Origin of the sequence: Streptococcus porci DSM 23759 (assembly GCF_000423765.1) — a bacterium.
Taxonomy (GTDB): domain Bacteria; phylum Bacillota; class Bacilli; order Lactobacillales; family Streptococcaceae; genus Streptococcus; species Streptococcus porci.
In genome coordinates this window covers 1-57671 of the sequence record NZ_AUIP01000014.1, presented here as the reverse complement: position 1 = coordinate 57671, position 57671 = coordinate 1, and the positions used below count along the sequence as shown (strand labels likewise).

Below are 57671 nucleotides of genomic sequence, written 5' to 3'. Positions count from 1 at the left end.
TATTTTAATGGCAACATCTTTATTTAATTGGATGCTAGAACTTTCCTCATACAATGCTTTATCTGAATTTAAAGCTATTGATATGAACCAAATGTTAATTGGCTTATGGTTCAGTTTAACTTTTCATCTAATTATTTTTTCAATATTTTTCATCTGGTATTCTATTTATAAAATTAAAGGACAAAGCTGGAAGATTGCAACTACAATCTTTTCCATTTTTAACAAATTATTTATACCTTCAATATTTTCTTTCTGGATGTTACTCTCTTTGAGAATTGAACTCTTTAACCTAATCGCTACAATCCTAGCCACTGCCGCATTGTTGGCAGATTTTAGAAAAAAATCGAAACCATTAGAATTACTCCCACTTTCTACTCATCATCCCAAAAAAGATAGCCAATCACAATAAGTTGAGAAAGACTAATATAAGTAATAGCTACTTCTTGAGCGACTTTCGGAAAAAATAGACAACTGAATAAAGCAAATGCATTAAAATTTGAAACAATAAAAATAATCTTCGCTTTCATTCTTCCTCCTTTCCACCTTACTTCTTCTTCCTCCACTTCACAATCTGCCGTATCACAAACGACAGAACCAACAAACCAGCTAACCAATAGATCATTGCTTTCTTTGGCAAATGGTGGTATACTTCAAATAAGAGGTTGGGGCTTTCGCCCCTTGCTCTTACTTTTTGTTTTGTAAGTTCCGCTTGTGCTCAAGCACTTGTTTGTGCCATAAGCGAGCTTCTCTTACTAAGCCTAGGACTATTAGAACTGTGCCGAGTTCTTCTGGTTTTAGGCCTTTTAGTATGTCCACCATTTGCTTTTCCTCCTGTTTTCGTTAAGGTTTTTAGGTCTCCCTCAACCTTACACACTTATTATACTACGAATTAAATCGTATGTCAATATTTTTTACGAAAAAAATCGAATTTTTTTATCTTTATATTTTACAAATACGAAATAATTCGATATTATATAGTAAAGAGAAACGAAGGAGAAAAACATGGTACGTGGACGAGGAAAACTTACTCCGCAGGAATTTGAATTAATGAGTGTTATATCAGCTAATATCAACAAATATCTTGTGGAACAAAACAAAAAACAAATAGACTTATCAAGAGGAACTGGAATACCACCTAGTACGTTGACTGGTTACGTAAAAGGTAAATCTTTGCCAATACCTGGTAACGTCCAAAAAATTGCAGATTATTTTGGTCTAAAGAAATCTGATATAGATCCACGTTTTAAATCAGTTATGCCTACCACAGCCCCTAACAGCCTCATAGAGCAGATTTCGGACAAGGTAGTATATTTAGACAGAGAGTTAAAAGAACCACGTCACAGCGCTTGGATAAGCCACGGAGAACGTCTCTTGGAGGAACAGAAAAAGGAAGAACAAGGAACAGACGTAGAGGAACCTATGGAACTCTACAGCGTCCTAACGACTACTTCTCTTGCTGCAGGTGTTGGCTATGCTTTCAACGACTATGACCAAGAAACAGTCTATGTTGGAAACAGGCCACCACGTCACGACCTAGCGTCCTTTATCAGCGGTGATTCCATGGAACCCAAATATCACAATGGAGATATTGTCTATCTCGTGGATAAAGGCTTCTCATCCTATTCTGGAGAAATCTGTGCTGTTGCTGTAAATAATAAAACCTACCTCAAGCGTGTCTATACCGAAAAAGGACAACTACGCTTAGTATCTATCAATCCAAAATACGATGACATCTACATCGACTTCCCACCAACAGACGGACACATCCGCATCTATTCAGTTGTAGGAACCGATAGTGTAGTTGAAAACTAAAAACCACTACCGACTAGACAATGGTCAAAGAAGAGTTTTATAATTTAGCAAATATAATTTAATAAAATTTAATAAAATTTTACACTATTTAATTTGACAAGTTAATATCTAAAAGTATATAATAGACACAATCGAAGTGAACGCTCCCCCCTGGGAGCCCTAAAGAGCTGTTGTGTCCGCACAACGGCTCTTTTTGATTATTGGGGTTAACAAATGGATACAAAACCTTTTAAAACAATTGATGAACAGATTAAAATTCTCAAATCACGAAATTTAACTTTTTCACACGAACCAACAGCTCGACGAATATTATCAACGGTCGGCTATTATGAACTGGTCAACGGATATAAAGATATCGGTATTGAATCTGGCGAAAAATTTAAAGACGGATTTACCTTTGAGCAACTTTTTCAGGTGTTTAACATGGATAAAAATATCCGTTCAGCTGTAAATGTTGCTATTCTTGAAATTGAAGCTCATTTACGAACAGCTTTATCTTACACAATTGCTAAACATTACACTGCAGATCAAGAACAATACCTAAAGCGAGAAAATTATGAACGTGGGAAGGATAAGTATCAAGATTCCCAACGTGATATGTTACTGAGGAAATGCTACAAAATAATCAACGATGATTCTCACCCATATAAACATTATCGCGAGAAACACGGCAATGTACCGCCATGGATACTAGTAAAAGGTATGACATTTGGTAACTTGATTACATTCTATAAATTGCAAAAGAGCTCCCTTAAGTCAGAAATCATTAGTGAATTAACAGGAACACCTGTAGAATTAGTTACGGAAGACTTCAAGCAGCTTATGATCAATATCTTTTACTTTTTGCTAGCTTATCGAAACCGTTGCGCTCATCTTGGTAGAGTCTTTAATTTTGAAACAACAAAAAATAAAATCCATTACAATAAAATGTTTCACGACAGAATGGAAATTACAAAATCAGAATACGACCTCGGAAAAGGACAAACCGGTTTAGCCACTCTTCTATCAGCTCTCTCATGGTTCTCTACAACAGGTGAAGTTTACCAAGTCGTGACAATTCTCAATTTCCAAATTAAAAATGCTGTTGATAACTATCTAAAATTATATCCAAATGACAAAGATTTTATCTATAACCAAATAGGAGGCGATTTGATTCCTATAATTTAAACCATATAAAAATTACACCATCGTTAAAAAAAGTTAATTAATATCATTTTGAAGGAGTCTTTATGAAAAAATCACTTTTAACTACTGTCGCTCTCTTATCCGTCATCACACTTGCAGCATGCTCATCATCAAAAACTGAGACAAGCAAATCAAGTGAAAATCAAACTACTCAAACAGAAACAACTACAGCAGCAAAACCTCAAGTTGATAACAGCAAGTATGAGGCTATTGTATCTGAAATCAAATCAACACTTGATCCAGAAAATAGTGGAGAACTAACTGTTGAAATTGAAAATGATGTTGTTGATTCAGAATATCCTGATGGTCACAATATTATTCGTGTTCTTTTAACTGGTGACTCCCAAAAATCAGCTAAGGAAGCCTTAGATGCAGTTTATTCAAACTCAGCAAGTACAGAACAAAGCAATGCTATTACATTACTTCGCATGACGATTTCTGATTTGGCTAAAAAACTTCCAGATGATACAACGGTTATTGATTTTGGTTACGAACAATCTGCTGATCAATACGACTTAATCGCTAAATCTTCAAAAACAAAAGACGTTATCCCCGTAGGTGACCTAATTGTAGAATAAAAAATCCCCACACTCTCCGAACTATCGGCGAGGTGGTGGAGGTGTATAGGGAGAGGTAAAAACCTCAGAATTGGAGAAACCCTCAGCTTATGTGATGCTAAAAACATACGCCCTACAAATGCTTTGTTTGGATTCATGAACTTATCCAAAAGAAAAGCCACTATCATAGGAACAGTAGTGGCACAAGAAGATGGAAAAAATATATTAGAGGATATCGAAAAAATAGATAGTGCAAATGTCATTAAGTATGTCTCTGGTAATTTGATGCAGCTCGTATTAACCAGTTTTGGAGTTGCTAGAGTAGGAGACTATTATGTTAGACCGATGGCGATTTATTTTGAATAACGTGCCATTATCCCCTTGACTCTCTGGGATGATTCTTTAAAATTGTTTTTATTTTCCAGAAAAGACTGGTTACAAATCTGTTTTATGTCTTTAACTACTTCGCTTTGATGAGTACAATCAGCATTCAATTTTTTAAGTAATTTCAACATATCAATCACCTGCCTGCTATTTTTGATTATATTATAGCATAATTTAAAACAAAAAAATCCCCACACTCTCCAAACCATCGGCGAGGTCGTGGAGGTGTATAGAGGATAGAACCAAAATCAAACAAAACAGTTGACAAAGGCTCAAAAAAGTATTAAGATTATGTTAATCTTAATGAACGGGACCCCAACGGGACCCCAAAAGAGTCGGTGTCAATGACATCGGCTCTTTTGTTTTATACAGGAGAATATCATGGATCAAAAACCATTTAAGACATTTGAAGAACAAATCCAAATCTTGAAAGAAAGAAATCTAAGTTTCGTAAATGAAGATGCAGCTATAGACATTCTTTCAACTTACAGTTACTATGAAATTATCAATGGATATAAAGACGTTGGAATTGAGTCAGGAGAAAAATATAAAGACGGCGTCACGTTTGAACAACTTTTCAACCTTTTTCTGATGGACAAAAAAATCCGTTCAGCTATTTCGAACGCTATTCACGAGATTGAAGCCCACCTACGTACAGCTTTATCTTATACAGTAGCAAAGTACTACTCTGCTGATCAAAATGAATATCTAAAAAGGAGATATTACGAAAAAGGCAATACAAAAAAAGGGCAATCCCAACGGACACAGTTATTAAAAAAGTGCCAAAAAATATTGAATGACACATCCCAACCCTATAAGCATTATAGAGAACACCATGGAAATATCCCACCTTGGATATTAGTTAAAGGGATGACATTCGGAAATTTGATTACTTTTTACAAATTGCAAATGCCTGAAATCAAAACTGAAGTTATCAGTTTAATGACAAAAATACCTTCAGAATTAATTGATAACGACTTGAAAGACATGGTTGTCAACATTTTCTACTTTCTGCTCGCACACCGCAATAACTCTGCCCACGTCAGTCGAGCCTATAACTTTAAAACAGAAAAGAATAAAATACGTTACTCAAAAACTTTCCACAACCGCATGAAGATTTCTTTCGAAGAATATGAAAATGGAAAAGGTCAGAATGGACTAAGTGTCTTAGCGTTTTCTCTATCATGGTTCAAGACACATAATACACCAGTTACAGACTTTTCGTTCTCAGTCACGAAATCGATTGAAGAATACCTTAAATTATATCCAACAGACAGAGAATTTATCGAACGAGAGATACAAGGTCCGTTCTATATTTTCGTATAAAAAAATCCCCACACTCTCCGTCGCCAAACCTTGAGTGTGAGGCATCTCGTATAGTAAAAACCTGCTTTGCAGTAGGTCTCTTTACTATACCCATTTTAACAAAAAATGAGGTGAATAACAATGGCATCATTTAGAAAACGTGGAGACGCATGGGAATACAGGATAATTTATCAAGACATCAATGGCAAACGTCGTGAGAAATCAAAAGGAGGATTTAGAACCAAAGCCCTTGCGAAAGCCTCAGCCCAACAAGCTGAGCTGGAATTAAGTACAGTTTCAAGCGAACTGCTAGATATTACTGTACTTGATTATAATAAACGCTGGGCAGAAATATACAAAAAACCACACGTCACTGCCAAGACATGGAAAACATACACTAAAAACTTCAAACACATCAAACGTTTTTTTGGTGATAAAAAGCTCAAACATATCAATCACACCTTCTACCAGCAAATTTTAAACGAATTTGGAGAGACAGTCGCCCAATCAACGCTTGAAAAATTCCACTACCAAATCAAAGGAGCCTGTAAAATGGCCATCCGAGACGGCATCATCAGGGATAACTTTGCCGAAGGTGCCATTGTCAAAGCACAGAAGTCTGGTAAAGCAGAGACTGAAAAATTTATGGAGGAAGACGACTATCTAAACTACCTAAACTTTGCGAAAGAAAAAATCAAACACGCCTCCTACCTGACCACCTACATTATTGGAGTGACTGGTCTGCGTTTCGCTGAGGCTCAAGGGCTTACCTGGGACGACATCGATTTTGAAAATGGCTATATCGATATCAATAAGACATTTGATTACTCGATTTCTCAGAACTTCGGACCAACAAAGAACGAACAGTCCATTCGACAAGTTCCCATTGATCAAAATAGCTTAGAAATACTCAAAAACTATAGGGACAATTACTATCTAGAAAACAAGTTAGGTCGTATCTGCTTCGGTACGTCAAATAACGCCTCAAATAAGGTCATAAAAAAAGCAACTGGGGAAAATTACACCAATCACTCTTTAAGGCACACATACGCATCCTATTTGATCTACAAAGGGGTTGATTTAATATCTGTCTCTAAACTCCTTGGACACGAGAACTTAAACATTACTCTGAAAACATACGCCCACCAGATTGAAAAATTGAAACAAAAAAATGACCAAAAGGTCAAAGAAATTTTTAACGAAATTTAAAATCGGTGGGCAGATGGTGGGCAAACACCCTTAAAACCTTGTAACATCAAGGGGATAAAAGGAGAGGAGGGGATTCGAACCCCCGAGCCCCGTTAAGGACTACACGCTTTCCAAGCGTGCGCACTCGGCCACTATGCGACCTCTCCGTAAGATGAGCCCTTACTCGACTCATCAAGTATATCATAAAACAGTCTTAAAATCTAGCCTCTACACGGTAGATAACTTGCCCCTTATCAGAGAATTTTTTCTCATACTCTGTCATGACATTCCCCTCAAAAGACTCATCAGCATGTAAGTCAAGCCAAACTTTATTCAGAATCATTCCATACTGTGAAAAACTGGCTAAGCTGTATTCAAAGAGTCCGCGATTATCGGTTTTAAAGTGAATTTCACCCTTTTCAGGCAAGATTTGTTTGTAGGTATCCAGAAAGGTTTTGTAAGTCAAGCGACGCTTCTCGTGCTTGGTCTTTGGCCAAGGGTCAGAGAAATTCAGATACATGAGTTCTACTTCCCCGTCCTCAAAGTAATTGGTTAAGCTAGAGCCATCAACTCTCAGCAATTTAACATTGTCAGCACCGCTTTCTAAAACTTTATCCAAGGCATAGCTTAAAACAGAAAGCTGAATATCAATGCCGATATAGTTGATATTAGGATTTTGAAGGGCCATACCAGTGATAAAGCCCCCCTTACCAGAGCCAACTTCGATATGAATCGGATTGTCATTGCCAAAAACTTCATGCCAGTGCCCTTTAGATGCTTCTGGGGTCAAAATCACATAATTAGGATGGTTTTCTAGGTGTTCTTCCGCACCTTTACGTTTTCTAACTCTCATGTTCTCTTTCTAAAATAAATTCCTAAACTGGCGCAATTCATAAATTTCACGATTGACGTGCTCCATATCACACCCATCATAGAATTTTAAAATTTGTGATAAATAAGACAACTGACCGTACCAATAGATTTTTCTCTTAACAAGGTCGTTGTTCTTATAACCATAATAGCTCAACCACTCTGCCCAACGCTGGAAAGGAATATAATGGCTTAAGATATGGGCCACATCATACATGCGGTCAGTCAGTCGCACTGAGTCCCAGTCGACCAGATAAACAAGACCGCTAGTCGTGATAACCCAGTTGCTATGGCGAACGTCCCCATGAACAATAGTTGCCAACTCAGGATTAAAATCGGGGAGATTTCTCCTTAACTCTGTCACAACTGACTGTAGATAGCTGTTCTGACGCAACTGCATAGGGGCATTCTTGTCCCAGTCCTGCAAGAGTTCAAATGGATTTTCAATGCTATAATTGAGTTGTAAGAGCTGATTAACCAATGTCTTTGAACGGTGCAACTGCAAAAGAATCTGGGCAATCTGCTTACTATTCATATCAGCCTTATTTAAAAGACGACCATTGAGCCATTCCTGTGCGCTCATCATATCTCCACCCGCAGTGCGTTTTGCCCATAGTAAGGGGGGGGTTATTTGCTCCTTTGCTAAGGCTGCTAAAATCGGTGTCGTATTTAATTTGACAAAAACACGCTCACCATTGGGGTATTCCCCCATAAAAGCCTGTCCACTTTTTCCCATCAAGGGTTTTAAGGTTAAGTCTTTATCTGTTGTAGTCACCTTAACCCTCCTTTATTCTAGTCATTCCTTATTATTTTACTTGTTTTCAAGCCTCTAGTCAATCATCTTCTTCACTTTGGAGCGCAAATAAAGTTCAACCAATATAACGTTTAGGAATAATAGCAAAGCTGCCTTCTTTAAGTTCCCAGCGCAAGCTATTTGAACCAAGGCTACAAGATAGATAAGACGTCGCAAAAAGACAAGCAAATTAGCTTTCTTCAGTCTATTTCCAAGAGGAAAAAGTTCCGTCAGATACTGATAGTCATAGTGCCTGTAAAGCGCTAATAGCTGGAAAGCCAGCAAGTAAGTGAAGAGAAAAGCAAGTCCAACCGCTAACCAATCCAAATTAACAAAAAACAAAGCCAGAAGTCCCAGTAAAACCAAGCGAAGCGTCAGCCCCAAATAATCACCTGACCTCAAAAAAGCTCTTAGGTAGAGATTATGCCACGTCTGAGACCTTCTCTTAGTCACCAGTCTAGTTACTTTATCCAAATAAGGTCGTCGCTTAACAAAGCTTGAAATTCCCTTGACCGTTGTGAAGAGAGCAAAGAATTTTAAAATGGATTGTTGACGTCTCTGCTCAGCAACAATTACCTCCCGCCAGTCCAGCCGACCATTGCTGATAAATCTCTTCACTTTCAACTGAATCAAGACGTATTTAACTGCCAATAAAGCCAGCACTAGGAGACTAAAGGTTACAATCGACCATCCTAAGACCACAAAAATGGGGTATAGAATGAGCAAGACCGCAACTTGCAAAAGCCCCCAGAGGATAAAAGTATGATTGGCAGCCCTTCGTATCCAGCTCACCAACTCCTCTTCTTTTGCCAGTAAGAAAACCTGGTCCGCAGCTTCTAAAAAGGTTGCGATTGAACCAAGTGGTAACATTCCTAACACGAGCAAGGTCAGAACAAGACTAATACCAAGAGAATTGCTTGGAAAATGCTCTAATAGCTGACTGTATTGATAGAGCAGAAAACCTACCAAGAAAAGCAAAACTAAAACGAAGTGATCATTGAGTACATACTTGAGATATTTGAGACAACGATTATGAAAATCCTGCCTCCGTTTCAGGAATAATTCACGCATCTCAAACCTCTCTGGTCAAAGCCATGTAAATATCATTGAGTGACGCTGACTTATCACCAAATGCCTCACGCAGCTCTGTTAGTGTCCCTTGGGCTCTCACTTCACCTTTATGCAAAATAACGAAGCGGTCACACATTTTTTCAGCCGAATCAAGAACATGAGTTGACATAAGGATGGATGTTCCTTTTTTCTTTTCATCTGCCAAAAGAGTCATCAAATCATTGATCGCCAAAGGATCAAGACCCAAGAATGGTTCATCAACAATTAAAAGACTTGGCTCAACGATAAGGGCACAGATAATCATCACTTTCTGCTTCATCCCCTTAGAAAACTGAGTTGGAAACCAATCCAATTTTTCAGTCAATCGAAAAATCTCAAGCAAGGGAGTCGCTCTTTTCATAGCCTCGGCTACATCGATATCATAAGCCATGGCAACTGTTTCCAAATGCTCACGCAAGGTTAGTTCTTCATAGAGGCTGGGTGTCTCAGGAATGAAACCAATTTTTTGACGATATTCAACCAGATTTTCAGCCAAAGTTACTCCATCAATGGAAATACGACCGTCATATGGAGTCAAAAGACCAATAATTTCGTTAATAGTTGTTGATTTACCAGCACCATTAAGACCGATAAGACCAATCAACTCACCATTTTTGACTTCAAAAGTGACCTTTTTCAAGACAGGAAGGTTGACATAACCTCCTGTGACATTTTCAAGTTTTAACATTCATTTCTCACATTTTTTTGATATAATGATTATACCAAAAAGGATTTAAATAGGGGGAAAACAAATGTCAGATTGTATTTTTTGCAAGATTATAGCTGGAGAAATTCCGTCATGCAAAGTCTATGAGGACGATCAAGTCCTAGCCTTTCTCGACATTTCTCAAACCACAAAAGGCCACACCCTTGTAATCCCAAAAGAACATGTCAAAAATGTACTTGATATGTCAGACACTACTGCCAGCACTCTCTTCTCACGCATCCCTAAAATCGCTCGTGCTCTCCAAAAAGCTACCGATGCGCCAGCCATGAACATCATCACTAACAATGAGGAACTCTCTGGTCAGACTGTCTTCCATGCTCATGTCCACCTAGTCCCTCGCTACAGTGAAAAAGATGGAATTAGTATCAGCTACACAACTCATGAGCCCGATTTCGAAGCCTTAGGAAAAATGGCAGAGCAGATTGCCAAAGAGGTAAGCGTATGAACCTCAAAACCTTTCTAACATCTGGGTTGCTAGCTGCAGGTGCTGTACTGCTTTATCAGAAAAAAGATGACATCATTAACGAACTGACCGATACCTCAAATACTATTAGAGGCGCCCAGAACAACCTGGCAGAAATAAAATACAACCTTTCCATTATCCAAGAACAAGAGGCGAACCTAAAAAAAATCAATCAAGATTTAACTTACAAATTTCAAGTCTTTAACAAAGAGGTCCAAGCTCACTTGTCTGAAATTCAAAAAATATCAGACAAGTATCAACATCCAATATCACGATGACCTCAATGTCTTCAGGTCAAAGAAAAAGTCCATTTTCAATCTTTTGATGAAGAAAGCTCTATCATTTCTTTAAAGGTCAAACCACTAAAGAGATTATGGAGCTTTTTTGAATATGCTAAGTATCCTATTGAATAGCTTGATTGAATCACAAGCTCATTAAAAAAATGCTCTTAGATTATCTAACACACAAGGAAGTCCTCGCTAAATTGACCTTCCCGTTCTCAACGGATACAGTCATATACAAGACCTTGAATAATCAATGACATCTCTTTTTTGCTATTTGGCTTGTGGGAATTAGAAGTCGGATGACATGATAAAAATAGGGTTACCTGATTTCAGGTAGCCCTAGTTTCATGAATGTATAAGCATTATAGTGACAAATTTTTTAGTGTTAGCCAACAACGATAATAATAATTTCCTCAAAGAGTAGGAACAATAAAGGTAGTAGTTTTTGTTTTTTCATGTGAAATACCTCACTTTTATTTTTTCCCTATTTTATGCTAAAATGTTAAAAACCCAAAAACATTCCAATATATGCGTGATTGAGGTGTGATATGAAAAATTTTGGAGAAATTTTTAAAAAGTTTCGAGAAACTCGAGGATTAAAGTTAAAAGATGTTGCAAAGGCTGGTATATCAACGTCTCAGCTATCTCGGTTTGAAAAAGGAGAGACAGATTTAACCATTTCTAAGTTCATGCTTATCTTAGATGAAATCAACATGCCAATTGATGAATTTATGTATGCGGTTCATGATTTTCATAGAGATGAACTAAATGAACTTCTATCAAAGGTTCGACAGTTTGTATCTAATCATGATGTTGAAGGCATGAAAAATCTTCTATATTCACAGATGGAATCGGAGAATAAAAGGGGTAAATTTCATCAACTCAATATGATTTTATTGAAAATTCGTTTGCAAGATTTATCAGGAGACGCTTATTATAATCAAAAGGATTTGGACGATTTAACCGACTATTTGTTTAGTGTGGAATACTGGGGGTATTATGAACTATTGATTTTTTCAAATACTTTAGATGCTCTAAACCACGATGTTTTCATGGTTTTAGCGAGGGAGATGTCAAGACGTTCAGACTTTTATAAAGAAATTCCTAATAACAGGCGATTGATTTCATCGATGTTATTAAACGGCTACATTACATGTATTGAGAGAGGAAAATTTCTGGATGCTCTGTATTTTGAAAAACAACTAAACCAATGCTTTTTCACTGAGACTGAAATTTATGAACGCTTGGTATTCCAGTACGCACAACATCTCTATCGCTACAAAAAAGAGACGGATTTTAAAGCAGTTATTGAAATGAGGAAGTGCATCGCTGCAATGAAATTAGCAGGAAGTAACCACTTAGCAAAGACTTACGAAGGACATTTGGAAAAAATTTTAGGAGAGAAGAGCTAGTCGGCAGATATGGGAAAGAAATTTAAAGTTTTTTCAGAGTGATATACTTAAAGCGTGATGAAGGAGGTTCTATTATGGAAATGTCACCTTATGTTTTAAGTAAATCTCTTCCTGAAGGAGAGGTATATTTCAATACCAAAAATAATCACTCCTTTTTTATAACCAACGAATTATTAAGGAAAATTGATTGTGATGATACTACAAGAAGTCAGTATAATGATTATCTAGAGTCTTGGCATTATCATCAAGAAGAAAATGAGCTGGAAGAAACCCTAGCGAAAATTAAAAATGTTGATGAAAAGCTCCTAGAATTTACAATTCTAACTCATGGAGATTGTAATTTTAGATGTAAATATTGTTATGAAAAGTTTGAGAATATTTCAATGTCTCCAGAAGTAGAAGATGCTATTGTAACGTTTGCGGATAAACTATTATCCGAGGGAAAGTTCGAGAGATTTAGTGTTCAATGGTTTGGTGGAGAGCCCTTGCTTGGTTATAAAACAATAGTTCGGCTATCTGAGAGATTTTTAGAACTATGTTCGGTATATGATATTGAATATTTTTCTGGAATTACAACTAACGGTTATTTGTTAAATAAACGTATGTTTCAAAACTTAGTAGGAAAATGTAAAGTTACTGGTTATCAAATAACGGTTGATGGTGAGAAGAAGTTCCATGATAATCAACGTTTACTTAAAAATGGTGTAGGTTCTTATGATAGAATTTTTGCAAATTTAAAAATGATGGGGGCTAGTTCGTTACATTTTCATTGTACTATTCGATTTAATATTTCAAAAGAGAATGTTGAATCTATGGAGCACTTTCTAAAATTAGATGGTCTGGTATTCAGGGAAGATAGCAGATTTAGTCTTGCTTATCATAACATTGGGGATTGGGGGCAAGGAGAGCGAGCTGACGATTATTGTGTTGATATTCCAAATGGTGATTTCAGTTATTATTGTTCTCAACAGGCAATTTCTTTAGGATATAATATAGAATCCCCTCAAATAATGATGTCGAACAGTATAAATTGTTATGCTAATCGTAAACAACACTACATGTTCAACGTTAAAGGAGTAATTCAAAGTTGTACAGTAGCTCTATATCGTAAAGAAAATATTTTCGGAAGTGTTCTAACGGGTGTTGTTAACGAAAATAAAAGGAATGATTGGTTAAAAGGAATTGAGCTTGAGAGGTGTAGCCAATGCCCGTATGTATTACTTTGTAAATCAGGATATTGTCCTTTAGTAAGGATAAATCAAGAAAAATCTTGGGAAAGGTTGTGTCGACTATACAAAGAGCGAATACAAAAAGATTTTTTACTATTTATCCTTACCAGATCTTATAACGATATCCTTGATATAAATTAATTTTTTGGAGGAAGTAACAATGATTATAAAAGAAAATAAAAAATATGATCCTAAAGCATATCAGGTTGAGCTGAATGCTAGTTGTCCAAGAACAAATGGAAATTGCTAATTAACATATAAGGATTAGTTAGCTAACCTTTCCTAGCTAACTATTTTTTATTGGAGGATATAAGTTGAAACTATTATCTTATCTTGGGAGATTCCGTTATGTTGCCTTCGTGGTCTTTATATTAGGAGCTTTCTCTAGTATTTTACAATCGTTAGTGATTCAAAAAGTCATTGCGATTGATACGGTAACGGATTTTGAGTCACTCGGGAAAGTTTTTGTCGTGGGACTTTTGACCTATCTGCTTTTTTATGGTTTGGAGTTTGGTGCAGATGTCGTTTACGATGTGTCTTGTAAACGCATCATGTTGGTCTTACGAGATAAGTTGATGAGGACGCTCCTTTTATCTAGCGCGTTCACAGATCAGCATGAGACGACGAATTTTCTCAGCCAAGATTTAGAATTTTTTTATGATAGTTACGTGACTCAGGTCATGCGTTTGCCCAAAAATGGCATGATTTTCTTGGTTGTGTCGGTCTATTTAATCACCTTAAATCCCATTTTAGCGCTGCTGTTTATCTTAGGGTCTCTCTTACGCCCACTACCCCAAGTGTTTTTGAGTAAAGTGGCAGATGCTTTTGGACAAAAGCAGAGCGAGGAGCGAGAGCGTTCCATGGCTCTCATTATGGACTTTGTCAATGGTGGAAGCACCTTGTTACATCATCAAGCATTTGCCACGACCTATGGAAAATTGAAACATCAGGTACTGACTTATGAAACTGCCCGCCGAAATTATTATTACCTATCTAATTTCCTCTTTTTCTGTAATGGTTTGACACAGTTTTTAGGACGTGTGCTACCAATTGGAATTTATTTTTTATTCCCAAATGTTTTTGGTCATATTCCAGTATCATCTCTGGTTGCCATGTTTATCGCTTCAAATAGCCTGTCAAGTCCTCTTCAAAATATGATGTATGCCACTTTTGACATGCAAGCTGCTCATTCTATCAAGACAAAAATCTATAATCTAATAGATAAGGTTGTTAATGAGGAGGAAGTCTCCTATATTCCAGATTTTAAAGCTCTGATTTTGCAAAATATCACAAAATCCTATGGAGACAAGACTATTTTGAAAGATTTCTCCTACACCTTTGAAAAAGGGAAGAAATATCTCATCACGGGAGCTAGTGGACGAGGAAAAACCACCCTCTTAAATATCATTAAAGGTGAAGCTGTCGATTCAGGACAAGTCGCTCTTGTGACCGATGACAATCAGTTATTTAACTCTTATCAAGCGAATATTGGCATGGTCAGTCAGTCACCCTTTCTCTTTAATGGCACCTTGGAAGAAAATATCTGTCTAAATCAGACCTTTTCTCATGACGAGATGATTAGGGTGTTAAATCAAGTCCACCTGCTTGAAGAGCTACCAGACGGCTTAGACTCCAACATTAAAAATAACGGCAGCAATGTTTCAGGTGGTCAGCGAGTGCGCATAGAATTAGCACGCTTTTTACTGCGCCAGAAGGATGTTTTACTGCTTGACGAAGTGACAGCAGCACTTGATAAAGAGAATGCTCATCGTGTCAGAGAGTTGATTTTTTCACTGCCCATAACCATTATTGAAGTGGCTCATCATGTGGACGAAACAATCGTTTATGATGCTGTGATAGAGTTGTAGGTGATGAGATGTTTAAGTATTTTAATAAATTTTTAGTGACCTTAACCCTTATCGCCTGTATCTTAAACAGTTTTGTCTTTCTCATTGAACCCTTGATGACAGATAAAATCTTTGACCTTACAGCGTTAAATAGTCGTAAAGAAACATGGGGGTTTTTGGTCTATGGATTGACACTCTACTTGCTCTTATATGCTGTCATGTTTATCGCTAATCTCTTGATCAATCAGATTATGACCATTGGCTGCGGTAACATTCGCCTTGATCTTTACAAGCGTTTGATATTGGGGCATCAGGAGATTGGGAATGAACAGAAGATTTCCCTTTTAACACAAGATGTTGAATATTATCTCTGGAATCATATTAGTCCAAGTATTCTCCTTGTTGCACACATTAGTAATTTCCTATTACTTAGCATCTACCTCTTGGTAAAAAATATACCGATTGGTTTGCTGTTTATTGCCTGTTCCTTTATTTTCTTAGTTGTTCAACTGAGGATTAGTAAAATAGCAGAGCGAAAAGGGGACGAGCAAGCATCAGAGAGACAGAAATTACTGAGTTTAGTGAGCGATGCCGTTGTTGGAAGGCCAACGTTAGTTCAGAATCAAGCCCTTTCTTCTGGTCTTAAAAATGTTCAAAACCAGTCAACACGCTACGAAGATTCACGACAAACATTTGGGATTTATCAATCTTTCTTTGCCTTTTTAGCCAATCTGATGCTCTTTGTGTCTCAGTTTCTCCCAATCTTTTTAGGACTGGTACTCATAGCAGCAGGAACTAGCGTACAAGTGACAGATTTAATTGCCATGTTTATTGCAGCAACACGTCTGGAGCAGCCATTGATGAATATTGTTAACGATATTTTTAGGCTCAAAGGAGCAAAATCCATTTCTGACACATTTGACAAGATATTAGCTCAGCCTATTCCTAAAGAGCAGGAGCGGTCTCTTACAAATGAAGATTTTGAAGCTTTAGAATGCCATCAATTGACGAAATCCTTTGCAGGTAGAACCCTTTTTTCAGACTTCACTTATCGCTTTGAAAAAGGAAAAAAATACTTGATTAAAGGACCAAGTGGTTCTGGAAAATCGACTCTCTTTAAGCTGATTTTACAAGAATTTAAGCCTGATGAAGGCTCTATTGAGTCTGTACTTGATAATGGTCAGGTAACGACTGATTACCACCAGCGCATTGGTTTGATTGCCCAGTCGCCTTATCTCTTTAATGATAGCATTCGCTATAATTTGACGCTAGGAGCTGAATTTTCTGATGAGCTATTATTAGAAAAGCTTGAACAAGTTGGTTTGACAGCTGAACTTGATAATATTTTAGAGTACCAGATTGTGAATAATGGAGAAAATATTTCTGGGGGACAAAAGGTACGGCTTGAAATTGCACGAAATCTGATTAGACAAAAAGATGTGCTTCTTGCAGATGAAGTGACAGCTCCGCTGGATGCTCAAAATGCTAAGAATATCCGAAACCTACTGTTCAATTTACCAGTTACTGTTATTGAAATCGCCCATCACATTGATGATGACTTTATCTATGATGGTGAGATTGATTTGTCATATTATGAGAATTAAGGAGGAGGCTGGGCAAAAACTAGCTCTAAAACGTAAAAAGAACGGGCATTTCCGCAGTTGGAGATGCCCATTTTTTCTATGCCATGGTTTATAATTATAATAACAACAAAACAACTAGAAAGCCATGACAATGTATAAAGAGTATAACACAAATCAATTAAGTTTGGAACTAAATCTTGCCTACGATATTCCTATAACTCATGAGGTTAGATTCATCAGTCTTTTTGTGGATAGTATCCCTAATCATGTTTTACTTGAGGAAAAGTCTCATACTAGCCGACCAGCCTTCCATCCAGCCATGCTTTTAAAGATGATTCTTTTCGCCTATGCCCGTCAGGTCTTTTCAGGTCGTAAAATGGTTCAAATGAATGACGAAGTTATTCCCAAGAAATGGCTAAGCCAAGACACTTATGTTAGTTATAAAACCATCAATAAGATCGTTCGAGTAAGCATGCCAATAATCTGATAAAGACCGCCTTTATTTACTTTACCTTGCTCATGCGTGAAAATGGTCTGATTGAAGAGAGGCACTCTTTATTGATGGTACTAAGTTAGAAGCTGACGCCAATCTCTATTCTTTTACTTGGAAAATAGCCGTTACTAAGTATGAAGAGGCATTGAATGGTAAAATATCTGAACTTTATGACAACCTTGTTCAAGAAGGGGTAGATTCAGCTCTTTCAAAAGAAGCATGTGACACTAGTGAGGGATTAGTGCGCCTTTTGGAAGATATCGAGCAAGCCTTGGAAGACGTTGAAAAAGCTATTTCTGAGGAACCAAAAGTTATTAAGGGAGGTTCTGCTAACAAACAGAAGAGACGTCGCATCAAGAAACTCCGCAATCACCTGAGGAAAGATGTCATCCCTCGTAAACAACGATATGAAGAAGCTAGAGAAATCCTAGAAGACCGTAACTCTTTCTCAAAAACAGATCATGCTGCCACCTTCATGCGAATGAAAGAGGATCATATGAAGAATGGCCAGCTGAAACCTGGTTATAATGTCCAGGCTGCCACTAATGGTCAATACGTTCTTGCCTATGATATTTTTCCGAACCCAACCGATACAAGAACTCTCAAACCCTTTCTGCAATCTATTCAAACATTAGATTTATTTCAGTATATTGTCGCAGATGCGGGCTATGGGAGTGAGGAAAACTATAGCTTTATTATTGATGAACTGGAGAAAATACCTCTGATTCCTTATGGTATGTACCAAAAGGAGATGACTAAGAAATATCAGAATAGCCCTAACACCCCAAACAACTGGACGTACCTTGAAGAAACAGATCAATTTATCAAACCTGATGGTGTGGTTTATTCTTTTAAGAAGTATTCTCGTCGCACGGATAAGTATGGATTTGAGCGAGATTTCAAGATTTACGAGGCGGATAAGGTTCAGGACACTCCTGAGCTAGAACAACTGGCTAAAACTGAGAAGGGGTATCAGAAACAGATTCTTTATAATCCAACTTGGGCTTACTTTAAGGAACTCATCAAAGCAGAATTGCATAGTGAAGAAGGCTCTCGTCTCTACGCTAAACGGAAAATCGATGTCGAACCCGTTTTTGGTAGATTGAAGAGTATTTTTGGCGTGCGCCGAGTTCATGTTCGAGGTCATCAAGCTGTCCAAACTGAGGTTGGCTTCCTCTTCATGAGCATGAATCTTACAAAATTGGCCAAGAACTTGGCTTCCATAATCACTAAAAATCAAAAACCACACCGCCATTTTCACGTCTTGATTGTTTTCAAGTATGAAATCACTGTGTGGTTTTATTTCAATGCTAGTTTTTGCCCAGCCTCTTTTTCTTGTGATAACTTTTTCAAGTTCATCTTGTTATCATAGTGCTATCTTATGGAAAAAGGAGATAGCACTAGTGATGTTAAATAAAATGAAGGCTAGATTTTTGATTGGTTTTGGTGGTCTAGCAGTCACTAGCTTTATGGTGATGATAGGTTATACCATTGATTCTCAGTCTGTGACCCATCATACGAAGAAACAAATCCAGTCTGAAACTCATAAACTACTAACCAAAGAAAAAGAGAAGGCAAGTGTCGAGCCCACTGCAGTTGACAAAGATCCTTTTAGATTGAAATAAAAACCACCAATGTCGTTTTTAAGTCGCCTCGGTGGTTTCTCTTTTTTGGGTTACATCTGTGACAGCATAAGGGCAAATGCTAGGCTATTGTGCATAAAATGTAGAAGAATGCTGTATTCCAAGCGTTTGCTGAAATAAGCAACTAGAGATAAAACCCCTCCCATTCCGATATACTGCACAGCTGTTCCAAGGGTTGTTGGTGCATGAGCAAGGCCAAACAATACCGCTCCAAGCACGTAGCCCAGCCACTGCCATTTTTCCGAAAACATACGAGGGATTAAGCCGCGACAGGAAACTTCCTCCAAAATTGGCGCCCCAACTAAGATCATTGTCCCCATAAGACTTGTCGGTAGCAAGTTCATCAGTTCGTTGATACTCTCTTGGTTAGTTGATAGAATGTCATCCCTCATCATCAAGGAAATCAGAACGCCTATGAAACTGACAACCCAAATGGCCACTTCTCCGCTAATGAGAAAGAGGGCTAGTTTCTTCCAGCTAAGTTTTTCTTTCAGCTTGATGAGTTTAAGGTGATGGGCTAGCGCAAAGACTCCTATAATGACTGCCCAATAAACGGCTAGGCTAATCATATTTTGAGTGACTGAAAGTGGACTTTGCCCATTTTCTCTCAAGAATAGAAGTGCGGGAGTTTGAGCCAATTGACTAAGAGCAAAAACTCCTATTGCTAATAACCCATAGGTAATCACTCGTAGTATGTGTTTTTTCATCGAAATCGTATTCTCTCCTTTCTTTGAATTATTGACATAATACAATTTTATATTTTTCTTGTCAAGTTACTTTCTAACCTGCTTCTTTTTGGCAAAATAGTAGGTGGCAAGGAGCGCGCCTGCTAACCAAAGCAATAAAATCCAGAAACTCTTATCAAGTACAGAATAGCTATCCCCCTCTAAAGTCCACTTGGTGTAGGCGCCCATATGGGTATAGGTGACCAGCTCCGCTATTTCCTTGTTGGTCAAAGACATCATGGGTAAGAGCATGGATATAATCATAGGCAGCATAGCAGTAATGGTTGCTTTGGCCTGTGTATCACACGCTAACGCTACTGCCAAGTAAATCAAGACGGTCACAAGCGCTGTTAAAATATTAACTCCCAGATAGACAAGCCAGTTGGTGATCTCAATCTTAAGAGCAAATGGCAAAGCTATCAGATAGGCAATCACAAGTCCAAAAGGAATCGCGAGACTCGCTAAAACATATTCCCAAATCTTGACACCTGATAAAATAAGAGTCTGTTGATTGTGCTTTTCTGCTTCTTCAGCCACAAGAGTTGGTAAGATATAGCCCAGCATAGCTGATATCATAGGTAAGGTCATGGCAAAGATCATGTCATTGCTGTTTGGCATCTCCTTAAAGATGAAAGAATAAAGGGCAATGAATCCTGCTGGCATCACGAGCATGAGAGCAGTCTGCTTGTTGGCGAGAAGAATTTCCTTGCGGCTCCAAAGTAGGGCAGATAATCGTCTAAACATTTAAGCTTCCTCCTGTCAAAGTGATGAAAACATCTTCCAAGCTTGGTTCACATGAGTGAATGGTCTCGACCTCTGTCGTTTCCAAGCCAGATAAATCTTGATAACTTACTTCTTTCACCTGTCCATTTATATAGGTCACTCTGACTTTTTTATCGGTGTGATATTTACGAATAAGCTGGGCAGGGCTACCTGTCTCGACCAAAACACCTTTGTGAAGAAGTGCTAGATTATCGCAGAGCAGGGTTGCTTCATTCATATCATGGGTGGTTAGAAAAATAGTGGTTCCCTGAGCTTTCAGCTCCAAAAGTAAATCGTGAATCACGCGCGAAGTCGATGGGTCAAGACCGCTAGTTGGTTCGTCTAGGAAGAGTAATTTGGGTTTATTAATCAGAGCACGCGCTAAAAGCATTCGCTGCTTCATTCCTGTTGAGAGTTTTTCAGCAGGTTTATCTTTGGCTTCATAAATACCAACAGCTTTGAGGAGTTCGTCTATACGGTCATTCCCAACACCGTACCATTTAGCGTAAACCTGAAGATTTTTATAAAGCGTCAGCTTATCATAGAAGCCACTAGTATCGCTGACAATACCTATGTTTTCTAAATCTTCTGGCGCTAAAGCCTGCGCAGCTTTGCCAAAAATCTCAGCTGAACCGCTATCGGCTAAGAGCTGACCTGTCAGAATATTAATGGTTGTGGTCTTTCCAGAACCCGACGGGCCAAGAAATCCAAAGATTTGTCCCTCAGAAATATCAAACGAAATCTGATTGAGTGCGGTTTGGGATCCGAAAGTTTTGGTTAAGTTTTGAACAGTAATGAGTGTCATAAGTTTTCCTTCACATTTCCTTAGATGGTTTTGTTTAGAATTGCAGTAATCAGTAAACGTCCTAATATGATGGTATAAAGCAGGAGCGTAATCAGTACCATGTATGGCAGGCTAATTTGCCAAAAGGCGTACAGGCAGGCAAGAACCGTCAGCAAAACAACAACTAATGCTAGAGTCATTTGCAGGCTCAATGCTCGAATATGCTGACTGCGTTCGTCGTAGTATTTAACATAATAGCGATTGAAGGCTTTTTCCTTGCTGCATACAGCCAAGAGATAAATACTTCCAGACAAGAGAGCAATCGCAATTCCTAAAAGAAAGCCTGAAGCAAAATCTGATGTTTCAAAATGATTTCTTAGCTGTACTGTTATGATACCGAAGCTAGCGCATAACGTAGCATTGACACGTAGTTGTCTTTTAAAGGCTTCCTTTGACTTTTTTTGTCCCAAAGCTAATCGTCGTTTCATTTAGATTCCTCCATCGTCAAATAAGAACACTTCTTCAATTGTTTTTCCAAAAAATTTAGCGATTTTATAGGCTAATTCCAGCGAGGCATTGTAGCGCCCTTTTTCTAGGGAAATAATGGTTTGTCTGGTGACTTCCAATTCATCTGCCAGCTCAGCCTGACTGAGTTTTCGTGCCTTTCTTAGCTCCTGAATTCTCGTTTCCATGGCTTCTCCTTTACTCAAAGCTGACGCTCATAATACCATTTGACGAGGTGAAAAATTCCTATTATCAAGAGAGCAAGGCCAAACATCCCCAGCGCAATCAATCCTCTCTGATCAACAGTCAGTTGATCTGAAAAGTAGCCCAAAAAGAGACCAGATAAAAAAGTGTAAACTAGAATAAGGATTTTTGCCATCGTGCGATAAGCCATTCCTTCTATTTGAAGATTTCGCTCATCGTTCTTTTTAATCACATAGCGTTTCAGATATGTTTCATCCATCAGAAGACGACCATATTTATAACCATCTGTTGCTAATACAAGTGGCAAAATACTAACAAGCCAAAACCAATCTCGCTTTACCAAAGCGTAGTATAAGAAAATGGCTGCTATGACTAGAAGACCTGCCAAACTTGACTTCGCATCTGAGATGACTTTTTCTTTTGTTAATTTTTTCATGAACTCTCCTTCGTGAACAACATTTTACTTTGTCAAGTTACCTTTACAAAATAAGTATAGTTTACTTTACATTAAATGTCAAGTCTGTTTTACAAAAAATGTAAAAAGTTTTTTACATTTTCTTAGCTCTACCTTTTCCTAAAAGAAAAAAACTGCCTAAGCAGCTTTTAAGATTAGTCCTTTATAACTACCAAACCAGTCAGGAGGAAAAAGAGAATAAAAATCATGGTGATGGTAGCGCTGGCTGGTGTTTCCCAATAGTATGAAAGGAAAATACCAGATACCATGCCGATGAAGCCAACGATGATTCCCAAGCCGATAACCGAACGGAAGTTATTGCCCAAGCGCATAGCAATAGAGGCTGGAAGTACCATAATGGTAGAGACTAAAAGAGCACCTGCTGCAGGAATAGTCAGGGAAATAGCGATACCCGTCACCACATTGAAAAGCGTTGACATAAGACGAACAGGTAAACCATCTACAAAAGCCGTGTCCTCATCAAAGGTCAGCACATACATAGGACGAATAAAAAGTATCGTCAATATGAGAACTGTCGCTGCAATGACAAAGAGAGCGATAACCTGCTCTTTGCTAATCGTAATAATGGAGCCAAAGAGGTACTGTTCTAAGCTGACCCCTGAAGAAGAATTAGACTTACTCATCAAAATCAGGGACAAGGCTAGACCCATTGACATGAGAATAGCTGTGGCAATTTCCATGTAATGACGATAAACTGTTCGCAAGTATTCCAAAATCACAGCTGCCACAGTCACCACCAGAATCGTAGTCCAAGTGGGATTAATTCCCATGATAACACCCAGTGCAACACCAGTTAGTGAAACGTGACTAAGGGTGTCTGACATGAGGCTCTGGCGACGTAAAATCAGAAATGTCCCTAGAATTGGTGCAAAGAGGGAAATGGCAACGACCGCCCAAAGAGCTCGTTGCATAAAATCATAGGCTAAAATCTCAGTGAACATGTTTTTCTCCTTCTTCATCCGTCTCATGGACGTTAAAGCAACGCCAAGGCAGGTCGTGATTTCTGACGAGGTGGATATTACGATCTGTAAATTCCTTAACTTCTTCAGGATCGTGTGTAATCATAAGAACTGACTTACCATGTTTATGGGCAGAGTGATGCATGAGCTCATAAAAGGTCTGAGCTGTTCCTGCATCCATACCAGTCGTTGGCTCGTCAAGGATAAAGATGTCTGGATCACTGGCAAACATGCGCGCAATAACCACACGCTGCTTTTGCCCACCAGAAAGAGCTCCTAAACGTTTATGACGGCTTTCCCACATGCCAACCGCTTCTAGACTAACTTTGATATGTTCTTCATCATGTTTAGTCAAACGACGAAACCAGCCCTGCCTTGGATAGCGACCTGAACGGACAAATTCATAAACCGTACTGGGAAAACCTGCGTTGAAGCTGGCAATTTGTTGAGGAAGGTAAGCAAGGCGTAACTTCTTACCGTCTTTATTGGTCTTAGAAATAGTAACCTGACCTTGCTTAGGTTTTAAGACTCCCAAGGTGGCCCTAATCAATGTTGATTTAGCTGCGCCATTTTCCCCCGTCAAGGTGACAAATTCACCACTATCTAGGTGATAGCTGATATCATTTAGCACTGGCTCAGAATCGTATTGAAAGGAAAGATTTTCAACAGTAATATAACGCATCTAGTCCTCCAATCTCTGTGACAGCTTGGTGATGAAGCGACTGATAACTTCCTGCTCCACATCCGAAAAATCTGCTAAAACTTCTTGATAAACAGACAAGGTCTTGTCGTGATGATGGCTGTGCTCCTCAGCAATCGGCGTCGCCTCCGCAGTCAAACTTAAATGCAAACTACGGCCGTCTTCTGCTTTTTTCATCGTCTCAAGCATACCTTTTTCGACAAGACTTTTGACCGCCTTTGTGACCGCCGCTTGACTGACGTTTAGCCTCTTGGCTAAGTCTGAACTGGTTAAATTTTCCTGTGAAAGAAGCATAAGAATATGCTCCTGAGTATTGGTCAACTTGACTTGACTCTGGCAGGACCCAATTAGCAATTCATGCTGGTTTTCAGCCTTTAAGAGGACTTGATTGATTAGAGCATCAAGTTGCATAGATAAGGTTTTCATTCTTTTCTCCTTTTTCTTAACTGGTTAATTATACCATAATCAAAATGCAGGGGCAAGATTTACCCCTGCAAAATACGAACTTTGTACACTTCCTTACAAAAACCTTTCATACTATTAACGACGCGGTCAGCCCGCTTTTCCGTTGGGCAGAGGGCAAAAACTGTTGGCCCAGAACCCGTCATCAAAGCCACGTCAGCCCCACATTTGAGCATCCGATCTTTGATTTTTTGGATAAAAGGCTTTCGCTTAATCGTCACATCTTCTAAGGAGTTCCCCATCTGAGCTATCATTCCTTCGTAGTCTTTAGCAAGCAGAGCTCTTTTTAGAGCCTCGATATCAACCCGAGAAATGGTCTCAGGGTCAATCTCAGGAAAGACTGTCCGCGTAGAAATACCAAAGTGAGGCTTGACCAAAACCACCCAGGAAGAAAGAGAGGTCTCCAGACGCTCCACAATCTCGCCCTTGCCAGTAATCAGAGAGCAACCAGCTTCCAGACAGTAAGGCACATCGCTACCAATCTGAAATCCAATCTCAATCATATCCTCTCGTCCCATATTAAGGTTCCAGAGCTTATTGAGTCCGCGTATAGTTGCTGCGGCATCACTTGAGCCACCACCCAATCCTGCACAGATGGGAATGGATTTCTGCAGGGAAATATCAAGGCCAGTGGTGATACCATATTTTTCCTTGATTAGAGAGGCAGCCTTATAAACATCATTTTTCTCATTGAGAGGCATTTTGTGATTATCAGATGTCATGATAATCTCGTCTGTGTCCAGAGATTTTAAAATCACATAATCATTCAAATCCACACTTACCATAATCATGGATAATTCATGATACCCATCCGAACGCTTTCCAGCAATATCCAAACCCAGATTGATTTTAGCTGGTGCTTTTTCAATGACTTCCATTTCGCTCCCTCCTTCAAGTGACTTTAACTCATTATACCATAATCGAGGGTACAAAAAAGAGGGATTTTCTCCCTCTTTGATTAAAGGTCAATTTCCACTTCCAGACCAAAATGATCTGACAAAACAGGCGTCTCTCCGCCATCAAATAGCACTTTAGAACTGATAACCGTCAAGTCTTGGCTGATAAAAGCGTGGTCAACCTTAAGCGCCTGCTGATTACCCTCCCAGCCATCAATATCTGCCAAGATGGTATGACTTCCCGATACTTTTTCAGCAACTTTATGACTATCGACCAGATTTAGCGGACTCTTTAAAATTAATTCGTAGCCTTCCTGATCCGTTGGATTGTTAAAATCTCCCATCAGTATAAGTGGATTTGTTTGGGCTAAAAGCTCTTTCTCTATAATTTCCCATTCAGCCTCAAACCCTTTTCCAAACCATGATAGATGAAGACTGACAATCGTCACAGCTCTGCCATTGACCACAGTATCCGCTAAGAGAATACGTCTAGTATGGTAGTCTGTCTCGTCATCCACCTCAGAGACCAAGAGCTCGCGCCCAGCAATCGGAGTCTTACTCAAAAGAGCCACTCCTTCATGGTAGCGATCAAAACCGATGTGGTTATAAGACCAAGACCACTCATAGGTGACGCCTTTTTCAGCCAACTTTTGCGTCAAGAGATAGGCATAGTGATCGGCGTGCAAATCTGGCGCAGAAGAAAGCGCCTGATAACTTTTTGGTACCTTCACTTTCTCTGACATCATCAGCTGATTGATTTCCTGCAAGCAAATAATATCATAGTCCTCTTTTAAGAGATGGCTAACCAATTGCTCCAATTTTTCTTCGGAATGCTCCTCCATCCATGAGTGAGTGTTTAACGTTAAAAGTTTCATATTGTCTTCTCCTTATATGGGAAAAAGCCGAGCAGACGCCCAGCCTTTCCTTTTACATCTTATTTATCAGTTGCTGGAATAGTCACTCCTGAATCCAAGATATCTTGAATGTCAGATTTGAGGATGTCCGCTTTTGGCCCATAAACCGCTTGAACGCCATTGTCTTTCAAGAAGAGACCAAGGGCACCAACTTTTTTCCAAGCTTCCTCATCTGCAACCTGTGAAGGGTCTGTAACCGTTACACGAAGACGAGTCATGCAAGCATCAACGTCAACGATATTGCTGCGGCCACCAAGAAGATTGATGATTTGCACACTTTGTGAGTTTGTATCAACAGTCGCTGTATCTCCTTCTTGACCAGCTTCTTCGTTTTCGTAGTTGCCAAGACGACCTGCAGTAGCAAGTTTGAATTTGCGAATCATAAAGTCTGCGATAAAGTACATAACAAGTCCAAAGAGGAGTGATACCCAAACGAAGTTGAGCAAGTCTCCGCCTAGCCCTGCTTTGATAGCCATAGGCGTACGTGTCAAGAGTTCAATATTACCAAATGAATGAACACGAAGGTGTACTAGGTCTGCCATAGCAAATGCTGCACCTTGAACGAAGGCATAGACAACATAAAGTGGCATAGCGACAAACATAAACATGAACTCAAGAGGCTCAGTAACACCTGTCAAGAAGACCGCAGCGGCTGCTGAGACGAACATCATTTTGTATTGTTTTTTCTTGTCAGCGTCAACATTTTTGTACATTGCAAATGCAATACCCATAAGGATACCAGTTGAACCAATCATTTGACCAACTTTGAAACGTGCCGGTGTGAAAGCTGCAAACAAGTCATTGTAAGCCGCTGTGTCACCTGCTTCTTTGAAGTTAATGAGGTCAGTTACCCATGCCAACCAAAGCGGGTCTTGTCCAAATACTTGAGTTCCTTGAGCTGCACCTGTAAGAACATCGTAAGTACCACCGAGAGCTGTATAGTTCATTGGGATAGTCAACATATGGTGCAAACCAAACGGCAAGAGCAGACGTTCCAAAGTACCATACAAGAATGGTGCAAGGAATGGTGCTGTTTCTTTAGAAGTTGCAATCCACATACCAAAGCCGTTGATTCCAGATTGGATAACCGGCCAGATAAAAGCAAGAGCAATAGCTGTCAGAGCTGAGCGCCAAATCACTACAAATGGTACAAAGCGTTTTCCATTGAAGAATGATAGGACATCAGGGAGTTTACGGTAGTTGTAGTACTTATTAAAAGCTGTCGCTCCAACAAAACCTGAGATAATCCCTACGAAAACACCAGTATTGATAGCAGGAGCTTCAAGGACACTTGTGAAGTAGTTAGCCACTTCCATCTTAGTACCAAGGAAGCTTGTCACTACAGCTTCAGGGTCAGCAAGCATGCTACTTGAAATACCGTAGATGGCACCTGTGATGCGGTTAATCAAAACAAAGGCTAAACCGGCTGCAAAAGCACCACCGGCGCGTTCTTTAGCCCAGCTACCACCGATAGCCAAAGCAAAGAGTAAGTGAAGGTTCCCAATAACTGCCCAACCAATTTGAGCAACAACATTACCAATAGTTGCTAGAGCTTGATTTCCTGGTGCAATCAGGGGAATTGAGTTCCCTATACTGACCATTAATCCTGCCGCAGGCATGACAGCGATAACCACCATCAAACACTTACCAAACTTTTGCCAAAATTCAAAACCGAATTTCTCTTTTAAGGTTTTCATAGTTCCTCCTATGTTAACGTTTGCATTATATTGCGCAAACGTTTGCGTTATTTGTGATAAGTTTATTATAGCACACTTTTTTATTTTGTAAAGCGTTTCCTAATTTTTTTATTATTTTTTCGAATTGAATGATATACCATTATGTTGTATAATTATCCTAAAATTCTTTAACCGATTTAAGGAGAACTACGATGACTTTTTCAACATGACTTTCTTACACGCTCGCCTGTATTTTACTGATTACTCCACCCGGCCCTACAGCCTCATATCTTGTCACCACCAGCATTAATCATGGCAAGAAAACCGCTTATGAAATCGTTTTGGGAAATTTCTTTGGAGGATTGTTTTGCATTATCCTGTCTGTTGCAGGGATTGGAACTCTGATTCAGACCTCTGATAGTTTATACATCGTCTTACGTCTACTGGGGGTCAGCTACTTACTCTACCTTGGCATCAAAAGTTTACTTGCGGCAACAAAAACCGAGCAAAACCTTGAAGCCATCGACCTTCCTGAAAAGGGTAAAGCCTTTAAAAACGGCTTTTTGCTAATCCTGCTCAATCCTAAAAATATCATTTTTCTGGCTTCTTTTTTACCACAATTCATCAATCAATCTGCTAACATTTTTAGCCAAATGCTCATTTTAAGTGCAACTTATCTTATCATTGGTCTAGTAAACGACTTTCTCTACAGTATCTGTGCTAGTTATTTAGGCACGTTTTTCGGAAAACATTCGGCCCTGTGGTTCTCTCGAATCGGGAGTTTCACTATGATTTTATCTGCATTGATTGTCATTATTCAACTCATTTAGAAGAGAACAAAAGAGGCTGGAACAAAGTCTAGCCTTCAATCATAATAGCGAACAAAACGGATTTCACAGAATTTACGAGATACTCCCCTTACAGCAGACTGTGAAAAAACAACTATTCACTAAAACATCATAAAGGGAGTATCTCGGTTCATTTTGTATTGTTCACTTCTTATATTTGCTTTATCAAATTGCGGGGCCATTGATGTCAAAGCCAACCATCAATATCATTTTGCTTCAGGTCCTTTCGATGAGCTACGTTCAATAATTTTATGGTTGATAACAAGCTTACCCTGTTCTGCTTTTGGACTGACTAGCTGTCTAGCTGCCAGTTCCCCAAGCTGATATGGAAAGACATCAACCGAGGTGAGAGAGGGATTGGCTAATTCAGTCATCAAGGAGTTGTTAAAGCTTATCATGGCGTAGTCGCTTGGTACTTTACCAAGTCCGACCAAGAGCTTTTGCAGGCGAAGAGCCAGCATATCATCAATGATAACAAAGCCCTGAACCACTTCTTTTGACAAATACTCTTCCAAGCGAACCTGATTATTTCCTCCATCTTGTCTTGGAAGATGAAGGCATTTAGGCGTTAGACCTGCTTTTTCCATAGCACAACAATAACCTTCAAAGCGATTGGATTGCACCAACTCGGCCATATCCGTGTAGGCATAGACGAGATTTTTATAGCCTTTTTCAAGCAGAAAGCGCGTTGCATCCTCTCCAGCTCTGCTATTGTCATTATCCACAAAAGTTACCCAAGGTGAGGGCTCACTGTAAGGCTGACCAACCACGACACAAGATATTTGCTCTCTTTGAATAGCCTCAAAGACTGGGTCATCTTTTTTGGCATAAAGGAAGATTAAGCGGCGAATGTTGCCACTGCGGATTAGTGTCTCAACGTTTTTGAGGAGCTCACTCTCATTACGACCAGTCGCCAAACTGACCATAAAATTGTGATCTGTACAGACGCTACTAATCCCTTGGATAATCTGCATGAAAAAGGGGTTATTTCCCAGAGATTCATGGTTTTCACGGACAGGTAATACAATGCCAACCATATTGGAATCCCGTTTAACCAGATTTTGAGCGGAATAGTTGGGAGAGTAATTGAGTTCCTCCATGGCTTGCCTAACCTTGATTTTGGTGGCCTCGCTAATCATGCTGTTGTCGTGGAGCACTCGTGAAGCTGTTGAGGCAGACACACCGGCCAATTTTGCCACATCTTTAATTGTTGCCATAATGGCTCCTTACTTGAAATTTTCTACAAAAATATGATAGCGTTTTCAATAAAGGATGTCAATCAAAAAGTAGTATCTCAATGATGAAGTACCACCACAAGTTAGATTTTTTGTCTAACTTTTGGGAGACCATCCATCATCAGCCACCACTCATATTTTAAGCGAAATGTAGCTCTAGCCACATACATGGACAAGAAGCGAGGTGAGGTGACAGTGGCATTTCCAATCATTTGCTAGAAAGCTGTCATTGCTTTTTAATAATCAAAAAGAGAATCATGATGATTCCCTTTTCTTACTCTAAAAAACACTTATCAAGGAGTGACAGTGGCTCTTCTTCACCAACTTTATCCCTACTCCCCTTGAATATAGGTCACTAAACTGTGACAAAACTGGCTGGTCGTAACTGGATTATCCCTCGTTAAATCCGTTGTGAAAATACCCTTAGCAAAGTTATCTTCAATAGCTTTCGTAACTAAATCGGCAACCTCTGTCCATCCCATATATTCAAACATCATACAGCCTGAAAGAAGAACCGAGCAGGGGTTTGCTAAGTCTTGTCCTGCAATATCTGGTGCTGTTCCATGCGTTGCTTCAAAAATAGCATGTCCAGTCAAGTAATTAATATTAGCTCCTGGTGCGATTCCAATACCTCCAACTTGAGCCGCTAAAGCATCGCTGGCATAGTCCCCATTCAGATTTGTAAGTGCTACAACATCAAATTTTTCAGGATTAGGGAGAATTTGTTGCAAAAAGTTATCCGCAATAATATCCGAAATGACCAATTTCCCCGATTCGAGTTCTTTGCCGTATTCTCGTTGGGCTAGTTCGTAACCCCATTTTCGAAAACCACCTTCGGTAAATTTTTGAATATTACCTTTGTGAAGGAGGGTCACCTTGGTCAAACCATTTTCTAGAGCGTAATCAATAGCCGAACGAATCAATCGTTCACTTCCTTCAATAGAAATGGGCTTAATACCGATGCTGCTTGTTTCAGGAAAGCGAATTTTGTGAACCCCCATATCATTTTGGAGAAAATCAATAACTTTTTTCACGTCATCACTGCCAGATTCCCACTCGATCCCTGCATAAATGTCTTCTGTATTTTCTCGAAAAATGGTAATATTTGTCTTTTCAGGTTCTTTAAGAGGACTCTCAATCCCCTTAAAATAGCGAACTGGACGAACACAAGCATAAAGATCTAATTCTTGACGTAAGGCAACATTAAGCGAGCGAATGCCCCCACCAACTGGTGTTGCCAAGGGTCCCTTGATGGCAACCAAGTTCTCTTTAATTCTTGCTAAAGTCTCATCTGGTAGCCAGGTTCCTGTCTGATCAAAAGATTTTTTCCCAGCTAATAGTTCTTGCCAGACCACTTTCCTCTGACCTGCGTAGGCTTTTTCCACTGCTGCATCAAAAACTAGCTGAGCATTTCGCCAAATATCCAAACCAACACCATCTCCTTCAATGTAGGGAATGATAGGGTGATTTGAAACACTGAGTTTACCATCTTTTAAAACGATTTTTTCTGCCATATAAAACTCCTTAACGCTTACCTATTGAAATATATTCTTGGTTTGTCTGCCCCAGATAACGTGATCTCGGACGGATTAGCTTATTATTTTTTTGTTGTTCCTGGATATGAGCAATCCAACCAGATACTCGGCTCATAGCAAAAATGAGCGTGAAAGTGGAACTATCAATTCCCAAGACATGATAAACTGTCGCTGAATAAAAATCAACATTAGGAATCAAACCCTTGGTATGTTTCATGTAATCCTCAATCTCACGGGATAATTGATACCAAATCTCATTTTCAATGCCTACTGTTAATTCTTTTGCCATTTCACGCAAATATTTTTCACGAGGATCCATAGTCTTATAAACCCGATGCCCAAAGCCCATGATTTTTTCATGTGACGCTAATTTTTCTTGCAGATAAGACTTGGTATCTCCGTGTTCTCGAATTTCTTGTAACATATCGAAAACCCGTTCGTTGGCTCCCCCATGCAAAGGCCCCTTAAGCGTCCCAATGGCTGTCGTGACACAGGAGTAAATATCTGATAAGGTCGAAGCACAGACCCTTGCTGCAAAGGTTGAGGCATTCAATTCGTGATCTGCGTGAAGAATCAGAGCGCGATTCAAGGCCTTCTCTTCTAGCTCTGTCGGTTCACTTCCCGTCAACATATAGAGAAAATTTGCCGCAAATCCCAAATCTTTGCGCGGAGCAATAGGAGTCTGACCCGAACGAACTCGGGCAAACGCTGCAATTATGGTCGGCATCTTCGCCATTAGCTGAATAGATTGGCGATACACAGCCTCTGGCGAATGATCTTCTGCATCAATATTATAAACCCCTAACAAACTAACCGTCGATCGCAAGATACTCATGTGATGTAAGTGTTGACGAGACTGCAATAAGATACATTGTTCCACAGCATCACTAATAGCATACTCTGAACGAAGTTCCTGAACAAATTTATTCAGCTCCATTACCGTAGGTAAATGCAGGTTCCAAAGAAGATAAATAACTTCCTCAAAACTCGCATTGTTATCCATAAATTCCGAAATATTGTATCCTGCATAAGCCAAGTCATCATCAATAATCGAACTGATTCGAGTCTGACAGGCTACCAAATCTTTTAAACCTCCAGTTGCTGTCATAACTTACTCCCCTCTAATTTTTTGCGCACTACCATCGGAAGAATCCCACCATTTTGATAGTAACGAATGTCCGCATCCGCATCAAAACGCACAATAGCTTGGAATCGCTTCTCACCATTTTCGTCGCGAGCGACAATATCTACAATCTCATTGATCCCTGGATTTTCTGAAAGGTTGATATCATAACTTTCTAAACCAGTTATACCAAGACTTTCAGCCGTTTCTCCTTCTAAAAATTGCAGAGGCAACAAGCCCATCATGACTAGATTTGAACGATGGATTCTTTCAAAACTTTCAGCCAAAACGGCTTTAACACCAAGCAAATTAGCACCTTTTGCAGCCCAGTCACGACTTGAACCCATGCCATAGTCTTTCCCTGCAATCACTAAGGTTCCAATCTTATTAGACTTATAATGCATGGCCGCATCGTAAATAGGAATAATCTCCCCCTGATAATTGGTATAACCCCCAGACTTACCCGCTGCTAAATGATTGTTAATGCGGATATTATCAAATGTCCCTCTCATCATAACTTCATGATTTCCACGACGGCTGCCATAAGAGTTAAAATCAGCATAAGCGACACCGTGATCATCTAGATAGGTTGCCGCAGGGCTGTTTAGAGCAATATTCCCCGCTGGTGAAATGTGGTCTGTGGTTACTGAATCTCCGAATTTTGCTAGAACCTGAAGATTTTTTAAAGGCTTAATGGCTAAATCTTCTCCCAAGGAATCAAAATAAGGTGGATTTTGGATGTAGGTTGATGCCACATCCCGGTTGTAAAACTGACTATTATCCGTTGGAATTTGATTCCACTTGTCACTGTCCGAAAAGACATTGCCATATTCTTTTGCAAAGAGCTCTCGGGTCACATATTTGTCAACATAATCAACAACCTCTTGTTTGCTCGGCATGATATCTTCCAGATAAACAGCTTGTCCATTACTATCAAAGCCAAGTGGCTCAGTTGTCAAATCAATATTGGTAGTTCCAGCTAGAGCATAGGCGACAACAAGTGGTGGACTAGCCAAGAAATTCGCTTTAACAAGAGGATTGATTCGCCCTTCAAAATTTCGGTTCCCCGATAAAACACCTGAAACCAATAAATCGGAGTCGATAATAGCTCTTGATACTTCTGGGAGAAGATTTCCTGAATTTCCGATACATGTTGTACAGCCATAACCGACAAGATTGAATCCTAATTTATCCAAATAAGTCTGAAGACCAGAATTTTCCAAGTATCCTGTTACTACTTTTGATCCTGGTGCTAAAGACGTTTTCACAGTCGGTGAAACCCTTAGTCCCTTTTCAACTGCTTTTTTAGCTAAAAGCCCTGCAGACATCAGAACATAGGGATTTGAAGTATTTGTACAAGACGTTATAGCGGCAATAGCCACATGCCCTGTCTTGATTTCCTCACTATGCTCCCCTATCTGAACAGTCACCGCTTTATCTATCTCTTCTTTGGAAAGCCCAAACCCTTGAACACCCGCCTCACGCACAAGGGATTCTTGAAAGGCTTTCTTGACATCCGCTAAATCAATCAAATCCTGCGGACGCTTTGGTCCAGAAATCGATGGGGAAATAGTAGACAAATCAAGTTCAATAACCTTTGTATAGTGTGGTTGAGTAGTTGGATCATAGAAAAGATGATTTACTTTGGCATACGCTTCCGTTAGAGCAAGCTGTTCTTCGCTTCGGTTGGTCAAACGCATATAATTTAGAGTTTCATCATCAATAGGGAAATAACCACAAGTGGCACCGTATTCTGGTGCCATATTGGCCACAGTTGCACGATCAGCTAAACTAAGATTTGCCAGACCATCTCCAAAAAATTCTACAAACTTACCAACTACCTTATGTTGGCGCAATAATTGGGTGACCTTTAAAGCCAAATCCGTTGCTGTTGCCACCTTTGGCATTTGACCTGACAAGCGCACACCGATGACCTCGGGTACAGGAAAATACGAAGCCTCACCAAGCATAGCTGCCTCAGCTTCAATTCCACCAACTCCCCAGCCTAAAACGCCAATCCCATTAATCATCGTGGTATGACTATCTGTTCCAAACATGGAATCTGGATAAAGCAGACCATCTTTTGCAATAACAACGTCACTCAAAAATTCAATGTTAACTTGGTGGATGATTCCAGTTGCAGGTGGAACTGCTCGATAGTTATCAAAGGACTGTTCTGCCCACTTCAGAAATTCGTAGCGCTCATTGTTGCGTTTAAATTCCAAGTCGATATTTTTTTCCAAGGCTGATGCTGTCCCGTTAAAATCAACTTGAACAGAGTGATCAATAACCAAGTCAACTGGAATTTCAGGATTGATAAGATCAGGGTTACCACCTTTTTTTGCCATAGCATCCCTCATAGAGGCCAGATCAACCACGACAGGTACTCCAGTAAAATCTTGCAAAATAACACGACTAGGCTTAAAAGGAACTTCCCCCTGAGGAGATTCTGCCGAATAGTTGACTAGATTTGTTATATGATTATTTGTAACATCAATTCCATCATTTTTTCTGACTAAGCTCTCTAGCAAAATACGAATTGTGTAGGGTATTGTATGAATATTAACAGATTCTTGCTGGCAAACTGCTGCAATATAAAAAAATTCATACGTTATACCATTGTTACTATAGGTTTTTTGAATGTTTCATTCATACAGATACCTCGACTTTCTATGTCGGATATTATACATCATTTTCTTAGGCTTGACAAGAAAAAACACAAATATATGTTACAAAAACTAACACAGTTCGTTTTTTGCGAACGTTTTCTTGTTTTTTAAGGCAGAAAACATGACATGGCGCCCAAATAAGATTTCAATCTAGCAAATAAAAAGTGCTAGAACTCCGCGTTCTAACACTCTAATTATTCTAGTTAAATGTCCCACAAACCAAAAACAATAGTGACCGCTACCACAAGCCTAGCTTCTCAATTCACATTCATAGCTTACAGCGCTCAGAACATAAAGTGGGGCCGTTTCTGTCCGCATAATACGAGGCCCTAGTCCGCAAAGAATAGCTCCCCGAGCTTGTAAAACTTCGACTTCTTTAGGTGAAATACCACCTTCTGGTCCAAAGATAAAGAGAAGTTTCTGCCCCTGTTCCACCATCTGTAATTCACGCGCCAAGACCGACATCTCACCAGTTTTAGCCGACTCCTCATAGGCCACAAAGATCTTATCAAAATCATCTAGTTGGGATAAAAAATCAGTCTTTGTCTCAAAAAGTTTGACTTTAGGTATGACATTTCGTTTGGACTGCTCAGCCGCCCCCTGAGCAATTTTAATCAGCTTGTCCTCTTTTTTGCCTAGTTTCTTACTGTCCCATTTGGCCACCGACCAGTCTGCTGGAAAGGCCCAGATAGCGTAAGTTCCAAGCTCAGTAGCTTTCTGAGTGATTAAATCCAACTTATCTCCCTTTGGAAAACCTGAAGCAATGGTCACTTGGACTGGTAGTTCTACGGTGTCAGTTAGCTCTTCGACTATAACAAAAGTGTGAGCTAGGCTGTCAGACACACGTGCCAAACGTTTGATTCCATCATCAAAAACCAATACGACTTCATCGCCCTCAGACAAGCGCATGACCTGAAACATGTGCTTGATGGTATCCTTATCGGTAATAGTAACTGAACTTTCAGCTCTGCCATTTACAAAATACTGCTGCATCTAACCTCCAATCACACCTGAAATGTCGTCAGTTTTCTTGAAGACACCTGCATTCCACTCACCTTGAATCAGATGGGTTTCAAGGAAAAAGCCTGCGCTTTCAGCCGACCCACGAACCATGTCCCACTTATCTGCGATGATACCTGACATAATCAGATACCCCTCCTGCTTAACCAGACGATAAGCGTCCTCAGTCAGATGAATAAGAATGTCTGCCAAAATATTAGCAACTATGACATCAGCCTCAATGTCAACGCCTTTGAGCAAATCACCCGCTGCCACGTAGATATTGTCCATATCTGGGTTCATATCAATGTTTTCTTGAGCCACGCGCACCGCCACATCATCTAAATCATAGGCGTAAATAGCCTTAGCCCCAAGAAGGGAACTTGCTATAGAAAGGACACCTGAACCTGTCCCCACATCAATGACGGTTTCGCCACCGCGAAGCACTTGTTCCAGAGAAAAGAGGCTCATCTTAGTGGTTGGGTGCGTTCCCGTTCCAAAAGCCATTCCTGGATCAAGTTTGATTACCTTTTCACCCTCTCCAGCCTCATAGTCTGTCCAAGATGGTACGATGGTCAAATCGTGGGTGATACGGGCTGGTTCGTAGTATTTTTTCCAGTTTTCAGCCCAGTCTTCCTCGGCCAAAGCTTGCGTTGAAAAGCTAATTTCTCCTGTCTCAAGACCAGATTTTCTAAGGAGGTCAAGACCAGCTTCCAGCTCTGCCTTTACCAAAGCAATATCCATGGTATCAGGATAATAAGCTGTAATCGCGATCATATCAGTCTGTTCAACTTCAGGGTAGAGCTCACCGAAATGATCCTCCTGCCCTAGATAATCAGCCGTATCGCTGATAGCAACTCCTTGACTGCCCGTCTCAATGAGGAGGTTTGAGACTGCCTCCTCCGCATCACGATGAATAGTGATGGTTAATTCTTGCCACATATTAGAATATAAGGAGCGATTAGGAGGAAGCAAAAAAATAAGGTCTGGATAGAAAGTAGCAATCTCTTACCCTTACCGCCTTTTCGCTAACTTCTCCACTGTGTTCTATGACACAATCGCTCAGTTCCTTTCTATATTTTCTAGAAAAGTTCAGATAAAATCTATTTACCGAACCACCTTTTTTATGATAGCCATTTCAATATTTTGGTTTTCTACCGATATCACTCATGACGAGCTGCTTCACCATGTGCCAATACCATCTAGCTCAGCAAAATACTGCAAACTTATCTCCTAGTATTTCATAAGTTGTCGAAAATAGCAACAAAATCGCGATGACTTTAAGCCAAAATCAAAGAAATCTAAGGTTCATTCTATATGACGATTAGACACTTCCAAATAATCTCTTAACCGTGTTTGCATACTGCCATAGACCTGGTTATTCACTAAAAACTCCTCAATCGGCATAAGCTTATAGGTCTGCCCCTCGTCACCAAAAATGATAGCATTGATTTGCTCTTGACTGATGGAGCCCACCATAAAAACAGAGGTCTGACTCGGATTTATCAGACCTGGATATTTTTTCACCCAATCAATGCTTTCTTTAGAAATACTGATACCTAGTTCTTCAAAAACTTCACGTTGAACGCACTCAAAGGGCGTTTCGTTCTCCTCACGACCACCACCTGGCAAATCCCAAGCATTAGGAAAAGGGATGGTCGGAATATCATCCCGCAAAATGCTAATCAGATGATTGTCATGCAGCAGGGCAATTTTAGCACCTGAAAACTCAAAGCGGTCATTTAATAAATCCATAAAATCAACTATTTGCTTTTTTTAAAGCTTAGAAAATAAACTGAGCCTAAAAAGCAGCTTGACAAAGCTGCTTTAGACTGAATACAAAGTCCCTATTTCTCATTTGCCGACTCGCTCTGCTAAACGATACAAGCAAAAGAACTTTACCGCGACGAACAAAGTAAGCTTTACCACAACTTCCACTATCTTGAGAACCGCATAAGCCTGCTTACTTTATGCAATCCAATAGATTTGAGACTTGGTCTCCAATCTCAACTAGGGAATTCCGGCAAAAAGTTGCTGACAGCCAACAAAGCTTAAGGCTGGGAACAAAACTAAAGTTTGTCTACATCATCAAGCGGCTTTTTCAAGCTACTTAGCCCAGGTCAGGCTTTTCCACTTCTGTCCATATTCCAGAAGTCCGTTACAGCTCCTTTTGAAGCTGACGATACGGTATGGGCATATTTACCTAGGACACCTCGGCTGTAAAGCGGTGGAATAACCGTTGTTTTCTTACGCTCTGCAATTTCTTCATCAGAGACATGCATGGTGATTTCTTTAGTATCTTGATCAACGGTGACCATATCTCCCGTACGTAGATAGGCAATTGGTCCACCATCTTGTGCTTCCGGAGCAATGTGCCCAACGACAAGCCCATAGGTTCCACCCGAGAAACGACCGTCCGTTAGCAGGGCAACCTTATCACCTTGACCTTTACCAACGATCATAGAAGACAATGAGAGCATCTCTGGCATACCTGGCCCACCTTTTGGTCCAACGTAACGTACTACGACAACATCGCCATCTACAATTTCGTCAGTCAAGACTGCTTCAATCGCTTCTTCTTCAGAATCAAAGACTTTGGCTGGACCTGTATGGTTGCGGACTTTCACACCAGATACCTTAGCAACAGCCCCTTCTGGCGCCAAGTTTCCTTTGAGGACGATGAGGGGACCGTCCGCGCGTTTTGGATTTTCAAGTGGCATGATGACATCTTGACCTGGAGTCAAGTCTGCAAAATTCTCTAGGTTTTCCGCAACTGTTTTACCTGTGCAGGTGATGCGGTCACCATGGAGGAAGCCGTTTTTCAGCAAGTATTTCATGACAGCTGGGACGCCACCGACATTGTAGAGATCTTGGAAAACATATTTTCCTGATGGTTTCAGGTCTGCCAAGTGAGGCACGCGTTCTTGGAAATCATTGAAGTCTTCCAAAGTTAAATCAACGTTGGCAGCGTGAGCAATGGCTAGCAAGTGCAGAGTAGCGTTGGTGGAGCCACCGAGTGCCATGGTGACTGTAATGGCATCTTCAAAGGCTTCACGCGTCATAATGTCAGATGGTTTGATGCCAAGTTCTAGCATGCGTACAACAGCACGACCAGCTTCTTCAATATCAGCCTTCTTCTCAGGAGATTCAGCAGGGTGAGAAGAAGAGCCAGGAATGGACATGCCCATTACCTCAATGGCAGTAGCCATGGTATTGGCAGTATACATACCACCGCAACCACCAGGTCCAGGACAGGCATTACACTCGATTTGACGAACCTCTTCAGCGGTCAAGTCACCGTTGTTCCATTTTCCGATTCCTTCAAAAACGGATACCAAGTCGATGTCTTTTCCGTTGAGATTTCCTGGAGCTATTGTTCCACCGTAGGCAAAAATAGCTGGAATATCCATGTTGGCAATAGCGATCATGGAGCCCGGCATATTTTTATCACAACCACCAATAGCCACGAAGGCATCCACGTTATGCCCCCCCATAGCCGCCTCGATAGAGTCTGCGATAATGTCACGCGAAGTCAACGAAAAGCGCATGCCAGGTGTCCCCATAGCAATCCCATCAGCAACCGTGATGGTTCCGTATTGAACAGGCCAAGCTCCCGCATCTTTGACACCTTCTTTAGCCAGTTTTCCAAAATCATGCAGGTGCATGTTACACGGCGTATTTTCTGCCCATGTTGAAATCACACCCACGATTGGTTTTTCAAAACTTTCGTCTGTCATACCAGTGGCACGAAGCATGGCGCGGTTAGGCGATTTTACCATGCTATCGTAGATTCCTGAGCGGTGACGGAGGTCTTTCAGATGTTTATCAGTCATTTGTCATCCTTCTTCCCTTGATTTTGTCTCTATTTTACCATAATTCTAACATTTTGGTTGAATTTTCTGTCAATTTCTTTGTTTCTAAAACTCTAAACACTTATTCGCTAAGAAACTTTGGCTAAACTGCTTACTTCTCCCAAAATAAGCTTTGCCAAACTCATCGATAAGCCCGTGGAATTCCTGAGCATCCTGGTAAGTAAATGGAGCCGGTAAGATTGATAATTCTTTATGCAAACTCTTGTAGTCGGTTAAATGTTCAACCCCCAAATGCCAGAAGAGAGTTCTAGCATACTTATCAGCTACAAAAGCTGGTTGATCAAAAAGATAGGCCAGATAGACATCCGCAGTCTCATCACCCACGCCGAACAAGGATAAGAGCCTCTCCCGCAAGTTATTTCCATAACGCTGGTTAATCGCTTCCCAATCTTGACCTTGTTCTATCACCCAAGCCGCTACACTCTGAAGACTCTTGGCCTTATTTTTCATAAAGCCTGATGGACGAACCAACTCTTGCAAAACTTCCGTTTCTAGTGCTAGGAGTTTTTGTAGATTATAGTTTGTCGCCTCTGCAATATTGTGACTAGCCCTGATAGCATTAGACTCCGTCGTGTTTTGAATGAGAATGGCCTCAACCAAGATCTGCTCCTTACTTTCTGCTGGCCACCAATTCGTTGGCCCCATTTCCTTTAGCATCAGTTGATAGAGCTGATAAAGATCCACTTTCACCTCTCACCTCCTCATTTTCTCACCGGAACGCGCCCAAAACTCTGCTCAGTCATCCCTGCATGTCCCAGCTGGTAAACCGCATCAGCTTGTTGTGTTATGTCGTCCCAAGGTTCCCTACCGATACGAACGACTACATCCACCGTTTTTTTGATTGTGCTTAGATATTTCTGGCCTTTTTCAGTAAAACCAAGGACATGGACAGCCCGAGGTAGCGGTTTTTCCATAACGTTGACTAAAATGTAAGTCAAAACACGACGAACACGCGCCTTGGTATAACGTTTAGTCGCTACTTGTTCCACAAGCTCGTCAACGGTTTTACTTTGGGAAATGGCAGAGCGGATACGGCTAGCTAGCTCCTCATTCACCTGAAAAATCTGCGTCAAATCAGGATTTGTCAGGATTTGATAGCGGAGCAGGTCAAAGTAATTTGCCCAATCCACCTGCGGAGATGATTGGAACAAGTCACCTGAGGGCATGTATTTTTCTACAAATCCCTTATCTTCTCTGTGAAGGCGCAAACTGGTTGCAGAGGCGTAAACGACATCTTTTTCTGTAGAATGATAGCTCGCTCCCTGACGCTGGATTGGGTGGAGCTTAAGCCTTTTTCCTGCGCAAGCCTTGGCGTAGGCTAATCCGAGAATATGATTGGGGGTCTCCCCTGTAAACCTTACCCCCGCAAAACTTTCCCACATCTTTTGCGTTTTCTGTGGATAAGTCATAGAGTCCGGCAGACTTTCTAAAAAGTCCATCATCTGCTCTGCTTTTTCCCCATAAATATCCGAAAAACGCTGATACTCAAGAGGCTCTTCACTGCCAAAGACCAGGGTATCAATACCCAGACGGGACAGGATATCAACCGCTCCCTGAGCAAAATAATCAGCCGACTGAACCGCGACTAAAAATGGCAATTCAACCACCAAATCAGCTCCGCTTTCCAAGGCCATTTGGGTCCTCGTCCACTTGTCAATGATGGCCGGCTCTCCCCTTTGGACAAAATTGCCCGACATGGCCACAATTTTCAATCCTTCAGCCTGAGAAAGTAAGTATTTATGCCCATTGTGAAAAGGATTAAATTCCGCGATAATTCCTGAGATGGTCATGAAATTTCCTCCAATTTAGCCTAGAAGCCAGGTCCCTGAAAACCAGTAAACAATCAAATCCGCTACAAATATGAATACTGAGAAGAAGATAAGTCCAGTCACTGCATAGTGATAAGCAACATCATACCGACAGGATCAATGCCAGCAAACCCCAAGCTAACGATAAAAAGCAAATTAGTCATAAGCTATTCCTCTTTACTTCCTACAAACAAAAAACCATCTTCTGCTCGTATCCCCAGGTTCCTCATCCTCAAAATCCGCATAGACCTTAAAGGACTTAAAACCGGCCTGTTCCAAGAGGATGTCGTAGGTCAGGATATCATAGGTCCGCTCCTCATGGACTTCGTCAAAGCGGGTGAATCGACCATCCTCGTCTTGGATGAAAAAGGTTAATTCATGAACCACGGAATGGGGCGCATCATCGGCATAAGAATCCCAGACCATGGCAAAATCTTCTGCGTTTTCATGATAGGAATAACCTGGAAAGACCTCATCTATCTGATAGGTCGAGTGGACATCAAAGATGAATACCCCACCTTCCTTGAGGTGGTCGTAGACCTGCTTGAAGACATCCCCCACCTCGACCTCGTCCTGCATATAGCAGATGGAATCCGAATAACAGGTCACATAATCAAAGGTTCCGACCGACGACAAATCCAGCATATTCCCCTGAACAAAAGGAATATTCACATGAGCTTTTTTGGCTCGTTTGGCTGCCAAATCCAGCATATCTTGACTCAAATCCAACCCCGTCACATCAAAGCCTGCCTGGGCAAAATGAAGGGACTGAATCCCCGTCCCACATGCCAACTCCAAGAGCTTGGCCCCTTCCTTTTTTGGCAAGTGGCGTAGGCTAAAGGCCGTCCATTTATCATAAAGCGTATCATCCATGATAGCATCATATACCGATGCAAATTTTTCGTAGTTTTTATTCATCAAATCTCACTTTTCTTCCTAACTGCAGTCTCTATTTTTGCCACTTCCATAGGTGGTGTCGGACGCCAGCGACTGCTTAACAGAATTCCGTGGCTACGCTTTGAGCTCAAGTCTCAAAATTTCTGAGTTTCATAAAAGCTGATTTCTGCACTTTTCAGCATAGCAAACGTGACGATAAGACTCGCTTCACTCCTCATGATGATAAAGTTACTTTCCTTTGTATCATTTAGTAGAAAACGGCAAATGAGACACTACCACCTTTTCTTAAGTCTGAAACCTTGTCTGATGACAAGGTTTCATGCTATGCGATATAGTCTGCCACGTCCACCAGAGGAGCTTCGTGCCAGAGTTTTTCAAGGTTGTAGTGAAGACGCTCATCTTCTGTGAAAATATGAACGATAACATCGTTAAGGTCAATGAGAACCCAGCCGTCTTTTCCTTCGGTATGACTAGCATCGCCCCCAGCTTCCTTGACTTTTTCACGAATATTATCTGCAATAGCTTCCAGTTGACGGCTGTTGGTAGCTGTCAAGATAACAAAATAATCTGTCAAGCTAGTTAATCCTGCCAAGTCAAGAGCCACAATGTCCTCAGCACGCTTTTCATCAGCGGCCTTAACAACTAATTCTAGTAATTCTTTTTTATCCATTTAATCCTCTTTTAACATATTTTCTAACTCAACTACCTGAGCAAAACGACCATTCCAGATATTTTCGTAATATTCAACCAACTGCTCTGCTGTGATTTTCATATCATCAAAAGTAGTCGTTCCACCTTTGATGACAGTCACATTATAGCCTAATTCAAATGCAACCTTGATTGTCGTATCAATACAATAATTAGTAGCCATACCAATGATAATCAAGCGCTCAATAGCTTGGCTATCCAGATAAGCCTGTAAATGAGTTCCCTTAAATGCACTATTTAAAATGCTTATCAAAGATTTTCTCACCATCTTCTGGAGCAATAGCTTCGTAAAGTTCCCAATCACGACTTCCTGTCAGTAGTTCATCATCATTGTGGCGAACGTAAATCACCTCTATGTTTTTCTCACGACAAGTGGCGATTGCTTTTTGCCAGACAAGCAGTTATCAACAGCATAGGGTTTAGCCTCTATCAAGGCGGTTTGAATATCAATCACTAAGAGAGCTGTTCCCATCTAGTCCTCTTTCAAATACTTACAAAATGCATTGTAGGTTTCAATCGTCTGCGGGAAAATGGGCTGCGCCTTACTAGCGAGATGTGCCACAGTTCGTGCCGTTTCAAAAGCAACTGCCTTGTCCAACTCTATTTGAGCAAGGCGACGGGCTTCATCTACGCCTGGAAAATTCCGACCTGGCTCAATGTAGTCGGCCACATAGAGCACTTTGTCAAGCAAGCTCATCTCAGCAGCTCCCACGGTGTGACGCTCAATCGCCCTTAAAATCTCATCATCTTGCAGATTAAAATCTTGGCTGATGATAAAGGAGCCTACAACACCGTGCCAAATATTATTCCCCCATTTTTTCAAGTCCGAATCCAAATCACAGTCATCAATGAGAGACAAGAAGTCCTCATCTGGACGCTCTTTGGCGTAGTCATGCAGAAGTGCCGCTAGGCTAGCCTTTGTCTCATCTGCTCCGTAGCGTCTAGCCAAGTCCATTGCCGACTCTTCAACACCGAGTACATGTGTAAACCTTTTCTCGCTCATAGCGCTTCGCACTTTTTCCAAAATAGCAGAGCGCGACAAGCCTGTGTAAGTCTCGTAACTCATTGATAAAGCCCCGCTTTCCTGATGTAATCAAGGACTGGTGCTGGTAGCATGAAGTTGGGCGTGTGTCCATTTTTAATCGAATCTCGGACTGCTGTCGAGCTAATATCCATAAGGGGGACATCCACCCAGATGACCGGATAGGAGGTACCAGCCTTGTATTTTGGACGTTGTACACCAACAAACTGAACCATCTCAACCAGCTCATCAATACGGTGCCACTTAGGCAAATATTCAACCATATCTGCTCCAATGATGAAGTAATAATCTGTATCTGGATTAGCTTCTGTCAAAAGTTTCATCGTATCATAGGTATAGCTGATTCCTTTTCGATCAATCTCGATTGGTTCGATGTCAAGTCCTTCAATACCGTTGATAGCAAGTAAGAGCATGTTAAGGCGGTGCTTTTCATCAATCGTTTCTTTTTTATCCACATGAGGTGGTTGGTACTCTGGCATGAGGTAGACAGCATCTAACCCCAACTGCTGCCGCACTTGGTCTGCTATAAGCAGGTGAGCATTGTGGACAGGGTTAAAATTTCCACCCAAAATACCTACCTGGCGACGACCCTTATCTTTTTCTTTGGTTTCAAGTTCAACCTTGGTAAAAGGTGTTAGTAATTCTATTGGCATAATTTCAGATCTATGGCTTTCTACCGTCGGTTTCTGACAGACTTAGCCTCTTTGTTTTATTTCTTGTTAAATAGCAGAGCAGTGACACGAGGTTCTAGCCTTGTGTGATTGCTTTGACTTTTGGTGAGAGTTTACGGTTTTCTTTTTTAGCAGATTCTTTATAAAGAATGAGGATGCGACCGATTTTTAGGACGGTATCACAACCAATCTCTTCTTCTAAAATTTCCGCGACTTCGTGAATGTCTTCGTCTGTATTTTGAAGAAGAGTGACTTTAATCAATTCACGGGCATCCAATGCGTTACGAACACTGGTTTTGATTTGGTCGTTGAGACCATTTTTCCCAATCTGAATGATGGGTTTGAGACTGTGTGCTTCCGACTTTAGGAAAGCACGTTGTTTACTTGTCAACATGTTTTTATTCCTTTAATTTTTCTTTTTGGTACCTCACTTCAATAGCAAGATTGAAAGCGACTAAATCATGATTCCACGCCTAAATTGAGAGCCTACGGCACTTCCTTTTCCTTCATCAAGAGGTTGAGACAATAGTCCTAGCCTTTTAACAGGATTGCAGATAGATACTTTAGCACAGTAGTTGATTGAAAGTTCTCATCCCTTGCTACACAATGGATAACCACCTTTTCTAATCAACTGTGCGGAGGTAGAATGACAAAATCGACATCGGCAACATGCCGATTTATCGATTTTTATCCCACTCTCTACCTTCTCACTAGAGCGACAGTTATCGGACATCCTCGCTTTGTTCACAAGCTATACAGACCTACTGTCGCAACGAGATGCTAAATCAAGGCTTTTCTTATCACGACACCGACACCTTCTGGTGCCCAAGCAGCAACGACCGTTGGAGCTGACGTTTTCCCGTTGATACGTACCCAGCCAAGCCCTGAAAAAACCACATCCGTCTTTTCTTTGAGAGTGAATTCATGACGAACTAACTTGGGAAAATCTATCCTTTCCTCATCATTCGGCGGTGTCAAGAGATTTCCTACATGTTTGTTATAGAAAGCATCTGCACCTTGAAGCTTGGTACGGTGAAACTGTAAATTATTATCAAAATAAGCTGTGAAGCCCTGCTTTTCCCCAGAAACAAAATCAAAACGGCCTAAACCACCCAAGAATAGAGTCTGCTCGGGATTGAGCTGATAAGTTTTAGGTTTGATTTCTTTTTTGGGGCTGACGTACTTAAGGTTTTTAGCCGTCAGGTAGTGTGCCATCTGGTGACGATGAATGATGCCCGGCGTATCAAAAATGTAACTTCCGTCATCAAGCGGAATTTCAATTTTATCAAGGGTCGTTCCTGGGAAGCGAGAGGTTGTAATGACGTCCTTGTTGCCTGTAATTTCTCTGATAATCGCATTGATGAGAGTGGATTTACCGACATTGGTCACACCAACAACATAGACATCGCGTCCTTTGCGCAATTTGTCAATGCGATCAATCAATTCCTTTATAGCATGATGATTTTGTGCTGAGGTCAAGATGACATCAACAGGTCGTAACCCTTCTTCGTAAGCACGTTCTGTCAACCACTGAGTTACTTTTCCATCTTTAACTGATTTTGGTAAAATATCTTTTTTATTTCCAACCAAGAGGATATCATTTCCTGAAACAAAGCGTGATAGCCCCGGAATAATAGATCCGTTAAAATCAAAAATATCAACGACATTGACAACCAAAGCATTGCTATCACCAACTTCGTGAAGGAGCTTGAGAAACTCGTCATCGGTGATGTGGACGTCCACAATTTCATTGTAGTGGCGCAAACGGAAACACCGTTGGCAATAAAGCTCACCTGTTTCCTCAGCCTTTTCAATACTTGATTTTGGCGTATAGCCTGCTGCTTTCTTGTCTGTGGATTGTATTTGAGATCCACAGCCAATACAAAATAGTTTTTCCATTAAATTCCTTTTTGATACATTATTTTTCCATACTTGTCTTCAATTTTTTTCCAGACACGACGCTCGCGCCAGCGATTCAATCGAGTATTCCAAGCATCAGATTTGACTAAAGGTTTGACTAAAATCGACTTGATTCCTGCACGGTGAGCCGCACGAATATCTGTCATAAGCTGATCTCCTACCATGACTACCTCGTTTGGGTCAAAACCATAACGCTCAATTGCCATGTTAATACCACGTGTAAAAGGTTTCATTGCCCGACTGACAAAGTCCACGCCAAAGGGCTGAACCGCACGTTCAACACGGCTATGCTTATTATTTGAGACTACCACTACGGGGATATCCGCCTCTGTCATGTCATCAAGCCACTCCCGAAGTTCAGGGGTGCCATCAGGATTGTTCCAAGCAATCAAGGTGTTATCAAGATCCACCAAAACCGCTCTAATCCCGTGTTCACGCAACATCTCAGGTTTCAAATCATACACTGCCTCAACCACAAAGGTGGGCAAATAGTCATCTATACTCATGCTTTCTCCCATAATATCATAGTTCCTCTTATTATAGCACATTCCCAGACTTTTGGGAAAGCTGACGCAAATACTTGGGAAAATGACAAAGCAGGCTAGCAAATCCCACTTGACATACTCAGACTTCGCAGAGCCTATCAAATGTGTCCACAGCTTACCCTTGCCAATAAAGACACTGGTCACGAGTATGATTGTACCAACCAAGGAAATCAAACAGGCATCATTTGGATTTCGTAACTTTTATACCTTCAAAACTAAAATTCTTATCGCTTTATTTAAACATCAAAAAAGAAAACCTACTTGACTCTCTCTTGAACTTGGCTTCTCATCAACCTACTACAGTTGACAAAGAGGCCCAAAAAAGCGAATGATAATAACTGGTTCAAAGAGACCAATCTTTCATTCGCTTTTCAATTTTTATCTATTACTTTAGAAAGTATTTACGAGAATTTTATGAGACTCACTCTTTTTCAGTAATATCTCCTTATCTATCACTCCCAAGTTGTCTCTGTCGTCTCTATACTATCTGTGGTAGCTGTCGTCGAACTCGTCTTTTGAGCATTTTCATCTGGATAGTAGGTTTCTGGCGAATAACCATAGAGATTTTCATAGAGAACAGCATTGGTATGTTCCAAATTTTCTAAGGTCGGTAAGCCCAATTCTGACTTGATACGATTTTGAGTTTCAAGCAAGTGCTTTGCAGTGACGATTTGATAAGACCCTCCATCTGCCAGAGTGGCATCCTCGCCGTGCAACTGATAATTTTCCAAGGTATCAAGCGAATCACGATAAGCCAAAAGACTCGGAATGGTTTTATCCGTCACTTCAATATTGGTTTGCATATTATTGCTGATGGCTTTTAGCACTTTTTTATAGGAACTGACACTGTCTAAGGCCAGCAATTTTTTAACAACCAAACCAATCACTTCACGTTGGCGACGCTGGCGCCCATAGTCTCCCTCAGGATCCTGATAACGCATCCGCGAATAAACTAAGGCTTGATCTCCATTGATTTTATGAGTCCCGGGAGCAACCCGTGCCGTATACTCAGGCTCCTGCTCCCCGATATAAATATCAAAATCAAAATGATTGGTCACCTTAATACCACCGACCGCATCGACCAAATCAACCAGTCCTTGCATATTAATCTGCATGTACTTGTCAATTTTAATATCCAGCAAGTTTTCAACCGTCATGATAGCCATCTGCGCTTCTCCTGAAGCATAAGCAGCATTTAGCTTTGCATCGACACCATTCATATCATTATCCGCTGATCCAGAAAGAGTTGTCAATATATCGCGCTCTAGACTAGTCATAGTAGTTCGCTTGGTTACCGGATTAATCGTAACCACAATCATGGAATCACTATTTCCAGCCCAAGGATCCTTACGATCCCCAGAACCCGTATCAACCCCCATCAAGAGCACTGAAAAAGGCTCTGTGTGTTCAATAGCCGTGCTGGTCGTTCCCGTATCTACCTCCTTGAAAGTCTTTCTAAACTCCTCTGTTGAGTAATTAAAAGCAGAGGTGAAATAGACCCCAGCCGCCACCACCGTAGTCGCAATAATAGCTAGCAACATTAAAGCAATTTTTTTTCCAAGTTTCATGTCTTTTTAATCCATCAGTCTTGCCATAGCATAAACGTCAAGAAATTCTCCATTCTTTGTTTTAGCACCACGCTTTTTAGTACCTTCAATGGCAAAGCCAAATTTTTGATAAAGGTGCACAGCCTTTGTATTGCGAACCTGCACATCAAGCTCAAGCCGACGCACTTGAGGAGTATTTTCTGCCCAGTCTATCAGAGTCTCCATCAAATAGCTTCCAATACCGTAACCTTGATAAGCGGACCTCACTGCGATAAAAATCTCACCAATATGTTCTGTTCCAGAAAAGTCATTTCCCGCCACGTTAAGCAGACCCACTACTTTATCCCCAACTTTTGCCACAAGACAGATGGCATTGTTTTTCTGCCCTTGTTGCAGGATAAAGTCTCTGACTTGTTTTTGGGACATGGCGGAGCTGTTACTGTCTCGGGTTAAGAAATCTGACTCTTCCTGCACCATCTTTAGGGTCTCAGCTAAGCTATCAGCATCTTCTGGCTGCGCCTCACAAATCAGAAGTTCCTGCTCAGCCATTTCCAAAAGCCTCCAAAAGCACCCGACTCTGACTGCCGTTTGCCTGAAAATCCAACTGCCTACCCTCTCCAAAATGCGCTAAGCGAATCTCCAAATAATCTGCAGGTAAATCAGTCAATAGCTCCCCCCACTCGATGACAGTCACCCCATCCCCGTAGAGAAAGTCATCTAAATCAACCGAGTCTGGATCATCCCCAATGCGGTAAACATCTAAATGGTAAAGTGGCAGACGCCCCTCATACTCACGAACAATCGTATAAGTCGGACTCTTAATCATCTGCTCAATCTCAAGTCCCTTTGCAAGACCCTTTGTAAATGTTGTCTTTCCGGCACCCAAATCACCACTCAAGACCAAAACCTGGCCAGCTTGGATAAGCTTGCCCAACCTTTGTCCAAGAGCAATCAATTCATTTTCATTTTGACTGTATAACATATGGTCTATTCTACCAAAAAGTTATCCATGCGTCCAAATATTTTCAAAAAATAAACCCGCCGAAGCGGGTTTAAGATAGTACTGACCTACAAAATTGCCAAAATAACAAAGTTTAGAATAAAGAGAGCGGTCGCCCCCCAAAGGATTGGGTGAATCTCTTTTGCCCTACCTGTCGACACTTTTACCAAGCAGTAGAAGATGAAAGCCGCCGCAATACCGTATGAGATAGAGTAAGCTAATGACATGAAGAAGGCTGCAAAAAAGGCTGGCAGAGCTTCTTCAAAATTGTGCCAATCCACATCCAAGAATGAAGATACCATCATCACTCCGACAATGATAAGAGCTGGAGCTGTTGCAGCTGCTGGTACTACACCAATAACTGGCAAGAAAATGATTGAAAGCAGGAAGAAAATCGCAGTTGACACAGCCGTCAAACCAGTGCGACCCCCTTCAGCGATACCTGCCGCAGATTCAACGTAAGTAGTAGTATTTGAAGTTCCAAAGAGAGCACCGATTGATGTTCCGATTGCATCTGCAAAGAGAGCTTTATCCATCTTAGAAGAGAAACCTGATGAATTTTCAAGAGCTGCTTCATCCTCTTCAGAGAAAATACCAGTTTTTCGACCTGTTCCGATAAATGTACCAAGGGTGTCAAACGTATCAGAAAGGGAGAATGCAAAGATGGTCATCAAAACCAGTGGTAGGCGTGAACTATCACTAAAGAGCGTGCGCATACCATCAAAAGCTGCTAGGAAGGTTGTCCCTAGTTCAGCAAAAGCTGAACTGATATTATTTGAAAAATTGATGTGAGCAACATCAACCACACCCATAGGAATACCAAGGAGGGTTGTGACAATAATTCCGATAAGAATTGCTCCGCGGACATTTTTAATGACAAGAACTGCTGTCACTAAAAGACCGATAACTGCCAAAAGCACTGCAGGATCTGTAAAAGTCGAGATAGCAGGAACCACACCACCATTAGCGGCGATAGAGTTCACTCCATTTGACAAATCCGCTGCCGCTGGAGCCGCACCGTTGATGGTCACAATATTAGCACCAGAGAGTGAAAACTCAATGATATTGGCATTTTTAAAACCAAGATAAGCGACAAAAACCCCAATACCACCACCGATAGCATGTTGAAGGCTAACTGGAATAGCTTTAATAATACTCTTACGAACCTTAGTCACTGTGATAAAAATATTAAAAAGACCGCAGATAAAAACCATTGCCAGTGCTTCTTGCCAAGTAAAACCAAGACCGAAGACAACTGTATAAGTGAAAAAGGCATTAAGCCCCATACCCGGTGCCAGAGCATATGGTACATTGGCAAATAACCCCATGATAAGGGTCGAAATAACAGTTGCGATAATGGTCGCAAGGAAGACTGCTTGTGTTGGCATTCCGGCCGCACCCAAGATAGATGGATTGACAAAGAGAATGTATGACATCGCAAAGAAAGTTGTCAGTCCAGCCATGATTTCAGTAGACACGGTTGTTCCGTTCTCTTTCAATTTAAAAAACTTTTCCATGTGAAAAATTTCTCCTCAAGTAAAATAAAAAATTATTCGCTAAATACGAACGACTTAGATAGTTTATCACTTTTTCGTTCATTTTTCAATGCTTTTAACTTAAAAAACAAAAAAATCATATCGTTTCCGAAATGATTTCTTTTCTCTACTACAATAATTAATCTCCCAATAAAAGGGCCAGGATCATTTGAATGGCTGCAAAGCCTAAAAGGAAAGTCAAATCAATGGTCGCCATGTTAGCCCAAACAATCTGAACAAAGTTCAAAGGACTGGCAATAAAGTCCATCCAACCCGCATTGCCCGTTCTCATAAAATGGATGGCAAAGCCAGCATACAGAGTCGCCATTGCCATGATGGCAAGTTCAGTATAGATTCCTAGTTTGAGAACTTTCATCAGCGACTTCAAACTAACAGTAGCTGCTGCCAAAGCAAAAAGGAGACTAGCTAAATAGGTCAGAAAACTAGGGAGATCGCCTGCTGTCCAAATCTGATTTCCACTCCAAGAAACTGAAGCAATACTAAATAATTGATAGAAGGTTATCGGATAAAAATAAAACCAAGCTCCTGCTGTGGACAAACGAATCACGCCGTTATTAGAATTTATCCCCATCAGCCCCAATTCTAGGGTGATAAAAGATGTTACCGTATTGATGAGTAGCCCATCAACGCTGGGCTGAAAAACCAAAATACTAATAACTAAAAAAACAGCAATAATATGCCCGAAAATAATCTTATGCATGTTCCTAACCTATTTCTGAGAAGTTCACTCCCATTATAACACATTTTGTACTAGTCGCTAGACTTTAGCAAAATTTTTATCACTTCCTACTATTATAATAAATTCAGAAAATTCTTTCAATTCAAAATTTTAATCAGTATATCTTTTTTATACTATACTTGAGCTATTGCTATTTATTTTTGGCTTTTAACTCCTTTTTTGAGAAAATCCTTGCATTTTTGCTGAAAACGTTTTAGAATATAAACCGTTCTTGAATTTGTTGTTCAAAATTGTAGATATTTGTCAAGAGTCCTTGGCAGGAGTTTTCAAAAAAGAACACAAAAAATAAGTATAAGGAGGAACTCAAGAATGGGTATCGGAATCGTTATCGCAAGCCACGGTGAATTTGCCGCTGGAATTCATCAATCAGGTTCGATGATTTTTGGTGAACAAGAAAAAGTTCAAGTTGTAACGTTTATGCCAAGTGAAGGTCCAGATGACCTCTATGCTAAATTCAACAACGCCATCGCTCAATTTGACGCCGAAGATGAAGTGCTTGTTTTAGCCGATCTTTGGTCAGGATCACCTTTCAACCAAGCTAGTCGCGTTGCAGGGGAAAACCCAGACCGTAAGTTTGCCATCATAACTGGTTTAAACTTACCAATGCTTATTCAAGCCTATACTGAGCGCATGATGGACGCCTCAGCAGGTGTTGAACAAGTAGCCGCAAATATCATTAAGGAAGCTAAGGATGGTGTTCGGGTTCTTCCAGAAGAACTTCAACCTGCAGAAGTAGCTGCAACTCCTATCAAAGCGGAAACACCTCAAGGAGCTATCCCAGAAGGAACAGTTATCGGCGATGGTAAATTAAAAATTAATCTTGCTCGTATTGATACGCGTCTTCTTCATGGACAGGTTGCCACCGGATGGACTCCAGCATCAAAAGCAGACCGCATCATCGTGGCATCTGACACCGTTGCTAAAGATGAGCTACGCAAGCAATTAATCAAACAAGCTGCACCAAACGGTGTCAAAGCAAACGTTGTTCCAATCAAGAAATTGATTGAAGCTGCTAAAGACCCTCGTTTTGGCGGTACACACGCGCTCATTCTCTTTGAAACTCCGCAAGAAGCTCTTCAAGCGATTGAGGGTGGCGTACACATTGAAGAACTCAATGTTGGTTCAATGGCTCACTCAACTGGTAAAACTATGGTCAGCAACGTTCTTTCTATGGATAAAGACGATGTGGCTACCTTTGAAAAATTGCGTGACCTCGGCATCAAATTTGACGTCCGCAAAGTACCAAATGATTCTAAAAAAGACTTGTTTGAACTCATTAAGAAAGCAAATGTGCAATAAATTATCATCAAGGATTATGACACAGATAGGCATTATAGGAGGAGCCCATTAGACTCTTTCTAGCCTCTCACTTGTAAAATGATGTGACTCATTATTTGCTTATATTTATTATTTTCGAAAGGACTTAAGAAAATGGATATTACTTTAATTTCCGCTATTCTCGTGGTCATCATTGCTTTCATGGCTGGACTTGAAGGCATCCTAGACCAATTCCAATTCCACCAACCAATCGTTGCATGTACACTTATTGGTATGGCAACTGGTAACCTCTCGGCAGGTATCATGCTTGGCGGTGCTCTTCAAATGCTTGCTCTTGGTTGGGCAAACATTGGTGCTGCGGTAGCTCCTGACGCTGCCCTTGCTTCTGTTGCTGCTGCTATCATCTTTATTAAAGGTGGCGATTTCTCTAACGTTGGTATCAACGTTGCAACTGCAGCCGCTATTCCTCTTGCAGTTGCTGGGCTTTTCTTGACAATGATTGTGCGTACAATCTCTGTTGGTTTGGTTCACGTGGCTGATAACGCTGCTAAAAGTGCTGACTTTGCTACTGTTGAACGCGCTCACTTTATCGCACTTATCCTTCAAGGTCTTCGTATCGCTGTCCCTGCCGCCCTCTTGTTGGCTATGCCTGCCGAGGCTGTTCAAGAGGTACTTAACATGATGCCAGAATGGCTTAAAGGTGGTATGGCTGTCGGCGGTGGTATGGTTGTTGCCGTTGGTTACGCCATGGTTATCAACATGATGGCTACTCGTGAAGTTTGGCCATTCTTCGCTCTTGGTTTCGTCTTTGCAGCTGTAACTGACTTCACACTTATCGCTCTTGGTACTATGGGTGTAGCAATCGCCCTTATCTACCTTAACTTGTCTAAAAAAGGTGGCAACGGTGGAGGCTCTGCTTCTGGTTCTAACGACCCAATCGGCGACATCTTAGAAGATTACTAGAGAGGAGAACAATCATGACAGAACACGTTCAATTAACATCTGCTGATCGTAAAAAAGTTTGGTGGCGTTCACAATTCTTGCAAGGTTCTTGGAACTATGAGCGTATGCAAAACTTGGGTTGGGCTTATGCTTTAATCCCAGCTATCAAAAAACTTTACACTAACAAAGAAGACCAAGCTGCTGCCCTTGAGCGTCACTTGGAATTCTTTAACACTCACCCGTATGTTGCCGCACCAATCATTGGTGTAACACTTGCCCTTGAAGAAGAAAAAGCTAACGGTGCGGAAATTGATGACACAGCTATCCAAGGTGTTAAAATCGGTATGATGGGACCTCTTGCCGGTATCGGTGACCCAGTTTTCTGGTTTACAGTACGTCCTATCCTTGGAGCCCTTGGTGCCTCTCTTGCACAAGCAACAGGTAACCTTGTTGGTCCTATGCTCTTCTTCTTCGGTTGGAACATCATCCGCATGGCCTTCTTGTGGTACACTCAAGAATTTGGTTACAAATCAGGTAAAGAAATCACTAAAGACATGTCTGGCGGCATCCTCCAAGATATCACAAAAGGGGCTTCTATTCTTGGTATGTTCATTCTTGCCGTTTTGGTACAACGTTGGGTATCCATCAACTTCACGGTTGATCTTCCTGCAAAACAATTATCAGAAGGGGCCTTCGTTGTCTTCCCTGAAGGGGCTGTAACTGGCGTTGAGCTTAAAGGTATCCTAGGACAAGCCCTCAGCGGCATGAGTCTTGATCAAATGCAGGCTCAAACCCTTCAAGGCCAAATCAATGCACTTATCCCAGGACTTATGGGGCTTCTCTTGACATTTGCATGTATGCATTTGCTTAAGAAAAAAGTTTCTCCAATCGTCATGATTGTTGGACTCTTTGTTCTTGGAGTTGTCGCTCGCGTTCTTGGCATCATGTAAAAAAGTTTTTCTAAAGAAACTCCTATATAAAAGCCTTTTGGTTCTTCCAAAGGGCTTTTATCACATCAGATAGACGATATGATATAATGGTAATTGATATGACTCAACCTTTATTTTTAATTTCTCAAATGCAACCCAAAATTTGGGGAGGCACAAAGCTTCGTGATTACTTTGGTTATGACATTCCTTGTGAACAGACAGGGGAATATTGGGCCATCTCAGCCCACCCAAACGGTGTATCTAGGGTGGCAAACGGTGAATTTGCCGGTCATACTTTGGATAAACTCTATGTCCAACAACCTCAACTTTTCGGAAATCCCAAGGACAAGGTTTTTCCCCTTTTAACAAAAATCCTTGATGCCAATGATTGGCTCAGTGTTCAGGTGCATCCAGATGATACTTATGCCCTCAAACACGAAGGCGAGCTGGGTAAGACTGAGTGCTGGTATGTCATTGCAGCTGATGAAGGAGCCGAAATTATCTATGGTCACGAAGCTAAATCTCAGGACGTTTTTCAAGAGATGATTGAAAAAGGGGACTGGGATAACCTTCTGACACACGTCCCTGTCAAAGCTGGTGATTTCTTCTACGTCCCTAGTGGTACCATTCATGCTATCGGTAAAGGTATCATGATCCTAGAAACCCAGCAATCCAGCGATACCACCTATCGGGTTTACGATTTTGACCGCAAAGACGATAGCGGACAGACTCGCGAACTTCACTTGAAGCAATCTATCGATGTTAGCTACATTGGCAAACCACAAAATAGTCATCCTGCTACTTTAAAAGTTGGCGATTTGACCTCGACGCTTTTGGTATCCAATGAATTCTTTACAGTTTATCATTGGCAGTTACAAGGCAGAGCAGATATGGAGCAGACAGCTCCTTATCTACTGGTCAGCGTTCTCGATGGTTCAGGAGAAATCACCTGCGATGGCGTCAGCTTTTCTCTGAAAAAAGGAAAACACTTCATCCTCCCAAATCAGGTGACAAAATGGACTTTTTCAGGTAATCTTGACATTATCGCCAGCCATATTTCAGAAGAATAGGAGAGCTTATGGCACAATCATTAAACAAATCAATCGAATTCCAAACCACGGGGGTTTCCTACTTTGGAATTGGCAGTAAGGTTGGAAAATTCCTAATCGGGGACACCGCTCTGGAATTTTATCCCGATGTTAATGTGGAACAATACATCCAAATTCCATGGTCTAACGTGACACAAATGGGGGCCAATGTGACTGGTAAAGGCCAAAAAATTAGCCGCCATTTTGAAGTTTATACTGATCAAGGAAAATTCTTGTTTGCTTCCAAGGACTCGGGTACCATCCTCAAAATAGCTCGTCAACATATCGGAAACGATAAGGTAGTCAAACTCCCAACCCTGCTCCAACTCATCTGGCGCAAAATCAGCCGTAAAGGCTAAAAATGCATAGGCCAGCATTTATCAGACTTAAGCTTAAAACTTAGCCCTGAACATTACAGGCAGCCGACGACACCGAAGGAAGGGGCTAAATAGAGCTTGTCCACATCCTCAAACTGTCCAATGGACAGTTTCAGACTGAAGACAAAGTCCTTAGAATTGATTTTCTAAGGGCTTTTCTTCGTATTTAGGAGTATAATATAAGAAAAAGGACTTATGAGGTTCTCCTATGCTACACAAAGAAAAACCTGACTATAACCGCAATCAGTACGGTTTCTATACCCTTGACCAGCTTGTGCCTGCAGATCATTTCCTGCGCCAAGTGGAAGCTGTGATTGACTTCGACTTCATTTATGACCTAGTAGAAGATACCTATTCGTCTGATAATGGTCGTCCTAGTCTTGACCCTGTCATGTTA

Annotated in this window: 58 protein-coding genes, 1 tRNA gene and 4 pseudogenes (1 of these 63 running past the window's edge); 22 read left to right on the top strand and 41 right to left on the bottom strand. The window is 40.7% G+C overall.

What is annotated here, in order from left to right:
- On the top strand, nucleotides 1-409 hold the 3' portion of the coding sequence (locus tag G576_RS0106580) for a hypothetical protein (protein ID WP_027973935.1). Its footprint begins 62 nt before the window's first position; the window shows 409 of its 471 coding nt (coding positions 63-471); its start codon lies off the left edge, out of view; it ends in the stop codon at nucleotides 407-409.
- Here the strand turns inward: G576_RS0106580 and G576_RS13560 are convergent.
- Nucleotides 372-614 carry a hypothetical protein gene (locus tag G576_RS13560; protein WP_156875120.1) on the bottom strand — a complete coding sequence of 81 codons (243 nt, stop codon included), beginning with the start codon at nucleotides 612-614 and terminating at the stop codon, nucleotides 372-374. The two genes, G576_RS0106580 and G576_RS13560, sit on opposite strands and share 38 nt — an antisense overlap.
- 388 nt (nucleotides 615-1002) lie before the next feature.
- Here G576_RS13560 and G576_RS0106570 point away from each other — a divergent pair, with 388 nt between their 5' ends.
- The 6 genes from G576_RS0106570 (at nucleotide 1003) to G576_RS0106540 (ending at nucleotide 6452) form a co-directional block, all read left to right on the top strand.
- Nucleotides 1003-1812 carry a LexA family transcriptional regulator gene (locus tag G576_RS0106570; protein WP_027973934.1) on the top strand — a complete coding sequence of 270 codons (810 nt, stop codon included), beginning with the start codon at nucleotides 1003-1005 and terminating at the stop codon, nucleotides 1810-1812.
- 213 nt (nucleotides 1813-2025) lie between these two features.
- Nucleotides 2026-2979: an Abi family protein gene (locus G576_RS0106565; protein WP_027973933.1), complete on the top strand. Its 954-nt coding sequence runs from the start codon at nucleotides 2026-2028 to the stop codon at nucleotides 2977-2979.
- 62 nt (nucleotides 2980-3041) lie between these two features.
- Nucleotides 3042-3575, top strand: a complete 534-nt coding sequence (locus tag G576_RS0106560; RefSeq protein ID WP_027973932.1) for a hypothetical protein — start codon at nucleotides 3042-3044, stop codon at nucleotides 3573-3575.
- 177 nt (nucleotides 3576-3752) lie between these two features.
- Nucleotides 3753-3920, top strand: coding sequence for a hypothetical protein (locus G576_RS13555; RefSeq protein ID WP_156875119.1), 168 nt, complete (start codon nucleotides 3753-3755; stop codon nucleotides 3918-3920).
- 399 nt (nucleotides 3921-4319) lie between these two features.
- Nucleotides 4320-5264 carry an Abi family protein gene (locus G576_RS0106545; protein ID WP_027973931.1) on the top strand — a complete coding sequence of 315 codons (945 nt, stop codon included), beginning with the start codon at nucleotides 4320-4322 and terminating at the stop codon, nucleotides 5262-5264.
- A gap of 120 nt (nucleotides 5265-5384) precedes the next feature.
- Nucleotides 5385-6452: a tyrosine-type recombinase/integrase gene (locus G576_RS0106540; protein WP_027973930.1), complete on the top strand. Its 1068-nt coding sequence runs from the start codon at nucleotides 5385-5387 to the stop codon at nucleotides 6450-6452.
- 59 nt (nucleotides 6453-6511) lie between these two features.
- Here the strand turns inward: G576_RS0106540 and G576_RS0106535 are convergent.
- The 5 genes from G576_RS0106535 to G576_RS0106515 form a co-directional block, all read right to left on the bottom strand.
- A tRNA-Ser gene (locus G576_RS0106535) sits at nucleotides 6512-6598 on the bottom strand.
- A 47-nt stretch (nucleotides 6599-6645) separates the two neighbouring features.
- Nucleotides 6646-7284 carry a tRNA (guanosine(46)-N7)-methyltransferase TrmB gene (gene trmB, locus G576_RS0106530; protein WP_027973929.1) on the bottom strand — a complete coding sequence of 213 codons (639 nt, stop codon included), beginning with the start codon at nucleotides 7282-7284 and terminating at the stop codon, nucleotides 6646-6648.
- Between the two features lie 9 nt (nucleotides 7285-7293).
- Entirely contained in the window at nucleotides 7294-8076 is a 783-nt protein-coding gene (gene ccrZ, locus G576_RS0106525) for a cell cycle regulator CcrZ (RefSeq protein ID WP_027973928.1), read from the bottom strand.
- A 54-nt stretch (nucleotides 8077-8130) separates the two neighbouring features.
- The gene (locus G576_RS0106520) at nucleotides 8131-9165 is read right to left on the bottom strand and encodes an ABC transporter permease (protein WP_027973927.1); all 1035 of its coding nucleotides are present in this window, start codon (nucleotides 9163-9165) and stop codon (nucleotides 8131-8133) included.
- Nucleotide 9166: 1 nt separating this feature from the next.
- Nucleotides 9167-9892, bottom strand: a complete 726-nt coding sequence (locus G576_RS0106515; protein WP_027973926.1) for an ABC transporter ATP-binding protein — start codon at nucleotides 9890-9892, stop codon at nucleotides 9167-9169.
- Nucleotides 9893-9956: 64 nt separating this feature from the next.
- Here G576_RS0106515 and G576_RS0106510 point away from each other — a divergent pair, with 64 nt between their 5' ends.
- The 8 genes and pseudogenes from G576_RS0106510 to G576_RS0106475 all read left to right on the top strand — a co-directional run.
- Nucleotides 9957-10376, top strand: coding sequence for an HIT family protein (locus G576_RS0106510; RefSeq protein WP_027973925.1), 420 nt, complete (start codon nucleotides 9957-9959; stop codon nucleotides 10374-10376).
- A complete protein-coding gene (locus tag G576_RS0106505) occupies nucleotides 10373-10672 on the top strand; it encodes a hypothetical protein (RefSeq protein ID WP_027973924.1) in 300 nt (99 codons plus the stop codon). Before G576_RS0106510 ends, G576_RS0106505 begins: the two co-directional genes overlap by 4 nt.
- A 554-nt stretch (nucleotides 10673-11226) precedes the next feature.
- The gene (locus G576_RS0106500) at nucleotides 11227-12090 is read left to right on the top strand and encodes an Rgg/GadR/MutR family transcriptional regulator (RefSeq protein ID WP_027973923.1); all 864 of its coding nucleotides are present in this window, start codon (nucleotides 11227-11229) and stop codon (nucleotides 12088-12090) included.
- Nucleotides 12091-12164: 74 nt separating this feature from the next.
- Complete coding sequence (locus G576_RS0106495; RefSeq protein ID WP_027973922.1) at nucleotides 12165-13460, top strand: radical SAM protein; 1296 nt, start codon at nucleotides 12165-12167, stop codon at nucleotides 13458-13460.
- 173 nt (nucleotides 13461-13633) lie between these two features.
- A complete protein-coding gene (locus G576_RS0106490; RefSeq protein ID WP_027973921.1) occupies nucleotides 13634-15187 on the top strand; it encodes an ATP-binding cassette domain-containing protein in 1554 nt (517 codons plus the stop codon).
- 8 nt (nucleotides 15188-15195) lie between these two features.
- Nucleotides 15196-16770, top strand: a complete 1575-nt coding sequence (locus G576_RS0106485; RefSeq protein WP_027973920.1) for an ATP-binding cassette domain-containing protein — start codon at nucleotides 15196-15198, stop codon at nucleotides 16768-16770.
- Between the two features lie 130 nt (nucleotides 16771-16900).
- A pseudogene (locus G576_RS12475) lies at nucleotides 16901-18614 on the top strand (IS1182 family transposase).
- A 34-nt stretch (nucleotides 18615-18648) separates the two neighbouring features.
- A pseudogene (locus G576_RS0106475) lies at nucleotides 18649-18825 on the top strand (peptidylprolyl isomerase); the annotation flags it as partial.
- A 92-nt stretch (nucleotides 18826-18917) separates the two neighbouring features.
- On the opposite strand, the gene G576_RS0106470 reads toward G576_RS0106475, so the two are convergent.
- From G576_RS0106470 to G576_RS12470, 12 genes and pseudogenes are all read right to left on the bottom strand, one after another.
- The gene (locus tag G576_RS0106470; RefSeq protein ID WP_027973918.1) at nucleotides 18918-19592 is read right to left on the bottom strand and encodes a CPBP family intramembrane glutamic endopeptidase; all 675 of its coding nucleotides are present in this window, start codon (nucleotides 19590-19592) and stop codon (nucleotides 18918-18920) included.
- A gap of 66 nt (nucleotides 19593-19658) precedes the next feature.
- The gene (locus G576_RS0106465) at nucleotides 19659-20354 is read right to left on the bottom strand and encodes an ABC transporter permease (protein WP_027973917.1); all 696 of its coding nucleotides are present in this window, start codon (nucleotides 20352-20354) and stop codon (nucleotides 19659-19661) included.
- A complete protein-coding gene (locus G576_RS0106460; RefSeq protein ID WP_027973916.1) occupies nucleotides 20347-21177 on the bottom strand; it encodes an ABC transporter ATP-binding protein in 831 nt (276 codons plus the stop codon). Before G576_RS0106460 ends, G576_RS0106465 begins: the two co-directional genes overlap by 8 nt.
- A 20-nt stretch (nucleotides 21178-21197) precedes the next feature.
- A complete protein-coding gene (locus tag G576_RS0106455) occupies nucleotides 21198-21644 on the bottom strand; it encodes a hypothetical protein (RefSeq protein ID WP_027973915.1) in 447 nt (148 codons plus the stop codon).
- On the bottom strand, nucleotides 21645-21848 hold the full coding sequence (locus tag G576_RS0106450) for a helix-turn-helix transcriptional regulator (RefSeq protein ID WP_027973914.1): 204 nt from the start codon (nucleotides 21846-21848) through the stop codon (nucleotides 21645-21647).
- Between the two features lie 14 nt (nucleotides 21849-21862).
- Nucleotides 21863-22300: a hypothetical protein gene (locus tag G576_RS0106445; RefSeq protein ID WP_027973913.1), complete on the bottom strand. Its 438-nt coding sequence runs from the start codon at nucleotides 22298-22300 to the stop codon at nucleotides 21863-21865.
- A gap of 173 nt (nucleotides 22301-22473) precedes the next feature.
- Entirely contained in the window at nucleotides 22474-23280 is an 807-nt protein-coding gene (locus tag G576_RS0106440) for a metal ABC transporter permease (RefSeq protein ID WP_027973912.1), read from the bottom strand.
- The gene (locus G576_RS0106435; protein WP_027973911.1) at nucleotides 23270-23980 is read right to left on the bottom strand and encodes a metal ABC transporter ATP-binding protein; all 711 of its coding nucleotides are present in this window, start codon (nucleotides 23978-23980) and stop codon (nucleotides 23270-23272) included. The genes G576_RS0106440 and G576_RS0106435 overlap by 11 nt, the downstream gene beginning before the upstream one ends.
- On the bottom strand, nucleotides 23981-24424 hold the full coding sequence (locus tag G576_RS0106430) for a zinc-dependent MarR family transcriptional regulator (protein ID WP_027973910.1): 444 nt from the start codon (nucleotides 24422-24424) through the stop codon (nucleotides 23981-23983).
- 59 nt (nucleotides 24425-24483) lie between these two features.
- Entirely contained in the window at nucleotides 24484-25338 is an 855-nt protein-coding gene (gene ispE, locus G576_RS0106425) for a 4-(cytidine 5'-diphospho)-2-C-methyl-D-erythritol kinase (RefSeq protein WP_027973909.1), read from the bottom strand.
- Between the two features lie 80 nt (nucleotides 25339-25418).
- Entirely contained in the window at nucleotides 25419-26231 is an 813-nt protein-coding gene (locus G576_RS0106420; protein WP_027973908.1) for an endonuclease/exonuclease/phosphatase family protein, read from the bottom strand.
- Between the two features lie 74 nt (nucleotides 26232-26305).
- Nucleotides 26306-27967 (bottom strand): annotated as a pseudogene (locus G576_RS12470) (PTS transporter subunit IIBC); the annotation flags it as partial.
- 230 nt (nucleotides 27968-28197) lie between these two features.
- On the opposite strand from G576_RS12470, the gene G576_RS12465 reads away from it, so the two are divergent.
- Nucleotides 28198-28776 carry a LysE family translocator gene (locus tag G576_RS12465; protein WP_342664551.1) on the top strand — a complete coding sequence of 193 codons (579 nt, stop codon included), beginning with the start codon at nucleotides 28198-28200 and terminating at the stop codon, nucleotides 28774-28776.
- A 224-nt stretch (nucleotides 28777-29000) separates the two neighbouring features.
- Here the strand turns inward: G576_RS12465 and G576_RS0106405 are convergent, their stop codons facing one another.
- The 23 genes and pseudogenes from G576_RS0106405 to G576_RS0106285 form a co-directional block, all read right to left on the bottom strand.
- A complete protein-coding gene (locus tag G576_RS0106405) occupies nucleotides 29001-30011 on the bottom strand; it encodes a LacI family DNA-binding transcriptional regulator (RefSeq protein WP_027973907.1) in 1011 nt (336 codons plus the stop codon).
- A 350-nt stretch (nucleotides 30012-30361) separates the two neighbouring features.
- Entirely contained in the window at nucleotides 30362-31543 is a 1182-nt protein-coding gene (gene icd / locus G576_RS0106400) for an NADP-dependent isocitrate dehydrogenase (RefSeq protein WP_027973906.1), read from the bottom strand.
- Between the two features lie 10 nt (nucleotides 31544-31553).
- Nucleotides 31554-32672, bottom strand: coding sequence for a citrate synthase (locus tag G576_RS0106395; protein ID WP_027973905.1), 1119 nt, complete (start codon nucleotides 32670-32672; stop codon nucleotides 31554-31556).
- A complete protein-coding gene (gene acnA, locus G576_RS0106390; protein WP_027973904.1) occupies nucleotides 32669-35329 on the bottom strand; it encodes an aconitate hydratase AcnA in 2661 nt (886 codons plus the stop codon). Before acnA ends, G576_RS0106395 begins: the two co-directional genes overlap by 4 nt.
- A 276-nt stretch (nucleotides 35330-35605) precedes the next feature.
- A complete protein-coding gene (locus G576_RS0106385; protein ID WP_027973903.1) occupies nucleotides 35606-36349 on the bottom strand; it encodes a 16S rRNA (uracil(1498)-N(3))-methyltransferase in 744 nt (247 codons plus the stop codon).
- The gene (gene prmA, locus G576_RS0106380; RefSeq protein ID WP_037618669.1) at nucleotides 36350-37297 is read right to left on the bottom strand and encodes a 50S ribosomal protein L11 methyltransferase; all 948 of its coding nucleotides are present in this window, start codon (nucleotides 37295-37297) and stop codon (nucleotides 36350-36352) included.
- A gap of 366 nt (nucleotides 37298-37663) precedes the next feature.
- Nucleotides 37664-38110, bottom strand: coding sequence for an NUDIX hydrolase (locus G576_RS0106375; protein ID WP_037618652.1), 447 nt, complete (start codon nucleotides 38108-38110; stop codon nucleotides 37664-37666).
- A 365-nt stretch (nucleotides 38111-38475) separates the two neighbouring features.
- Nucleotides 38476-40188, bottom strand: coding sequence for a dihydroxy-acid dehydratase (ilvD, locus tag G576_RS0106370; RefSeq protein ID WP_027973900.1), 1713 nt, complete (start codon nucleotides 40186-40188; stop codon nucleotides 38476-38478).
- 84 nt (nucleotides 40189-40272) lie between these two features.
- The gene (locus tag G576_RS0106365; protein ID WP_027973899.1) at nucleotides 40273-40917 is read right to left on the bottom strand and encodes an endonuclease III domain-containing protein; all 645 of its coding nucleotides are present in this window, start codon (nucleotides 40915-40917) and stop codon (nucleotides 40273-40275) included.
- Between the two features lie 11 nt (nucleotides 40918-40928).
- Complete coding sequence (locus G576_RS0106360) at nucleotides 40929-42017, bottom strand: nucleotidyltransferase (protein WP_027973898.1); 1089 nt, start codon at nucleotides 42015-42017, stop codon at nucleotides 40929-40931.
- 195 nt (nucleotides 42018-42212) lie between these two features.
- The gene (locus G576_RS0106350) at nucleotides 42213-42953 is read right to left on the bottom strand and encodes a class I SAM-dependent DNA methyltransferase (protein ID WP_027973897.1); all 741 of its coding nucleotides are present in this window, start codon (nucleotides 42951-42953) and stop codon (nucleotides 42213-42215) included.
- A gap of 301 nt (nucleotides 42954-43254) precedes the next feature.
- On the bottom strand, nucleotides 43255-43602 hold the full coding sequence (gene rsfS / locus G576_RS0106345; RefSeq protein WP_027973896.1) for a ribosome silencing factor: 348 nt from the start codon (nucleotides 43600-43602) through the stop codon (nucleotides 43255-43257).
- Nucleotides 43603-44112 (bottom strand): annotated as a pseudogene (locus tag G576_RS12460) (cysteine hydrolase family protein).
- Nucleotides 44113-44706, bottom strand: coding sequence for a bis(5'-nucleosyl)-tetraphosphatase (symmetrical) YqeK (yqeK, locus tag G576_RS0106330; RefSeq protein ID WP_027973895.1), 594 nt, complete (start codon nucleotides 44704-44706; stop codon nucleotides 44113-44115). It lies immediately after the preceding pseudogene.
- A complete protein-coding gene (locus G576_RS0106325) occupies nucleotides 44703-45335 on the bottom strand; it encodes a nicotinate-nucleotide adenylyltransferase (protein ID WP_027973894.1) in 633 nt (210 codons plus the stop codon). Before G576_RS0106325 ends, yqeK begins: the two co-directional genes overlap by 4 nt.
- Nucleotides 45336-45429: 94 nt before the next feature.
- A complete protein-coding gene (gene yhbY / locus G576_RS0106320) occupies nucleotides 45430-45747 on the bottom strand; it encodes a ribosome assembly RNA-binding protein YhbY (RefSeq protein WP_027973893.1) in 318 nt (105 codons plus the stop codon).
- Between the two features lie 386 nt (nucleotides 45748-46133).
- On the bottom strand, nucleotides 46134-47252 hold the full coding sequence (yqeH, locus tag G576_RS0106315) for a ribosome biogenesis GTPase YqeH (protein ID WP_027973892.1): 1119 nt from the start codon (nucleotides 47250-47252) through the stop codon (nucleotides 46134-46136).
- A complete protein-coding gene (locus tag G576_RS0106310) occupies nucleotides 47252-47779 on the bottom strand; it encodes a YqeG family HAD IIIA-type phosphatase (RefSeq protein WP_027973891.1) in 528 nt (175 codons plus the stop codon). Before G576_RS0106310 ends, yqeH begins: the two co-directional genes overlap by 1 nt.
- 491 nt (nucleotides 47780-48270) lie before the next feature.
- Nucleotides 48271-49386 (bottom strand): glycopolymer--peptidoglycan transferase LytR, encoded by a 1116-nt coding sequence (lytR, locus tag G576_RS12455; RefSeq protein ID WP_083959970.1) that lies wholly within the window; start codon nucleotides 49384-49386, stop codon nucleotides 48271-48273.
- A gap of 6 nt (nucleotides 49387-49392) precedes the next feature.
- A complete protein-coding gene (locus tag G576_RS0106300; protein ID WP_027973890.1) occupies nucleotides 49393-49914 on the bottom strand; it encodes a GNAT family N-acetyltransferase in 522 nt (173 codons plus the stop codon).
- Nucleotides 49907-50347, bottom strand: coding sequence for a tRNA (adenosine(37)-N6)-threonylcarbamoyltransferase complex ATPase subunit type 1 TsaE (gene tsaE / locus G576_RS0106295; protein ID WP_027973889.1), 441 nt, complete (start codon nucleotides 50345-50347; stop codon nucleotides 49907-49909). The genes G576_RS0106300 and tsaE overlap by 8 nt, the downstream gene beginning before the upstream one ends.
- Nucleotides 50348-50433: 86 nt before the next feature.
- Nucleotides 50434-51882, bottom strand: a complete 1449-nt coding sequence (locus tag G576_RS0106290; RefSeq protein ID WP_027973888.1) for an NCS2 family permease — start codon at nucleotides 51880-51882, stop codon at nucleotides 50434-50436.
- Between the two features lie 157 nt (nucleotides 51883-52039).
- Complete coding sequence (locus G576_RS0106285) at nucleotides 52040-52621, bottom strand: DUF1361 domain-containing protein (protein ID WP_027973887.1); 582 nt, start codon at nucleotides 52619-52621, stop codon at nucleotides 52040-52042.
- A 348-nt stretch (nucleotides 52622-52969) separates the two neighbouring features.
- Here G576_RS0106285 and G576_RS0106280 point away from each other — a divergent pair, with 348 nt between their 5' ends.
- From G576_RS0106280 to G576_RS0106255, 6 genes are all read left to right on the top strand, one after another.
- Nucleotides 52970-53959, top strand: coding sequence for a PTS sugar transporter subunit IIB (locus G576_RS0106280; protein WP_027973886.1), 990 nt, complete (start codon nucleotides 52970-52972; stop codon nucleotides 53957-53959).
- A gap of 132 nt (nucleotides 53960-54091) precedes the next feature.
- A complete protein-coding gene (locus tag G576_RS0106275; protein ID WP_037618649.1) occupies nucleotides 54092-54901 on the top strand; it encodes a PTS mannose/fructose/sorbose transporter subunit IIC in 810 nt (269 codons plus the stop codon).
- Between the two features lie 14 nt (nucleotides 54902-54915).
- The gene (locus tag G576_RS0106270) at nucleotides 54916-55830 is read left to right on the top strand and encodes a PTS system mannose/fructose/sorbose family transporter subunit IID (protein ID WP_027973884.1); all 915 of its coding nucleotides are present in this window, start codon (nucleotides 54916-54918) and stop codon (nucleotides 55828-55830) included.
- Between the two features lie 98 nt (nucleotides 55831-55928).
- Entirely contained in the window at nucleotides 55929-56879 is a 951-nt protein-coding gene (manA, locus tag G576_RS0106265; RefSeq protein ID WP_027973883.1) for a mannose-6-phosphate isomerase, class I, read from the top strand.
- Between the two features lie 8 nt (nucleotides 56880-56887).
- Nucleotides 56888-57256, top strand: coding sequence for a DUF956 family protein (locus G576_RS0106260; RefSeq protein WP_027973882.1), 369 nt, complete (start codon nucleotides 56888-56890; stop codon nucleotides 57254-57256).
- Between the two features lie 226 nt (nucleotides 57257-57482).
- Nucleotides 57483-57671: transposase (locus G576_RS0106255; protein ID WP_027973881.1), on the top strand; the 189-nt coding region annotated here is incomplete at its 3' end.

What these genes read in the sequence shown, in the direction of transcription:
- G576_RS0106570 (WP_027973934.1), top strand. Translation starts at nt 1,003, where the DNA reads ATGGTACGTGGACGAGGAAAACTTACTCCGCAGGAATTTGAATTAATG.
- G576_RS0106565 (WP_027973933.1), top strand. Translation starts at nt 2,026, where the DNA reads ATGGATACAAAACCTTTTAAAACAATTGATGAACAGATTAAAATTCTC.
- G576_RS0106560 (WP_027973932.1), top strand. Translation starts at nt 3,042, where the DNA reads ATGAAAAAATCACTTTTAACTACTGTCGCTCTCTTATCCGTCATCACA.
- G576_RS0106545 (WP_027973931.1), top strand. Translation starts at nt 4,320, where the DNA reads ATGGATCAAAAACCATTTAAGACATTTGAAGAACAAATCCAAATCTTG.
- G576_RS0106540 (WP_027973930.1), top strand. Translation starts at nt 5,385, where the DNA reads ATGGCATCATTTAGAAAACGTGGAGACGCATGGGAATACAGGATAATT.
- trmB (WP_027973929.1), bottom strand. Translation starts at nt 7,284, where the DNA reads ATGAGAGTTAGAAAACGTAAAGGTGCGGAAGAACACCTAGAAAACCAT.
- G576_RS0106520 (WP_027973927.1), bottom strand. Translation starts at nt 9,165, where the DNA reads ATGCGTGAATTATTCCTGAAACGGAGGCAGGATTTTCATAATCGTTGT.
- G576_RS0106515 (WP_027973926.1), bottom strand. Translation starts at nt 9,892, where the DNA reads ATGTTAAAACTTGAAAATGTCACAGGAGGTTATGTCAACCTTCCTGTC.
- G576_RS0106510 (WP_027973925.1), top strand. Translation starts at nt 9,957, where the DNA reads ATGTCAGATTGTATTTTTTGCAAGATTATAGCTGGAGAAATTCCGTCA.
- G576_RS0106505 (WP_027973924.1), top strand. Translation starts at nt 10,373, where the DNA reads ATGAACCTCAAAACCTTTCTAACATCTGGGTTGCTAGCTGCAGGTGCT.
- G576_RS0106500 (WP_027973923.1), top strand. Translation starts at nt 11,227, where the DNA reads ATGAAAAATTTTGGAGAAATTTTTAAAAAGTTTCGAGAAACTCGAGGA.
- G576_RS0106495 (WP_027973922.1), top strand. Translation starts at nt 12,165, where the DNA reads ATGGAAATGTCACCTTATGTTTTAAGTAAATCTCTTCCTGAAGGAGAG.
- G576_RS0106485 (WP_027973920.1), top strand. Translation starts at nt 15,196, where the DNA reads ATGTTTAAGTATTTTAATAAATTTTTAGTGACCTTAACCCTTATCGCC.
- G576_RS0106470 (WP_027973918.1), bottom strand. Translation starts at nt 19,592, where the DNA reads ATGAAAAAACACATACTACGAGTGATTACCTATGGGTTATTAGCAATA.
- G576_RS0106465 (WP_027973917.1), bottom strand. Translation starts at nt 20,354, where the DNA reads ATGTTTAGACGATTATCTGCCCTACTTTGGAGCCGCAAGGAAATTCTT.
- G576_RS0106460 (WP_027973916.1), bottom strand. Translation starts at nt 21,177, where the DNA reads ATGACACTCATTACTGTTCAAAACTTAACCAAAACTTTCGGATCCCAA.
- G576_RS0106455 (WP_027973915.1), bottom strand. Translation starts at nt 21,644, where the DNA reads ATGAAACGACGATTAGCTTTGGGACAAAAAAAGTCAAAGGAAGCCTTT.
- G576_RS0106450 (WP_027973914.1), bottom strand. Translation starts at nt 21,848, where the DNA reads ATGGAAACGAGAATTCAGGAGCTAAGAAAGGCACGAAAACTCAGTCAG.
- G576_RS0106445 (WP_027973913.1), bottom strand. Translation starts at nt 22,300, where the DNA reads ATGAAAAAATTAACAAAAGAAAAAGTCATCTCAGATGCGAAGTCAAGT.
- G576_RS0106440 (WP_027973912.1), bottom strand. Translation starts at nt 23,280, where the DNA reads ATGTTCACTGAGATTTTAGCCTATGATTTTATGCAACGAGCTCTTTGG.
- G576_RS0106435 (WP_027973911.1), bottom strand. Translation starts at nt 23,980, where the DNA reads ATGCGTTATATTACTGTTGAAAATCTTTCCTTTCAATACGATTCTGAG.
- G576_RS0106430 (WP_027973910.1), bottom strand. Translation starts at nt 24,424, where the DNA reads ATGAAAACCTTATCTATGCAACTTGATGCTCTAATCAATCAAGTCCTC.
- ispE (WP_027973909.1), bottom strand. Translation starts at nt 25,338, where the DNA reads ATGGAAGTCATTGAAAAAGCACCAGCTAAAATCAATCTGGGTTTGGAT.
- G576_RS0106420 (WP_027973908.1), bottom strand. Translation starts at nt 26,231, where the DNA reads ATGAAACTTTTAACGTTAAACACTCACTCATGGATGGAGGAGCATTCC.
- G576_RS0106405 (WP_027973907.1), bottom strand. Translation starts at nt 30,011, where the DNA reads ATGGCAACAATTAAAGATGTGGCAAAATTGGCCGGTGTGTCTGCCTCA.
- icd (WP_027973906.1), bottom strand. Translation starts at nt 31,543, where the DNA reads ATGGCAGAAAAAATCGTTTTAAAAGATGGTAAACTCAGTGTTTCAAAT.
- G576_RS0106395 (WP_027973905.1), bottom strand. Translation starts at nt 32,672, where the DNA reads ATGACAGCAACTGGAGGTTTAAAAGATTTGGTAGCCTGTCAGACTCGA.
- G576_RS0106385 (WP_027973903.1), bottom strand. Translation starts at nt 36,349, where the DNA reads ATGCAGCAGTATTTTGTAAATGGCAGAGCTGAAAGTTCAGTTACTATT.
- prmA (WP_037618669.1), bottom strand. Translation starts at nt 37,297, where the DNA reads ATGTGGCAAGAATTAACCATCACTATTCATCGTGATGCGGAGGAGGCA.
- G576_RS0106375 (WP_037618652.1), bottom strand. Translation starts at nt 38,110, where the DNA reads ATGGATTTATTAAATGACCGCTTTGAGTTTTCAGGTGCTAAAATTGCC.
- ilvD (WP_027973900.1), bottom strand. Translation starts at nt 40,188, where the DNA reads ATGACTGATAAACATCTGAAAGACCTCCGTCACCGCTCAGGAATCTAC.
- G576_RS0106360 (WP_027973898.1), bottom strand. Translation starts at nt 42,017, where the DNA reads ATGACCATCTCAGGAATTATCGCGGAATTTAATCCTTTTCACAATGGG.
- G576_RS0106350 (WP_027973897.1), bottom strand. Translation starts at nt 42,953, where the DNA reads ATGAATAAAAACTACGAAAAATTTGCATCGGTATATGATGCTATCATG.
- rsfS (WP_027973896.1), bottom strand. Translation starts at nt 43,602, where the DNA reads ATGGATAAAAAAGAATTACTAGAATTAGTTGTTAAGGCCGCTGATGAA.
- yqeK (WP_027973895.1), bottom strand. Translation starts at nt 44,706, where the DNA reads ATGAGTTACGAGACTTACACAGGCTTGTCGCGCTCTGCTATTTTGGAA.
- G576_RS0106325 (WP_027973894.1), bottom strand. Translation starts at nt 45,335, where the DNA reads ATGCCAATAGAATTACTAACACCTTTTACCAAGGTTGAACTTGAAACC.
- yhbY (WP_027973893.1), bottom strand. Translation starts at nt 45,747, where the DNA reads ATGTTGACAAGTAAACAACGTGCTTTCCTAAAGTCGGAAGCACACAGT.
- yqeH (WP_027973892.1), bottom strand. Translation starts at nt 47,252, where the DNA reads ATGGAAAAACTATTTTGTATTGGCTGTGGATCTCAAATACAATCCACA.
- G576_RS0106310 (WP_027973891.1), bottom strand. Translation starts at nt 47,779, where the DNA reads ATGAGTATAGATGACTATTTGCCCACCTTTGTGGTTGAGGCAGTGTAT.
- lytR (WP_083959970.1), bottom strand. Translation starts at nt 49,386, where the DNA reads ATGAAACTTGGAAAAAAAATTGCTTTAATGTTGCTAGCTATTATTGCG.
- G576_RS0106300 (WP_027973890.1), bottom strand. Translation starts at nt 49,914, where the DNA reads ATGGCTGAGCAGGAACTTCTGATTTGTGAGGCGCAGCCAGAAGATGCT.
- tsaE (WP_027973889.1), bottom strand. Translation starts at nt 50,347, where the DNA reads ATGTTATACAGTCAAAATGAAAATGAATTGATTGCTCTTGGACAAAGG.
- G576_RS0106290 (WP_027973888.1), bottom strand. Translation starts at nt 51,882, where the DNA reads ATGGAAAAGTTTTTTAAATTGAAAGAGAACGGAACAACCGTGTCTACT.
- G576_RS0106285 (WP_027973887.1), bottom strand. Translation starts at nt 52,621, where the DNA reads ATGCATAAGATTATTTTCGGGCATATTATTGCTGTTTTTTTAGTTATT.
- G576_RS0106280 (WP_027973886.1), top strand. Translation starts at nt 52,970, where the DNA reads ATGGGTATCGGAATCGTTATCGCAAGCCACGGTGAATTTGCCGCTGGA.
- G576_RS0106275 (WP_037618649.1), top strand. Translation starts at nt 54,092, where the DNA reads ATGGATATTACTTTAATTTCCGCTATTCTCGTGGTCATCATTGCTTTC.
- G576_RS0106270 (WP_027973884.1), top strand. Translation starts at nt 54,916, where the DNA reads ATGACAGAACACGTTCAATTAACATCTGCTGATCGTAAAAAAGTTTGG.
- manA (WP_027973883.1), top strand. Translation starts at nt 55,929, where the DNA reads ATGACTCAACCTTTATTTTTAATTTCTCAAATGCAACCCAAAATTTGG.
- G576_RS0106260 (WP_027973882.1), top strand. Translation starts at nt 56,888, where the DNA reads ATGGCACAATCATTAAACAAATCAATCGAATTCCAAACCACGGGGGTT.